This window comes from Rhodanobacter sp. PCA2, assembly GCF_013620825.1.
Classification (GTDB): Bacteria; Pseudomonadota; Gammaproteobacteria; order Xanthomonadales; family Rhodanobacteraceae; genus Rhodanobacter_A.
In genome coordinates, this window is sequence record NZ_NJIC01000012.1 from 56,111 (window position 1) to 110,604 (window position 54,494).

The 54,494-nt window shown below is 68.6% G+C and carries 49 protein-coding genes and 1 pseudogene (1 of these 50 cut by a window edge); 22 read left to right on the plus strand and 28 right to left on the minus strand.

Going from position 1 to position 54,494, the window contains the following annotated elements; translation table 11 throughout:
• Positions 1 to 409 carry the start of an adenosylmethionine--8-amino-7-oxononanoate transaminase gene (locus PCA_RS04640; protein WP_181301429.1) on the minus strand. It extends 956 nt beyond the left edge of the window, so 409 of the gene's 1,365 nt are visible here — the first part of the coding sequence; it begins with the start codon at positions 407 to 409; the stop codon falls past the left edge of the window.
• 67 nt (positions 410 to 476) lie between these two features.
• On the opposite strand from PCA_RS04640, the gene PCA_RS04645 reads away from it, so the two are divergent.
• The 6 genes from PCA_RS04645 (at position 477) to PCA_RS04670 (ending at position 5,169) form a co-directional block, all read left to right on the plus strand.
• Positions 477 to 1,268, plus strand: coding sequence for a type II secretion system protein N (locus tag PCA_RS04645; RefSeq protein WP_181301430.1), 792 nt, complete (start codon positions 477 to 479; stop codon positions 1,266 to 1,268).
• The gene (locus PCA_RS04650) at positions 1,265 to 2,044 is read left to right on the plus strand and encodes an inositol monophosphatase family protein (RefSeq protein WP_181301431.1); all 780 of its coding nucleotides are present in this window, start codon (positions 1,265 to 1,267) and stop codon (positions 2,042 to 2,044) included. Before PCA_RS04645 ends, PCA_RS04650 begins: the two co-directional genes overlap by 4 nt.
• 64 nt (positions 2,045 to 2,108) lie before the next feature.
• Positions 2,109 to 2,666 carry an ADP compounds hydrolase NudE gene (nudE, locus tag PCA_RS04655; protein WP_181301432.1) on the plus strand — a complete coding sequence of 186 codons (558 nt, stop codon included), beginning with the start codon at positions 2,109 to 2,111 and terminating at the stop codon, positions 2,664 to 2,666.
• On the plus strand, positions 2,663 to 3,484 hold the full coding sequence (gene cysQ, locus PCA_RS04660) for a 3'(2'),5'-bisphosphate nucleotidase CysQ (protein ID WP_343204409.1): 822 nt from the start codon (positions 2,663 to 2,665) through the stop codon (positions 3,482 to 3,484). The genes nudE and cysQ overlap by 4 nt, the downstream gene beginning before the upstream one ends.
• Positions 3,481 to 4,287, plus strand: coding sequence for a nucleoside triphosphate pyrophosphohydrolase (mazG, locus tag PCA_RS04665; RefSeq protein WP_181301433.1), 807 nt, complete (start codon positions 3,481 to 3,483; stop codon positions 4,285 to 4,287). The genes cysQ and mazG overlap by 4 nt, the downstream gene beginning before the upstream one ends.
• Positions 4,288 to 4,395: 108 nt before the next feature.
• On the plus strand, positions 4,396 to 5,169 hold the full coding sequence (locus PCA_RS04670; protein ID WP_181301434.1) for a DUF4097 family beta strand repeat-containing protein: 774 nt from the start codon (positions 4,396 to 4,398) through the stop codon (positions 5,167 to 5,169).
• Positions 5,170 to 5,205: 36 nt separating this feature from the next.
• On the opposite strand, the gene PCA_RS04675 is transcribed toward PCA_RS04670, so the two are convergent.
• The 4 genes from PCA_RS04675 to PCA_RS04690 form a co-directional block, all read right to left on the minus strand.
• Positions 5,206 to 6,339, minus strand: coding sequence for an SLC13 family permease (locus tag PCA_RS04675; RefSeq protein ID WP_343204410.1), 1,134 nt, complete (start codon positions 6,337 to 6,339; stop codon positions 5,206 to 5,208).
• 46 nt (positions 6,340 to 6,385) lie between these two features.
• Positions 6,386 to 7,015, minus strand: coding sequence for a glutathione S-transferase family protein (locus PCA_RS04680; RefSeq protein WP_181301435.1), 630 nt, complete (start codon positions 7,013 to 7,015; stop codon positions 6,386 to 6,388).
• Between the two features lie 45 nt (positions 7,016 to 7,060).
• Positions 7,061 to 9,544, minus strand: coding sequence for an FtsX-like permease family protein (locus PCA_RS04685; RefSeq protein WP_181301436.1), 2,484 nt, complete (start codon positions 9,542 to 9,544; stop codon positions 7,061 to 7,063).
• A gap of 811 nt (positions 9,545 to 10,355) precedes the next feature.
• Positions 10,356 to 11,048 (minus strand): ATP-binding cassette domain-containing protein, encoded by a 693-nt coding sequence (locus PCA_RS04690; RefSeq protein WP_181301437.1) that lies wholly within the window; start codon positions 11,046 to 11,048, stop codon positions 10,356 to 10,358.
• Here PCA_RS04690 and PCA_RS04695 point away from each other — a divergent pair.
• The 3 genes from PCA_RS04695 to PCA_RS04705 all read left to right on the plus strand — a co-directional run bounded on the left by PCA_RS04695 (position 11,047) and on the right by PCA_RS04705 (position 13,476).
• Complete coding sequence (locus tag PCA_RS04695) at positions 11,047 to 11,664, plus strand: arylesterase (protein ID WP_181301438.1); 618 nt, start codon at positions 11,047 to 11,049, stop codon at positions 11,662 to 11,664. The genes PCA_RS04690 and PCA_RS04695 overlap by 2 nt on opposite strands.
• A gap of 80 nt (positions 11,665 to 11,744) precedes the next feature.
• Entirely contained in the window at positions 11,745 to 12,476 is a 732-nt protein-coding gene (locus tag PCA_RS04700; RefSeq protein WP_181301439.1) for a response regulator transcription factor, read from the plus strand.
• A gap of 13 nt (positions 12,477 to 12,489) precedes the next feature.
• Positions 12,490 to 13,476, plus strand: coding sequence for a HAMP domain-containing sensor histidine kinase (locus PCA_RS04705; RefSeq protein ID WP_181301440.1), 987 nt, complete (start codon positions 12,490 to 12,492; stop codon positions 13,474 to 13,476).
• A 42-nt stretch (positions 13,477 to 13,518) separates the two neighbouring features.
• Here PCA_RS04705 and PCA_RS04710 read toward each other — a convergent pair whose 3' ends face one another.
• Positions 13,519 to 14,877: a 3-oxoacid CoA-transferase gene (locus PCA_RS04710; RefSeq protein WP_181301441.1), complete on the minus strand. Its 1,359-nt coding sequence runs from the start codon at positions 14,875 to 14,877 to the stop codon at positions 13,519 to 13,521.
• 165 nt (positions 14,878 to 15,042) lie between these two features.
• Between PCA_RS04710 and PCA_RS04715 the strand changes: the two genes are divergently transcribed.
• The 3 genes from PCA_RS04715 (at position 15,043) to PCA_RS04725 (ending at position 17,870) form a co-directional block, all read left to right on the plus strand.
• The gene (locus tag PCA_RS04715; RefSeq protein WP_181301442.1) at positions 15,043 to 15,408 is read left to right on the plus strand and encodes a BlaI/MecI/CopY family transcriptional regulator; all 366 of its coding nucleotides are present in this window, start codon (positions 15,043 to 15,045) and stop codon (positions 15,406 to 15,408) included.
• The gene (locus tag PCA_RS04720; protein ID WP_181301443.1) at positions 15,401 to 16,735 is read left to right on the plus strand and encodes a M56 family metallopeptidase; all 1,335 of its coding nucleotides are present in this window, start codon (positions 15,401 to 15,403) and stop codon (positions 16,733 to 16,735) included. The genes PCA_RS04715 and PCA_RS04720 overlap by 8 nt, the downstream gene beginning before the upstream one ends.
• A 118-nt stretch (positions 16,736 to 16,853) precedes the next feature.
• On the plus strand, positions 16,854 to 17,870 hold the full coding sequence (locus PCA_RS04725) for an isoaspartyl peptidase/L-asparaginase (protein WP_181301444.1): 1,017 nt from the start codon (positions 16,854 to 16,856) through the stop codon (positions 17,868 to 17,870).
• 62 nt (positions 17,871 to 17,932) lie between these two features.
• On the opposite strand, the gene PCA_RS04730 is transcribed toward PCA_RS04725, so the two are convergent.
• The 6 genes from PCA_RS04730 to PCA_RS04755 form a co-directional block, all read right to left on the minus strand.
• The gene (locus tag PCA_RS04730) at positions 17,933 to 18,397 is read right to left on the minus strand and encodes a hypothetical protein (RefSeq protein ID WP_181301445.1); all 465 of its coding nucleotides are present in this window, start codon (positions 18,395 to 18,397) and stop codon (positions 17,933 to 17,935) included.
• Positions 18,397 to 19,566 (minus strand): sialidase family protein, encoded by a 1,170-nt coding sequence (locus PCA_RS04735; RefSeq protein ID WP_181301446.1) that lies wholly within the window; start codon positions 19,564 to 19,566, stop codon positions 18,397 to 18,399. The genes PCA_RS04730 and PCA_RS04735 overlap by 1 nt, the downstream gene beginning before the upstream one ends.
• A 21-nt stretch (positions 19,567 to 19,587) precedes the next feature.
• Complete coding sequence (locus PCA_RS04740; RefSeq protein ID WP_255436663.1) at positions 19,588 to 21,834, minus strand: TonB-dependent receptor; 2,247 nt, start codon at positions 21,832 to 21,834, stop codon at positions 19,588 to 19,590.
• 201 nt (positions 21,835 to 22,035) lie between these two features.
• Entirely contained in the window at positions 22,036 to 22,623 is a 588-nt protein-coding gene (locus PCA_RS04745) for a response regulator transcription factor (RefSeq protein WP_181301448.1), read from the minus strand.
• 79 nt (positions 22,624 to 22,702) lie between these two features.
• On the minus strand, positions 22,703 to 23,974 hold the full coding sequence (locus tag PCA_RS04750) for an ATP-binding protein (protein ID WP_181301449.1): 1,272 nt from the start codon (positions 23,972 to 23,974) through the stop codon (positions 22,703 to 22,705).
• A 55-nt stretch (positions 23,975 to 24,029) separates the two neighbouring features.
• Complete coding sequence (locus tag PCA_RS04755) at positions 24,030 to 25,577, minus strand: oligopeptide:H+ symporter (protein ID WP_181301450.1); 1,548 nt, start codon at positions 25,575 to 25,577, stop codon at positions 24,030 to 24,032.
• 221 nt (positions 25,578 to 25,798) lie between these two features.
• Between PCA_RS04755 and PCA_RS04760 the strand changes: the two genes are divergently transcribed.
• From PCA_RS04760 to PCA_RS04775, 4 genes are all read left to right on the plus strand, one after another.
• Positions 25,799 to 26,167 carry a diacylglycerol kinase gene (locus PCA_RS04760; protein ID WP_181301451.1) on the plus strand — a complete coding sequence of 123 codons (369 nt, stop codon included), beginning with the start codon at positions 25,799 to 25,801 and terminating at the stop codon, positions 26,165 to 26,167.
• 61 nt (positions 26,168 to 26,228) lie between these two features.
• On the plus strand, positions 26,229 to 26,849 hold the full coding sequence (locus PCA_RS04765) for a LemA family protein (protein WP_181301452.1): 621 nt from the start codon (positions 26,229 to 26,231) through the stop codon (positions 26,847 to 26,849).
• 1 nt (position 26,850) lies between these two features.
• The gene (locus PCA_RS04770) at positions 26,851 to 27,735 is read left to right on the plus strand and encodes a TPM domain-containing protein (protein WP_181301453.1); all 885 of its coding nucleotides are present in this window, start codon (positions 26,851 to 26,853) and stop codon (positions 27,733 to 27,735) included.
• Position 27,736: 1 nt separating this feature from the next.
• Complete coding sequence (locus PCA_RS04775; protein ID WP_181301454.1) at positions 27,737 to 28,240, plus strand: TPM domain-containing protein; 504 nt, start codon at positions 27,737 to 27,739, stop codon at positions 28,238 to 28,240.
• A gap of 80 nt (positions 28,241 to 28,320) precedes the next feature.
• Here the strand turns inward: PCA_RS04775 and PCA_RS04780 are convergent, their stop codons facing one another.
• The 5 genes from PCA_RS04780 to PCA_RS04800 form a co-directional block, all read right to left on the minus strand.
• Positions 28,321 to 28,542, minus strand: a complete 222-nt coding sequence (locus PCA_RS04780; RefSeq protein ID WP_181301455.1) for a hypothetical protein — start codon at positions 28,540 to 28,542, stop codon at positions 28,321 to 28,323.
• Positions 28,543 to 28,637: 95 nt separating this feature from the next.
• Entirely contained in the window at positions 28,638 to 31,763 is a 3,126-nt protein-coding gene (locus tag PCA_RS04785) for a TonB-dependent receptor (protein ID WP_181301456.1), read from the minus strand.
• Between the two features lie 108 nt (positions 31,764 to 31,871).
• A complete protein-coding gene (locus PCA_RS04790) occupies positions 31,872 to 32,201 on the minus strand; it encodes a hypothetical protein (protein ID WP_181301457.1) in 330 nt (109 codons plus the stop codon).
• Between the two features lie 80 nt (positions 32,202 to 32,281).
• The gene (locus tag PCA_RS04795) at positions 32,282 to 35,377 is read right to left on the minus strand and encodes a TonB-dependent receptor (protein ID WP_255436665.1); all 3,096 of its coding nucleotides are present in this window, start codon (positions 35,375 to 35,377) and stop codon (positions 32,282 to 32,284) included.
• 1,043 nt (positions 35,378 to 36,420) lie between these two features.
• The gene (locus tag PCA_RS04800) at positions 36,421 to 38,379 is read right to left on the minus strand and encodes a S9 family peptidase (RefSeq protein ID WP_255436666.1); all 1,959 of its coding nucleotides are present in this window, start codon (positions 38,377 to 38,379) and stop codon (positions 36,421 to 36,423) included.
• A gap of 148 nt (positions 38,380 to 38,527) precedes the next feature.
• Between PCA_RS04800 and lgt the strand changes: the two genes are divergently transcribed.
• The 4 genes from lgt (at position 38,528) to PCA_RS04820 (ending at position 42,014) form a co-directional block, all read left to right on the plus strand.
• Complete coding sequence (gene lgt / locus PCA_RS04805; RefSeq protein WP_181301458.1) at positions 38,528 to 39,430, plus strand: prolipoprotein diacylglyceryl transferase; 903 nt, start codon at positions 38,528 to 38,530, stop codon at positions 39,428 to 39,430.
• The gene (locus PCA_RS04810) at positions 39,427 to 40,221 is read left to right on the plus strand and encodes a thymidylate synthase (protein WP_181301459.1); all 795 of its coding nucleotides are present in this window, start codon (positions 39,427 to 39,429) and stop codon (positions 40,219 to 40,221) included. Before lgt ends, PCA_RS04810 begins: the two co-directional genes overlap by 4 nt.
• A gap of 348 nt (positions 40,222 to 40,569) precedes the next feature.
• Complete coding sequence (locus PCA_RS04815; RefSeq protein WP_181301460.1) at positions 40,570 to 41,058, plus strand: dihydrofolate reductase; 489 nt, start codon at positions 40,570 to 40,572, stop codon at positions 41,056 to 41,058.
• Between the two features lie 2 nt (positions 41,059 to 41,060).
• Positions 41,061 to 42,014: a Nudix family hydrolase gene (locus tag PCA_RS04820; RefSeq protein ID WP_343204411.1), complete on the plus strand. Its 954-nt coding sequence runs from the start codon at positions 41,061 to 41,063 to the stop codon at positions 42,012 to 42,014.
• A 1-nt stretch (position 42,015) separates the two neighbouring features.
• On the opposite strand, the gene yjgA is transcribed toward PCA_RS04820, so the two are convergent.
• Complete coding sequence (gene yjgA / locus PCA_RS04825) at positions 42,016 to 42,552, minus strand: ribosome biogenesis factor YjgA (RefSeq protein WP_181301461.1); 537 nt, start codon at positions 42,550 to 42,552, stop codon at positions 42,016 to 42,018.
• Positions 42,549 to 42,785, minus strand: coding sequence for a DUF1653 domain-containing protein (locus PCA_RS04830; RefSeq protein ID WP_181301462.1), 237 nt, complete (start codon positions 42,783 to 42,785; stop codon positions 42,549 to 42,551). The genes yjgA and PCA_RS04830 overlap by 4 nt, the downstream gene beginning before the upstream one ends.
• 119 nt (positions 42,786 to 42,904) lie before the next feature.
• Between PCA_RS04830 and pmbA the strand changes: the two genes are divergently transcribed.
• Both pmbA and PCA_RS04840 read left to right on the plus strand, forming a co-directional pair.
• Positions 42,905 to 44,272: a metalloprotease PmbA gene (gene pmbA, locus PCA_RS04835; RefSeq protein WP_181301463.1), complete on the plus strand. Its 1,368-nt coding sequence runs from the start codon at positions 42,905 to 42,907 to the stop codon at positions 44,270 to 44,272.
• A 93-nt stretch (positions 44,273 to 44,365) separates the two neighbouring features.
• Positions 44,366 to 44,731 carry a DUF4870 domain-containing protein gene (locus PCA_RS04840; protein ID WP_181301517.1) on the plus strand — a complete coding sequence of 122 codons (366 nt, stop codon included), beginning with the start codon at positions 44,366 to 44,368 and terminating at the stop codon, positions 44,729 to 44,731.
• A 123-nt stretch (positions 44,732 to 44,854) separates the two neighbouring features.
• On the opposite strand, the gene PCA_RS04845 is transcribed toward PCA_RS04840, so the two are convergent.
• The 9 genes and pseudogenes from PCA_RS04845 to PCA_RS17530 form a co-directional block, all read right to left on the minus strand.
• A complete protein-coding gene (locus PCA_RS04845) occupies positions 44,855 to 45,751 on the minus strand; it encodes a farnesyl diphosphate synthase (protein ID WP_181301464.1) in 897 nt (298 codons plus the stop codon).
• A complete protein-coding gene (locus tag PCA_RS04850; protein WP_181301465.1) occupies positions 45,735 to 45,992 on the minus strand; it encodes an exodeoxyribonuclease VII small subunit in 258 nt (85 codons plus the stop codon). Before PCA_RS04850 ends, PCA_RS04845 begins: the two co-directional genes overlap by 17 nt.
• Before the next feature lie 95 nt (positions 45,993 to 46,087).
• A complete protein-coding gene (gene tilS / locus PCA_RS04855; RefSeq protein WP_343204412.1) occupies positions 46,088 to 47,395 on the minus strand; it encodes a tRNA lysidine(34) synthetase TilS in 1,308 nt (435 codons plus the stop codon).
• Positions 47,392 to 48,126: an NYN domain-containing protein gene (locus tag PCA_RS04860; RefSeq protein ID WP_181301466.1), complete on the minus strand. Its 735-nt coding sequence runs from the start codon at positions 48,124 to 48,126 to the stop codon at positions 47,392 to 47,394. The genes tilS and PCA_RS04860 overlap by 4 nt, the downstream gene beginning before the upstream one ends.
• 60 nt (positions 48,127 to 48,186) lie before the next feature.
• Positions 48,187 to 49,143, minus strand: coding sequence for an acetyl-CoA carboxylase carboxyltransferase subunit alpha (locus tag PCA_RS04865; protein ID WP_181301467.1), 957 nt, complete (start codon positions 49,141 to 49,143; stop codon positions 48,187 to 48,189).
• A 253-nt stretch (positions 49,144 to 49,396) separates the two neighbouring features.
• On the minus strand, positions 49,397 to 52,942 hold the full coding sequence (gene dnaE / locus PCA_RS04870) for a DNA polymerase III subunit alpha (protein ID WP_181301468.1): 3,546 nt from the start codon (positions 52,940 to 52,942) through the stop codon (positions 49,397 to 49,399).
• A 114-nt stretch (positions 52,943 to 53,056) separates the two neighbouring features.
• Entirely contained in the window at positions 53,057 to 53,257 is a 201-nt protein-coding gene (locus PCA_RS04875) for a hypothetical protein (RefSeq protein WP_181301469.1), read from the minus strand.
• Between the two features lie 197 nt (positions 53,258 to 53,454).
• Positions 53,455 to 54,054 (minus strand): ribonuclease HII, encoded by a 600-nt coding sequence (gene rnhB, locus PCA_RS04880; RefSeq protein WP_181301470.1) that lies wholly within the window; start codon positions 54,052 to 54,054, stop codon positions 53,455 to 53,457.
• A 180-nt stretch (positions 54,055 to 54,234) separates the two neighbouring features.
• A pseudogene (locus tag PCA_RS17530) lies at positions 54,235 to 54,494 on the minus strand (lipid-A-disaccharide synthase); the annotation flags it as partial.

Sequence of the window (54,494 nt, forward strand, 5' to 3'; positions counted from 1 at the left end):
TCAGCCAGTAGTGGAAGCTCATCTTCAGCGCGACCTCGATCGCCGCCGAACCGTTGTCGGCGAAGAACACCTTGTCCAGCCCCGGCGGCGTGATGCGCACCAGCTCCTCGGCCAGCTCGATCGCGGGCGGATGGGTGAAGCCGGCGAAGATCACGTGTTCCAGCGTCTGCGCCTGCGCCGCGAGCGCCGCGGCGATGCGCGGGTTGGCGTGGCCGAACAGGTTGGTCCACCACGAACTGATGCCGTCGAGGTAGCGGCGGCCTTCGGCGTCGATCAGCCAGGCTCCCTCGCCGCGCACGATCGGCAGCAGGGGAATGGTCTCGTGGTCGTGCATCTGGGTGCAGGGATGCCAGATGTGCTTCAGGTCGCGCGCGGCGAGCGCGGCGTTGCGGTCAGTGGGGTTCGTCATCCGGTTATGATCGACGTGCGCCGGCGTGCGCTCAAGAGCGCATGCGGAACTCCCCCGGAAAGCCCGCTTGAAAGTCCCGAGAAAAATCCTGCCTGCCGTGGCCGTGTTGCTGCTGCTCGCCGCGGCCCTGCTGTGGTGGTTGCCCGCGCGCTGGGCCTTGCCGCTGCTACAGCCTTCGCTGCACGGCTTGCGCCTGCAGCAGGTGGGCGGCACGCTGTGGGACGGTCGCGCGGAACAGGTGCAGACACCGGCCGGCCGCGCGCTGGGCCGGCTGCAATGGCAGTTGTCGCGCCGCGCCCTGTTCGGGCAGGTCGACCTGCAGGTCGATTTCGACGGACCGTCGTTCGGCTTGCGCGGGCACATGCGGAAGTTGCCCGCGAACCAGGTGGAATGGAACGACCTGCAGGCGCATGCGGACCTGACGGCGCTGGCCGATCCGCGCATCCGCCTGCCGTGGGGCCAGCCGCGCGGCGAGCTGGCGCTGGATGCGCGGCACGCCGTGCTGCAGGCCGGCTGGCCGCTGGCGCTGCAGGCCGACTGGCAATGGCGGCAGGCCGCGATGCATATGAAAAGCGGTGATGCAGCCCTCGGCAATCTGCATGGCACGCTTGCCGCACAAGGCGGGGTGATCCATGCACAATGGCAGGACGACGGCCAGGGCCCGCTGCGCACCACGGGCGACCTGCAGCTGAGTCCGCTGGGCTGGCGCCTCGGTGCCGAACTGCAGGCGCGACAGGACGATCCCGCGCTGTCGCGCTGGCTGGCCATGCTGGGCAAGCCCGATGCCGGCGGCACGGTGCACGTTGAACGCAAGGGCGGACTGGCCGCCAGCTCCATCATGGGAAAGAACGCACGATGAAAGCCGCAATCCTCGACTCGGCCCTGGCCGCCGCCCGCGAAGCCGCCGCCGCCGCCGCCGAGGTGATCCTGCATTACTGGAAGCGCGGCGTGGACGTGGAGATCAAGGGCGACGCCACGCCGGTGACGGTGGCCGACCGCGAGGCCGAGCAGGCGATCCGCAAAGTGTTGCGCGCCGCGCTGCCCGAGGCCTCGATCTACGGCGAGGAATACGGCCTCGACGGCGCGCGCGACGGCCTGCTGTGGCTGGTCGATCCGCTGGACGGCACCAAGAGCTTCGTGCGGCGCACGCCGTTCTTCTCCACCCAGATCGCGCTGATGGACCGCGGCGAGCTGGTGCTCGGCGTGTCCAGCGCGCCGGTCTACGGCGAGACGATGTGGGCCGGCGCCGGCCAGGGCGCCTGGTTCGAGGGCGAGCGCGTGCAGGTGGCCGATACCGCCGACATGGCGCAGGCATCGATCTCCACCGGCAACGTGAAGACGCTCACCGGCGATGCGCGCTGGGCCGCGCTGGGCGCGCTGATCCGCGACAGCAACCGCATCCGCGGCTACGGCGACTTCTGCCACTACCACCTGCTGGCGCGCGGCTCGCTGGACCTGGTGGTCGAGTCGGACGTGAACATCCTCGACATCGCCGCGCTGGCGGTGATCGTGCGCGAGGCCGGCGGCGTGTTCACCGACCTAGACGGCCGCGCGCCCACGCTGGAAACGCGCAGCGTGCTGGCCGGCACGCCGGCGATCCATGCGGAAGCGTTGCGGCGGTTCGCCGTCCGCTGACGGCCGCTGCGCCGCCCCTGGCCCGGGGCACCGGCCGCTTTCCTCGCCACGCTACAATCACCCGATGCCCAAGCCGCCCATCATCCACGCCACGCGCGACGTCGAGCACAGCCGCTTCCTGCGGCTGGAACAGGTCGATCTGGAATTCTCCAACGGCGAGCGCCGCACCTACGAGCGCATGAAACCCGGCGGCCTCGGCGCGGTGGTCATCGTGCCGATGCTGGACGACGAAACCGTGCTGCTGGTGCGCGAGTACGGCGTGGGCCTGGAACGCTACGAGCTGGGCCTGCCCAAGGGCCGGCTGGACCAGGACGAGACCGCCGAGCAGGGCGCCAACCGCGAGCTGAAGGAAGAGGTCGGCTACGGCGCGCGCAAGCTCAAGATCCTGCACAACCTGTCGTTGTCGCCGTCCTACATGACCCACATGGCGCACGTGGTGCTGGCGCAGGATCTCTACCCCGAACGCCTGCCCGGCGACGAGCCGGAACCGCTGGACGTGGTGCCGTGGAAGCTGGCCGACCTGCACACGCTGGTCGCGCGCGACGACGTCACCGAGGGCCGCTCGATCGCCGCGCTGTTCATGGCGCGCGAATACCTCGCCGGGCGGATGAAACTGTCGTGAGCACGCCGTTCGAACATCCACTGCTGTGGCGGATCGGCGCGCTGGCGCGACGCGCGGGCGACGCGATCCTGGAGGTCTACCGCCAGGACTTCGACGTCGAGCTGAAGGACGACCGCTCCCCGCTCACCGCCGCCGACCTTGCCGCGCAGAACGTGATTGCCGAAGGCCTGGCGGGGATCGAACCCGCGCTGCCGCTGGTGTCCGAGGAGGCCAGCCAGCAGCCGTGGGAACAGCGCCGCACGTGGGCGCGGCACTGGCTGGTCGATCCGCTGGACGGCACGCGCGAGTTCGTGAAGCGCAACGGCGAGTTCACCGTCAACATCGCGTTGGTGGAACGGCACGAACCGGTGCTGGGCGTGGTGCTGGCCCCGGTCACCGGCGACCTCTACGTCGCCGCGCGCGGCACCGGCGCGTGGTGGCAGGCGCAGGAAGGCGGCGACTGGGAGCGCATCGGCACGCGCACGCTGGCGCAGCCGGCGATCGTGGCCGGCAGCCGCTCGCACGGCGGCGCGCAGGCAGAAACCCTGCGCCGCCTGGTCGGCGCCGACTACAGCCTGCAGCCGCTGGGTTCCTCGCTGAAGTTCTGCCTGCTCGCGCGCGGCGCCGCCGACATCTACCTGCGTCGTGGCCCCACCAGCGAATGGGACACCGCCGCCGCGCAATGCGTGCTGGAGGAAGCGGGCGGCGCCGTGCTGGACCTGCACGGCCAGCCGCTGCGCTACGACCGCGGCGAATCGCTGCTCAACCCCGAGTTCGTCGCGGTGGGCGACGCCAGCCTGGACTGGCCGGCCAAGCTGCGCGACGCCGGCCTGCCATGAGCGACGCCGCGCACCACGGCCTCGACCAGCTGCTGGCGATCATGGCGCGTCTGCGCGACCCCGAACGCGGCTGTCCGTGGGACGTGCAGCAGGACTTCGCCAGCATCGCGCCGTACACCATCGAGGAAGCCTACGAGGTGGCCGACGCGATCGACCGCGGCGACTTCGACGACTTGCGCGACGAACTCGGCGACCTGCTGCTGCAGGTGGTGTTCCACGCGCAGATGGCGGCCGAGCAGGGCCGCTTCGACTTCGCCGACGTGGCGCAGGCGATCAGCGCCAAGATGGTCCGCCGCCACCCGCACGTGTTCGGCGACGTGCGCTACGCCGACCTGGACGCGCAGAAGCAGGCCTGGGAGGAATTGAAGGCCGCCGAGCGCGCCGCCAGGGGCGAGGCGCCGGATGCCAGCGCGCTGGCCGGCATCTCGCGCGGCCTGCCGGAGTGGAAGCGCGCCGCCAAGCTGCAGCAGCGCGCCGCCACCGTGGGCTTCGACTGGCCGGATCACCGCCCAGTGCTGGACAAGCTGGCCGAGGAGATCGACGAGGTGCGCGCCGAGTTCGACGCGGGCGCCGATCCGGCGCGGCTGGAGGACGAGATCGGCGACGTGCTGTTCGTGGTGGCGAATCTCGCCCGGCACGCCGGCGTGGATTTCTCGCGCGCGCTGCGCCATGCCAACGCGAAGTTCGAACGACGCTTCCGCCGCATGGAACAGTTCGCCGCCGAGGCGGGCGGCACGCTGGCGGAACACGACCTGCCCGCGCAGGAGCGCCTGTGGCGGCGCGTCAAGCAGGACGAGCGCTGAATCCGCGCGGCCGCCGCTGATTGCGGGGATCAAACAGGCGACGGGCTTGCAACCTTTTGCCCGCGGCCCGCATCAGAGCTGGTTGACACACCTCGAAGGAGTTCCGCCATGCGCCGTACCGCGTTTGCCCTGCTGCTGCTCGCCCCGCTGTCCGCCTTTGCCGCCAGCCAGTGCGCCCACGAGTCCCCGCGCAACCTGCGGCTGGACCTCAACGGCGTGCGCGGCGTGCAGATCGACGTCAACAGCTTCGACCTGCACCTCGACGGCACGCCCGGCGCGACGCAGCTGGTGGTGAACGGCCGCGCCTGCGCCTCGGACGCGGCGGCGCTGGACAAGCTGCAGATCACCCAGCGCCGCGACGGCGACCAGCTCATCATCGAGCTGGGCGGACAGAAAACCTACTCGTTCATCCAGTTCGGCAACTCCCACGCGAGCCTCGAAGCGAACGTGCAGTTGCCGCCGGACGTGCCGGTGACCGTGCGCGTGGGTTCCGGCGACGCCACCGTGTCCGGCCTGCAGCAATTGCGCAGCATGGTGGGCTCGGGCGACCTGCACGTGGGCAGGATCGCCGGCGCGTTCAGCACCAGCGTCGGCTCGGGCGACGTGGACGCCAGCGATGTCGGCAGCCTGCAGGCCGGCTCGGTGGGTTCGGGCGACCTCAAGGTGAGCGGCGTGAAGGGCGACGCGAAGGTCGGCAGCATCGGCTCCGGCGACGTGACCCTGCGCAACGTCGGCGGCAACGTGCACGTGGACACGCTGGGCTCGGGCGATCTGGGCGTGCACGGCGTGGGCGGCGATTTCAGCCTGGGCGCCAAGGGCAGCGGCGACGTCAGCCGCAGCGACGTGAAGGGCAAGGTCAGCGTGCCGCGCGACGACGACTGAGCCCCGATTTCGCGCGAACGCAAGCTTGGGCGGCAGCTACCCCAGCCACCGCCACGCCAGGTACGCCAGCGGCGCGCACACCAGCAGGAACGGCAGCGACACGCGATGGAACAGCCGCAGGCCTTGCGGCTGTTTCGCCAGCCGCAGCGCGATCAGGTTCGCCAGCGAACCGGTCGCCAGCCCGAAGCCGCCCACGTTCACCGCCACCGCCAGTGCGATGGCGTCGTGCGCGCGGTCCAGCAGCAGCACGGTGGCCGGCACGTTGCTGATCAATTGCGAGGCCACGATGCCGCTGGCGTACAGCGTCAGCGGACGGTCCAGCGCCAGCCGGTCGAGTCCGTGCCGGATCGGCGGCAGTTCGGCGAAGTGCCCCAGGCCCAGGAAGATCGCGGCGAAGGTGGCGAGCAGCAGCCAGTCGATGCGCGCCAGGCTGCGCCGCGCCAGCAGCGCGAACGCCAGCACCAGCAGCAGGGCGCCGGGCACGGCATGGCCGTATTCCATCGCCAGTACCATCGCCGCCAGCGCGATGATCGAGCCGGTGGCCAGCGGTGTGGCCACGCGGTGGCCGTCCACCTGCGCGGCGCGCAGGCTCACCGGGCCTTTCGGCAGCCACGCCAGCGTGAGCGCGGCCACCAGCGCGAACATCACCGCCGCCGCCGGTAGCATCGCCAGCACGAAGCGCGCGAACGGCAGTTGCGCGTGCTGCCACAGCAGCAGGTTCTGCGGATTGCCGATCGGGCTCAGCGTGCTGCCGGCATTCACCGCCAGCGCTTCCAGCACCGCCATGCGCGCCACCGGCAGGTTGGAGATGCCGCCGATCCCCAGCGTCAGCGGCACGATCAGGAACAGGCTCACGTCGTTGGTCAGCACCATCGCCAGCAAGGCGGTGCACGTCACCAGCAGCAGGCCCAGCCCACGCAGCGTGTGCGTGCGCGCCACCAGTACGCCGGCCGCGTGCTGCACCAGCCCGCTGTCGCGGATGCCCTGGATCGCCACCAGCAGGCCGAGCAGGCCGGCCAGCGTGGGCAGTTGCAGCCAGCGCCGGTAGCTCGTCGCCGGTTGCGGATCGAGCAGCGCCAGCGCGATGGCGAGCATCGCGAACAGCAGCAACAGCCATTCGCTCTTCAGCCGTTCCTGCCAGCCGCTGCGTGGAGGAGCGGCTTCGCTCACCGGCGGGCGTCCCGCCACGATGCACGCCTGGCGCAAGGCGGACGATTCACCACTCCGTGAGGCCTTCCACCTCGTACAGCTTCTTCCAGCTGGGCCGTGCGCGCACCCGGTCGGCCAGCCGTTTCAGCGCGGGCCATTCGGTGGCTGGGCGCGGCATGTTGCGCGACCAGCGCATCAGCATGGTCAGCAGCAGGTCCACGCCCGAGAACTCCTGGCCCAGCAGCCAGGGACCGTGCGCCGCGAGCTGCGCGTCCAGCAGGTCCCAGACGCCCTCGATCTTCCGCTGCACGGCGTGCTTGACCGCGGAATCGTGTTCCTCCGCGCCGAGGTCGGCCGGATAGAACCACAGCCGGTAGCTGGACATCAGCGTGTTGCTGAGGAACACCGCCCATTGCAGCCACGCCTCGCGTTCGGGCGTGCCGGGCGGCGGGATCAGCTTCGCCTCGGGGTGGCGTTCGGCCAGCATCTGCAGCAGCGCGACCGATTCCATCCGCGGGCGGCCGTCGATCACCAGCGTGGGCACCACGCCGCGAGGATTGAGCTTGAGGTATTCGGGGCCGTGCTGTTCGTCCCGGTCGAAATCGACCAGACGCAGCTCGTGCGGCGCGCCGATTTCCAGCAGCGCAAGATGCACCACCATGCTGGCGCTGCCGGGCGAGTAGTAGAGCGTGTACATGCGACCTCCGCGGGGGAATGGGTTTCGGCGATGGTGAGGGTTCGCTCACCCTTCCCGCAACAGCCGCATCGGCGAGGTGCGCGTCACCTTGCGCGTGCCTGCCAGCCCCAGCAGCATCACCACGAAGGCGCAACCCAGCGCGCCCAGCGCCAACGGCCACGAGGGCGGCAGGAAGCCCTCGATATGAAACACGGTACGCCCCAGCCACAGGCCGGCGACCGCCGCGCCGAAGGCGGCGGTGAGGCCGGCGATCAGGCCCAGCAGGGCGAACTCGCAGGCGGCGGCCACGCGCAACTGCGCGCGGCGCGCGCCCAGCGTGCGAAGCAGCGCCGCCTCATGGCGGCGTTCGGCGGCGCTGGCAGCCAGCGAGGCGGCCAGCACCAGCGCGCCGGCGAGCAGGCTGAAGCCCAGGATCCAGCGCACCGCGCCGCCCACGCGGTCGACGATCTGGCGGATGCGGTCGAGCAGGTCGTCCACGTCCACCAGGCTGAGGTTGGGGTAGTCGCGCGACAGTTGCGCCATGGCCCGGGCGTGGCCGCGCGGCAGGTGGAAACTGGCCAGCCAGGTGTGCGGCAGCGCGTCGGCATGCGCGGGATCGAGCAGCAGGAAGAAGTTGACCCGGAACGAGGTCCAGTCGACCTGGCGGAAACTGGTCACCGTCGCGGCCACGCGCCCTTCGCCCACGTCGAAGCTCATCGTGTCGCCCAGCTTCAGCGCGAACATGTCGCGCCACATGCGATCCACGGATACCTCGGCCTGCGCCGGATGCGCATCGAACCAGCGGCCGTCGATCACCCGGTTCGCGGGCGGCAGCGCGTCCGCCCAGGACAGGCGCAACTGGCGGTCGGCCCATTCCTTCGCCCGCGGATCGGCGAAGTGCCGGCTGTCGATGGGCTGGCCGTTGATCGCGGTGAGCTTGCCCACCGCCAGCGGCATCATGTTGAGCTGGTCGGCGCCGATGCGGGCGAGCGCCTGCGCGAACGCGGGTTGCTGGTCGTCCTGCAGGTTCAGCGCGAACCAGTTCGGCGTATCGACCGGCAGCTCGCGGCGCCAGCCGTCCAGCAACGCAGGCGCCACCACCGACAACAGCAGCAGGGCGGCGAGGCCCAGGCTCAATGCGGTGGCCTGCACCACGCTGAGTCCGCGCCGCCGCGCCAGCGCGGCCAGGCCCAGCCGCAGCGCGGGATGCGCGCCCGGCGCCACGCGCCGCGCCAGCCACAGCAGCAGCGTGGCGAGCAGCGCTGCCACCAGCGCCACGCCCGCGAGGCTGGCGGCGAGGATGCCGGCGAGCTTCAGCGAGCCGCTCTGGCTCCAGATCAGCGCCAGCGCCACCAGCGCGGGCAGCAGGTACAAGCCGTCGAAGCGGCGCGGCTTGCGCGCCAGGCTCTCGCGGAACACCGCCACCGGGGCGACCTCGGCCAGTCGCAACAGCGGCGGCAGCGCGAAGCCGGCCAGCACCGCCACGCCCATCGCCGCGGCAATCAGCGCGGGCAGCAGCGGCAATACAGTGGGCACGCCGCCGAACAGCGTGCTGGCGAACTGCCACGCGAGTTGCGCCGCACCCAGCGCGAGCAGGGCGCCGGCCAGCGCCACCGGCAGCGCCAGCGCGGCCAGCGTGAGCAGCAGCAGGCCCAGCACGCGTCGGCGCGGCGTGCCCAGCGCGCGCAGCAAGGCCACCTCGGGCGTCTTGCGTCGCGCATAGCGCTGCGCGGAAAGCGCGATCGCCACGCCGGCCAGCAGCGCGGCCAGCAGCGCAGTGAGATGCAGGAAGGCGCCCGCGCGGTCGAACGCCGTGCGCATGCGCTCCTGGGTCTGTTCCGGCGTGAGCAGTTCCACGCCCTGCGGCAGGGTCTGCTGCTGCGCCCAGCTGCGCCAGCGCTGCACGGCCTCCGGCGCGCCTGCCAGCAGCAGGCGATACCGCGCCCGGCTGCCCACGCCCAGCAGGCCGGCCTGTTCGGCGTCGGCAAGGCTCATCAACGCGCGCGGCGCCAGCGCCACCAGCGCGCCGCCGTCGGGCTGCTGCACCAGTTCCGCCGCGATGCGCAGTTCCTTGCCGCCCAGTTGCAGCGTGTCGCCCACCTTGAGCGAGAGCGACACCAGCGCGCGGTGGTCCAGGTACGCCGTGCCGGCGGCCGGACCGTGGCCGTTGCGCTGCCGCCCTTGCGCATCCGCCAGCACCAGCTTGCCGCGTAGCGGGTATGCGCCGTCGGTGGCCTGCACGTCCAGCAACTGGCTGCGGTCGTGGGCGAACGCCACGCTGGGAAAGCCGGCGTCATGGCTGAGCGCCAAACCGTCCCGCCGCGCCTGATCGGCAAACGCGGCCGGCACCGCCTGCGGTGCCGAGACGCCGATGTCGCCGCCGATCAGCTCTGCGGCGCTGGCGAGGATGCCGCGCTCCACCCGCGTCGCCAGCGTCGCCACCACGCCCAGCGCCAGCACCGCCAGCAGCAGCGAGCCGGCCAGCGTGCGCAGTTCGGGGAGGCGCCATTCGCGGCGCAGGTTGCGGAGCGCAATACGCAGGAGTTTCATCGCTGCGCTCCGGGGGACGTATGCGCGACGTTTGGCGCGGGTTGGGTGCACGCTCCGTTTTCTTCGTGCTCGATGGTTGGAGCGGGGTTGGTTTTTTCTGTCGCGCAGGCGTGGGTTTCAGAGCGGTTTCGTGCGCCTGCCGGCGCGCGAGCTACTTCTCTTTTGCTTGTCCAAAAGAGAAGTAGCCAAGAGAAAACGACACCCCGCGGCGGCGCTTGCCGGGCATTCATGCCCGGCAAGTGCGTGAGCCGCGGCCGGGCTTTTCGAGCGGACTCCTGTCCGCGCGAAAAGGCGAGGCCATCCGTGGCCTCGCCCGCTGCGCGGCCTGATCGTCCACGCCTCACCGCCGCCGAGGGGGCCCGGAAGAGCAGGCGCGCATCGTGCGCGCCAGAAGCAACGGCAACGGCAAAAGCGAAGCGCTGCGAGATCGCGGTGCTTCGCTTTGCTATGGCTTCTGTTCTGGCCTTTGTTGTTGCTTCTGCGCGCCGGGAGCGCGCTGCTTTACCCGGGGCCCCTATGGCGCGGCGGGCGGGTGGAGGAAAGTCCGCAGGATGGCCCGCATGGATGCGGGCCAGTTTTCCGCCGGCACACGGAGGTGCCGTCGGAAAACCCCGTAACCCGCCCGCGCACCCGGAAGGCAGGATGCCTGGAGGGCGCGCCATCGGGGTGCCCCTCTCTTTGGTTACTTTCTCTCGGGCACGCGAGAGAAAGTGACTCGGGCGCCGGCAGGCGCTCGAAACCGCTTTGTCGAATGCAACAAAGTACGAGAGGCAAGCCGCCGTTCCGGCAGGAAACAAAGAGACCCGCGCAGTCATGCGCCCAACCCCGTCGCCACGCGCCCTTCCTCCAACTCGATGCGCCGCTGGCACCGCGCCGCCAGCTGCGCATCGTGGGTCACCAGCACCAGGGTGGTGCGGTGGTCGCGGTTCAGCGCGAACAGCAGGTCGGCGATGTGGTGGCCGGTGCGCTGGTCGAGGTTGCCGGTGGGTTCGTCGGCGAACAGCAGGCGCGGGCCGTGCACGAAGGCGCGGGCGATCGCCACGCGCTGCTGCTCGCCGCCGGAGAGTTGCGCGGGATAGTGCCGGCGCCGTGCGGCGAGGCCCACGGCGTCCAGTGCTTCGCGTGCCTTTGCGCGCGCCTGCGCGTCGCCTTCCAGTTCCAGCGGCAGCATCACGTTTTCCTCGGCGCTCAGCGCCGGGAGCAGGTGGAAGGACTGGAACACGAAGCCCACCAGGCGCCGGCGCAGGTCGGCGCGGGCTTCCTCGCCCAGCGTGTCCAGCGCGTGGCCGGCGAGGCGGATCGTGCCGCTGCTGGGCGTGTCCAGTCCCGCGAGCAGGCCCAGCAAGGTGGTCTTGCCGGAGCCGGAGGCGCCCACGATGGCGAAGCTCTCGCCGGCGGCGACGCGCAGGCCGACGCGGTCGAGGATCTGCAGCCTTCCCTCTGGGCCGTCCACCGACTTGCTAACATCGTGCGCTTCCAGGACCTGGTGAGGCGTGTCGCTCATGCGTCGTTTCCTGTGCTTGCTGTTGTGGCTGGCCGGCGCCGTCGTCGCGGTGCAGGCCGCGCCTGCGCGCAGCGTGCTGGTGCTGGGCGATTCGCTGTCCGCCGCGCACAACATTGCGACGGAGCAGGGCTGGGTGCATCTTCTGGAAGTCCGTCTTGGCAAGATGGTGCCGCCCTGGACCGTGGTCAATGCCAGCATCAGCGGCGAGACCTCGCTGTCCGGGCGCAAGCGCCTGCCGGCGCTGCTGGCCGCCCACAGGCCCGGCGTGGTGGTGATCGAGCTGGGCGCGAACGACGGCCTGCGCGGCCTGCCGCTGGAGCAGTTGCGCGACAACCTCGCCGCGATGATCGATGCGGCCCAGGCCGCGCATGCGCGGGTGCTGCTGCTGGGCATCGAGCTGCCGGTGAACTACGGCCCGCAGTATCGCGACGGCCTGCGCGCGGTCTACGCCGACCTCGCGAAGCGCAAGCATGCGGCGCTGCTGCCGTTCCTGCTCGACGGCGTGGCGCTGGATCCGGCCTTGATGCAGGCGGATGGCCTGCACCCGCTCGCCGCCGGCGAACCGAAGGTGCTGGAGAACGTCTGGACCGTGCTTCAGCCCCTGTTGCACCAGTAAATAGATATTTCACGCTTCCATCACCCGGTGCCCGGTTAGCTCATCGTGTTTTCACACGGATCGAGCTGGAGAGCACTTTTATGAGTGGACACGATGAGCAGGCCGGCCTGATCCTGTTGGTGGAAGACAATCGCCAGATCGCCGAGACGGTGGGCGAATTCCTGGAACGCTGCGGCTATTCGGTGGACTATGCGGCCGACGGCCCCAGCGGCCTGCATCTGGCGGTGACCGGCAGCTACGACGTGATCGTGCTGGACCTGATGCTCCCCGGCCTGGACGGCCTGGAGGTGTGCCGCAAGCTGCGCCGCGAGGCGAAGAAAGCCACTCCCGTGCTGATGCTCACCGCGCGCGACACGCTCGAAGACAAGCTGACCGGCCTGGAGGCCGGCGCCGACGACTACCTGGTGAAACCGTTCGAGGTGCGCGAGCTGGAGGCGCGGCTGCGCGCGCTGATCCGCCGCGACCGCCGCCAGGTTTCCGCCGAGGTGTTCAACGTGGGCGACATGACGCTGGATACCGCGACGCTGCGGCTGACCCGCGCGGGCCAGGAACTCACGGTGTCGCCGATCGGGCTGAAGCTGCTGGCGATACTGATGCGCGAATCTCCGCGCGTGGTGAGCCGACGCGACATCGAGCGCGAGATCTGGGGCGACATGTTGCCGGATTCCGACACCCTGCGCTCGCATCTTTACAATTTGCGGCGCATCATCGACAAACCCTTCCCGCATCCGCTGCTGCACACCATCCATTCGGCTGGTTACCGGCTCGCGGATCTGGACGCGGAAGCGACCTCGAACGTCCATATGGCGTGATGTCCGAACCACAATGAACGCGAAACATGTGCAGGGGATGACGGTGTTTCCTGCAGGGGCGTTCCGCCGGCGCATTGCGTGGGTGTTCGTCCTGCAATGCGTGGCGGCGGCGGTCGTGTGCGTGATGGGCGCATACGACGAAGCCCCGCTCGGGGCGGTGATCGCGTTGCTGATCGCGATCACCGGCCTGGGCTGGCTGGCCATCTACCGGGAGTGGCAGCCCGTCAGCACGCTGGCGCGCGTGATCCGCGACTGGCGCGAGGGCCAGTCCGACCCGTCCGCGCTGCAGCTGGCGCAACTGCCGTACAGCACCGACGCCGATCTCGCCGTGCTGGCGCACGCGCTGCACGGCTTCGCCTCGCGCCTGGCCGATTACGGCCAGCGCGAGCGCAACTTCACCCGCGACGCCAGCCATGAGCTGCGCACGCCGCTCACGGTGATACGCATGTCGGTGGACATGCTGGCCGACGAGGACGGCCTCAGCGATGCCGGCCTGCGTTCCGTGCGGCGCATCCACCGCGCCACGCGCGAACTGGAGGCGCTGGTGGAGGTGCTGCTGATACTCGCCCGCGAGTCCGACCCGGGCGGCAGCGTGGAGCAGTTCGTGGTGAACGACGTGCTGCGCCGCGAGCTGGAAACCGCACGCGAGCTGATCGCCGGCACGCCGGTGGAACTGCAACTGGAGGAGCCGGCGCGCTTCGCGCTGCGCGGTTCCACGCGCGCGTTTTCCGTGCTGTGCTGGCAGCTGATCCGCGACGCCTGCCAGAACGTGGCCGCGGGCCGCATCGTGGTGACCGTGCTGCCCGGCGCGATCACCGTGAGCCATGCGGCGGAGGCCGCGCTGGCGGTTCGCCCCGGCGGCGAACAGCTCAGCTTCGAACTGGCGATCGCCAAGCGCATCAGCGACCGCTTTGCGTGGCCGCTGGAGCTGCACGCGGCGGGCAAGGCCGGCGTGGCCGCCCGGGTGCATTTCCCGGACCCCCTGCCGGTGGCGGCCTGAGGCGTCCCGCAGGGCGCGGGCCCGGCGGGACGCAGGCGGCCGTTACTGCTTCAGCGCGGGACTCACCGCGAACGCGCAGCCGGTCCTGGCCTTCACCTCGTCCAGCGTCACGCCGGGGTTCAGCTCGATCAGGGTGAGGCCCTTGCCTTTCTCGACCGCGAACACGCACAGGTCGGTGATGATCAGGTCCACGCATTCCTTGCCGGTGATCGGCAGCTCGCACGCGTCCTTGATCTTCGGCGAGCCGTCCTTCGCGCAGTGCTCCATCAGCACCACCACGCGGCGCACGCCGCTCACCAGGTCCATCGCGCCGCCGGGGCCCTTCACCATCTTGCCGGGCACCATCCAGTTGGCGAGGTCGCCGGTGGCGGAGACTTCCATGCCGCCCAGGATCGACAGGTTGATGTGGCCGCCGCGGATCATCGCGAACGAATCGGCGCTGGAGAAGAAGCTGGAGCCGGGCAGGGTGGTGATGGTCTGCTTGCCCGCGTTGATCAGGTCGGGATCGACCTGCTCCTCGCTGGGGAACGGGCCGATGCCGAGCAGGCCGTTCTCCGACTGCAGCACCACGTCCATGCCTTCCGGGATGTAGTTCGCCACCAGGGTGGGGATGCCGATGCCCAGGTTCACGTAGAAACCGTCGCGCAATTCCTTCGCGGCGCGCTGCGCCATCGCGGTGCGCGTGGGGTTTTCCTTGCCGGTGTTCGCGCCGGCGAGGGTGCGGATCTCGATGCGCTTCTCGTACTTCGCGCCCTGGATGATGCGGTCCACGTAGATGCCCGGCACGTGGATGTTGTTCGGGTCCAGCTCGCCCACCTCGACCAGGTGTTCCACCTCGGCCACGCAGATCCTGCCGCAGGTGGCGATCATCGGGTTGAAGTTGCGCGCGGTTTCGCGGAACACCAGGTTGCCGAGGCGGTCACCCTTCCACGCCTTCACGATGGAGAGGTCGGCGGTGATCGCCTCCTCCAGCACGTATTCCTTGCCGTCGAACACCTTGGTTTCCTTGCCCTCGGCCAGCTTGGTGCCAAACGCGGTGCGCGTGTAGAAACCGGGGATGCCGGCGCCGCCGGCGCGCAGCTTCTCGGCCAGCGTGCCCTGCGGGGTGAGGTGGAGCTCCAGTTCGCCCGCCAGCACCTGGCGCTCGAATTCCTTGTTCTCGCCCACGTAGGAGGCGTACACGCGCTTCACCTGGTGGGTCTTCAGCAGCGGGCCCATGCCGAAATCGTCCACGCCGGCGTTGTTGCCCACGATGGTCAGCCCCTTGGTGCCGGCTTCGAGCAGCGCGCCGATCAGGTTCTCGGGAATGCCGCACAGGCCGAAACCGCCGGCCGCGATCGTCATGTTGTCGACCAGCAGGCCGTCGAGCGCTTCCACGGCCGTCGCGTAGACCTTGTCCATTGCCTTGCCTTTGTGGGGAGAACCAGCTGCCAAGGATACGACGGATTGCCACCCGCCCGTGTTGTACGAAGGTATCAGGCCCTTGCGCGACGGTTGTGGATGTGCTTGACGACAAACATTTACGCGTGTAAACATAACTCCACTTACAGACGTAAACGGTACGCCATGGCAATCAGCGAAGCCGAAGCGGTGGTGATGGAAGTGCTGTGGCGCGCGGCGCCGCGCAGCGCCGAGGAGATCCTCGCGGAAGTGGGGCCGGCGCAGGACTGGCAGGAGGGCACGGTGAAGTCCCTGCTCAACCGCCTGCTGAAGAAGAAGGCGGTGAAGGCCGAGAAGGACGGGCGCCGCTACCTCTACACGCCGCTGCTGAGCCGCGAGAAGTACGTGTCGCAGGAGAGCAAGGGCCTGCTCGACCGCCTGTTCGACGGCCGCGTGGCGCCGCTGGTGGCGCACTTCTCCGAGCAGCGCAAGCTCAGCCGCAAGGACGTCGCCGAACTGCGCAAGCTGCTGAAGGAGCTTGACGATGAATGACGTGCAGATGCCGGATCTCGGGTCGCTGGCGGCGGCGTGGGCCACGCGCGGCTGGCTGGCCTTGCTGGCCTTCACCGCGGCGGTGCTGATCGTCGCCGCGCTGCGCAAGCCGATCCGTCGCTGGTTCGGCGCCGAGCGTGCGTTCCAGTCGTGGCTGTTGCCGCCGCTGGCCGTGCTGGCCAGCCAGTTGCCGCACGCCGCCACGTCGCCGGCGCCGCTGCCGCCGCTGGTGTATGCCATCACTTCGGCGGTCGGCGCGCCGGCACCGCATGCAGCCGTCGCCGGCCATGTCGGCTGGCACGGCGTCGCCTTGCTGCTGTGGCTGGCGGGCGTCGTCGCCGCGCTCGGGTTCGCCGTCCTGGCGCAGCGTCGTTACCGCAGGCGCCTGCACGGGGCGACGCCCATGGCCGATGCGTCGGCGCCGCGGCCGGTGCTGCGTGCCGCGAGCGCCGACGTGGGCCCGGCCCTGGTCGGCGCATGGCGCAGCCGCATCGTGTTGCCGGCCGACTTCCGGCAACGCTACGACGCGACGGAGCAGGCGCTGATCCTCGCCCACGAGGCCGCCCATGCGCGCCGCGGCGACGGCTGGTGGTCCCTGCTCGCCCAGATGCTTGCCGCTTTGCTGTGGTTCCACCCGCTGGCCTGGTGGGCGCTCGCCGCGCTGCGCCACGACCAGGAGCTGGCCTGCGATGCCGTGGTCCTGCGCGAACACGGCACGCACCGCCGCAGCTATGCGAACGCGATGTTGAAAACCCGGTCGGTCGCGCTCGCGCTGCCGGTGGGTTGCGCGTGGTCCCCCCGTCATCCACTTACGGAGCGTATCGCCATGTTGAAGCAGCAACCGGTTTCCCTCCTGCGTCGGCGTTCCGGCGCCGCCGCCCTCGCGCTGATGATCGCCATGGGCGCAGGTGCGGCGTATGCCGCCACGGCGCCAGCCGCGACAGCGCAGGCAAACCAGGCTGCGGCGCCGGATCGATACACGCTGAAGCTGGACGTGTCGTTCGACGGCAAGGCCCCCTCGCAGCATTTCAAGCTTTGCCTGAAACCCGGCGAATACGCCCACGTGAACGGAGTCAGCACGGGCGTGCCGCCGTGGGAAGGGCGCATTACCGTGCTGCCGGCGCCGCAGGGGCAGATCGAGGTGCGCGGCGACGTGAGCGGGGGCGGCATCGACAAGGCGGTGCATCCCATCGTGCGCACCTTGCCGGGGCAGCGGGCCACGATCCAGGTCGGCGAACACATCGCCACCGGCAAGCAGGGCGATGCGTCGGATACCGACAAGGAAAGAAGCATCAAGCTGGAGGTGACGCCGACCTCCGGCTGTTGAGCCAACGCACGAAGTATGGCTAGCGCGGCTCGCTATACTGCCCATGTTGTCCCCAGGGAAGAATCTCGTGAAGCCGCGCCGCCTGTTGCTTGCCCTTGCCGCGTCCGGAGTCGCCGCGATGAGCCATGCCGCCGTGCCGCCCGTGCTGGTGATCCATGGCGGTTCCGGGGTCATCACGCACGATCTCACTCCGGCGAAGGAGAAGGCGATACGTGCCGCGCTGGCGAAGGCGCTGGAGAACGGCTACGCGGCGCTGAAGGCCGGCAAGAGCGCGGTGGCCGTGGTGAGCGCGGCGATCGTGGTGCTGGAGGACGATCCGAACTTCAACGCCGGCAAGGGTGCGGTGTTCACCCACGACGGGAAGAACGAACTGGACGCGGCGATCATGGACGGCGACACGCGCCGCGCCGGCGCGGTGGCCGGCGTGCAGCGGATCGGGAACCCGATCCTGCTGGCGCGCGCGGTGATGGAGAAGACTCCCTACGTGATGCTCTCCGGCCGGGGCGCGGAGGCGTTCGCGCAGAGCATCGGCATGCCGCTGGTCGATCCCTCGTACTTCCGCACCGAGGAGCGCTGGCAGCAACTGCAGAAGGCGCTCAAGGAAGACAGCGCCGGCAAGCCGCACGCGGACGACGAGACCACGAAACACTTCGGCACCGTGGGCGCGGTGGCGCTGGACACGGATGGCCATCTCGCCGCCGGCACCTCCACCGGCGGCATCAACGACAAGCGCTGGGGGCGCATCGGCGATTCGCCGATCATCGGCGCCGGCACCTACGCGAACAGCGACTGCGCGGTGTCCGCCACCGGCTGGGGCGAGTACTACATCCGCACGGTGGCGGCGCACGCGATCTGCATGCAGGTGAGCCAGATGCGCGTGCCGCTGAAGCGCGCCGCGGCGGTGGTGATCAACCAGGAGATACCCGCGCTGGGCGGCAACGGCGGCGCGATCGCGCTGGATGCGCACGGCAATATCGCGATCCCGTTCAACACCGACGGCATGTACCGCGGCTGGATCGACGCCAGCGGCGTGCCGCACGTGGCGATCCACGGCGACGAGGACGACGGCAGCTCCGCGCCGCCCGCGCCCGCGCCGGCCGACAGCACGGGCGACGCCGGCGGGCAGGCGCAATAGCGCGCGCGGGCGCGAAGCGTGTTGCCGGACTCGTTCGAAAACGATGGGCGCACGGTGTGCCGCTACGGAAGCTTCTGCAACTGCGTCGCGGAAAGCTCGCCGCTGATGCCGTGGCGGCTGCCGTCGGCGCGGATCAGCAGGGTGCGCGGCGTCTCGCCGCCCCAGTTCGGGTCGAGCAGGTAATCCAGCCGCTCCGGCGCGGCTTCGGCATAAGCGCGCGCGGGATAGCCGTCCATGTGCATGGCGTCGAGGCGTGCGGCGATCTCCGCGCGCCGGGCGATGCTGTCGGTGGCCACGGTGACCAGCTCGATCTCGCGCGGGTGCGCGCGCTGCAGCTTCGCCAGCGCCTGCATGTTCGCCTCGCAATACGCGCAGTCCAGCGCCCACACGGCGAGGATGCGCACGCCGCGGGCGGGCGGCTTGAGCAGGGCCGGTACCTGGTCCGCTGCCAGCGGCGCGAGCGTGCCGGCATGGGCGGAAAGCGGCAGCGCCAGGGCGAGCAGGGTGGCCAGCAACAGGTGGCGCATCACGGGGCCCCGGCAGGAATCAGGCGGAAACCGGCGGCGGTGTTCCACGCCACGAACGCCCGGCCCTGCCGCAGCAGCAGTTGCGGCGAGCCTACCGCGGCGGTCGATGCGGCAATGCCGTGCGCCGCGCCGAAATGCAGGCCGCCATCGTCGGAGCGGCGCAGCATCAGCGTGTAGCCCTGCGCGTCCACCTGGTTCCACGCCAGCCACACGGTCTTGCCCTGCGCCGCCACGTCGGCGTGGCTGGCGCCGGGGCCGCCGATCTTCAGCGCGTGCCGTGGCGGATGGCCGGGATCGAGCTGGCCGTACCAGATCGCTGGGCCGTGCTTCGCCTCGTACCACACCGCGTGGCGCACGCCGTCGGCAGCGATCGCCAGCCCGGGGCCGTGATGCGGGCAGGCGGCGATCTGCCAGTCGTCGAAGGTGGCGCGCTCGGCGTGCGGCTGCTCGCCGTTCGTGGGCAGCAGGGCGTACGCGTGGTCGCGGATGTTGTCGCCGTAGACGCCGCGGAAGAATGCGGCCACCTCGCCTTGCGGCGTGCGTGCCAGCGCGATGCGGCAGCATTCGCAGGAGTTGTCCATCAGCTTGCGCTCGGGCGCGAAGCTCTTGCCGGCATCGTCCGACCAGCTGTAGTACACCGCGGCGCCCAGGTAGGGCCGGCCGTGCGACTGCGCCGCCAGCATGTCGCGCTTGTCGATCCAGGCGATCACCACGCGGCCCTGGCCGTCCACCGCCAGGGCGTCGAAACGGTGGGTGATCTCGGCGCGGTCGTGGTGCACGGTGACCGGCGTAGTGAAGTGCGCACCGCCGTCCGTCGAGCGGGCGAAGCGCACGAAGCCGGTCCAGGGTTTCGCCCGCGGCTGCGACCAGCTCACGTAGATCTCGTCGTGGGAGCCGAACGCGATCTTCGGCCGGTTCTCGCCCTCGGCGTAGATCGGTTCGGCCACGGCGTTGACGTCCGCCGGGGCGCTCAGCGTCTTGCCGAGGTCGTCGGAATGGCGCAGGCGCACGTGGCCGCCCGCCGTATCCACCACCCACAGCCGGCCCTGCGCGTCGAAGGCGGCGCTGGCGCCCAGCTCGGGCCCGTGGGACATCTTCATGCCGGCCATGTCGTGGGCCGCGGCGGTGGAGGCGAGCAGGCAGCAGAAGAGGAAGGTCAGCGTGCGCATGAAGGGTTCCGGGGCGCCGGGTCAGAGTTCCCAGTGCAATTCGCCGAACCAGGTGCGTCCGGCATAGGGATGGTAGACCCAGTAATGTTCGTTGGTGAGGTTGTCCACGCCCAGCGACGCGGTCCACTGCGGCGCGAAGCGCCAGCGCAGCTTGGCGTCGGCCACGGTGAAGCTGCTCACCGCGCCATAGGTATCCACGAGGTCGCTGTTGTCCAGCGTGCCGTATTGGCGGCCGGAGCGGCGCAGCCCCAGCGAGGCGTCCCAGCCGGGTGCGAAGCGCCAGTCGGCAAACAGCGTTGCGCGCAGGCGCGGGATGCGCGGGAAGGTCTTGCCATCCGCCTTCGGGAACTGCCGGTCGCGCAAGGTGGTGGCCTGGTTCCAGGCGACGCTGGCGGTGAGGTCCACGGGAGCGCCGCCCAGGTCGGTCAGCACCAGTTCGCCCTCGACGCCGCGCGTGCGCACCTTGTCGATGTTCTGCACGCTGGTGACCGGCACGGGCAGGGTGATGTCGGTCTGCGAATACAGCGTGTCGGCCACGCGGTCCTGGTACAGCGACACGCGCCAGTGGCCGTGCTGCAGCGTGCGGGTCAGGCTGAGGTCGGTGGACCAGTCGCGCTCGGGCTGCAGGTTCGGATCGTTGTTGACGATGGAGCCGCCCGAGATGGAGCCCTGGAACAGTTCCTCGACGGAGGGGTAGCGCACCGCCTTGCCCCAGGACAGGCGCAACTGCCAGTCGCTGGCGAAATCCCAGTTCAGCGCGGCCTTGGGCGAGAAATCGCTGCGCTGGCGCGAGGGATAGCCCAGCGCGGCGCCGGCCGAGGCCCGCAGGCCGCCGTAGGCGCGCCATTGCTCCCAGCGCCCGCCCGCGGTCAGCGCCCAGGCCTCGGCGAAGCTCCACACGTCCTGCAGGTACAGCGCGCGGGTCTGCGTGCGGCCGCCATAGGCGCTGACCTGCGGGCCGTCGGCGGGGCCGCGCCAGTTGCTGGCGGCGCGCACGCGCGAATCCAGCCGGTAGCGGTCCACGTGCGCGCCGGCGTACAGCATGTTCGCGTCGCCCAGCGGGCCGGAGCTGCGCAGGTCGAGCGTGCTCCAGCCGGAACCGCCCATGTCGGCCACCGTGCCGGGGCCGCTCCATGCGCTGCCGGCTGACGAGCCGGCGGCGTCGTGTTCGAGGTTGCGCGCGTAGTCGTAATGGCTGGCCACCGCATCCCAGCGCCAGTCGTTGTCGAAACGGCCGTGCAGTTCGGCGCCGTAGAGCACGTGGGTCTGGTCGGTGCTGCTGGGCGCCAGGCCGCTGGCCGGCAGCGTCCAGACCTTGCCGCCGGCGAGGATGGTTCCGCCGTACACCGGCTGCCCGGCGGCGTCGCGGATCAGGCTGCGGGTGCTGTCGAAGGCGTTGTTGTGCCACCAGCCCAGGGTGAACAGCGCGCCGACCTGGCTGCCGAGGTCCACGCCGACCTGCAACGCGGCCTGGGTCTGCCGGGTGTGCTCGATGCTGTTCGCGCCGTAGACCAGGCGCGGCGTGCCGTTGGGATTGCGGTCCAGCGTGGCGCCTTCGACCGGCACCGCGTTGGCCGCGTTGCCGCCCGCCTTGGCGGTGGCGTACTGCATGGGCTGGCCGTGGTTGTCGAGCTGGTTGAGCGAGAGCAGCCAGCGCCAGCGGCCCTGCCGGTCGCCGAGCTGGGCGGCGAGGCGGTGGCCGTCGTAGTGGCCGCCGGCGCCGTAGCGGTCGCCGTAGTCCTGGCTGAAGTACTGGACGTCGGCGCTGGCGGTCAGCCGGTCGGGCAGGCGGGTGTGGATCAGCACCGTGGTTCCGATGGAGTTGCCGGGATACAGCGCCGAGTAGGGGCCGTACAGCACGTCCACCGCGCCGATTTCCGTGGGCGCCACCATGCCCCAGCGCGGCGCGCCGTCCCAGCTGTTGCTCATCAGGTTGGAGAGCAGCAGGCCGTCGGCATAGAGCAGGCTGCGCGCGTTCTGCAGCGTGCCGCTGTTGCGGCCGCTGATCGTGGCGTTGGGGTCGCCGATGTAGCGCTGGCGCACCTGCAGGTTCGGCGCGTAGCGCAGCGCGTCGGCGCTGGTGGTCAGGTTCTGCTGCTGCAGGCGCTGCTGCGATATGCGCACGGTCACGCTGGGCGTGTTCAGCACCGCGGTGTCGCTGGCGTGCACGTGGATGGGGGCCAGCGTGGTGGATTGCGGCGGTTCGGCGGCGAAAGCCAGTCCGCCGGCGGCAGCCAGCAGCAGGGCGGCAGGGAAACGGGTGTCCAAGCGGAAAGCCTTGACCATGGTCCAAGGTTTCAAGCTTAGTCGCGTTTCGCGGCAGCGGGAAATGACGGGTTGTCGCAGTCGCCTGCTACGCCGGATGCCGGTGGACCCGCGGCCGGCGGAGTCATGCGCCCGGGGGCCGACGCCGCTTGCGACGCCGGACCGCGCGTGGCCGCGCCGCTTCCGGCAGCGGTTGCGTGGCGCTCAGTGCTCGTCCTGGGGGCGTTCGCGCACCGGGTGCTTGCCCAGCTTGCGCTGCAAGGTGCGCCGGTGCATGCCCAGCCGGCGGGCGGTCTCCGAGATGTTGCCGCTGCATTCCGTGAGCACGCGCTGGATGTGCTCCCACTCCAGGCGGCGCAGGGCCAGCGGCGCTTCCGGGGCGTCGGGCAGGTCTTCCTCGTCGCCTTCGCCGTTGTCGCCGTCGAGCAGGGCGCGCACCACGGCATCGGCGTCCACCGGCTTGGCGAGGTAGTCGTGGGCGCCGCGCTTGATCGCCTCCACCGCGGTGGCGATCGAGGCGTAGCCGGTGAGCAGCAGGATGCGCATGTCCGGCACCAGCGAGTGCAGCTCGGGAATCAGCCGCAGGCCGTTCTCGTCGCCCAGCTTGAGGTCGAGCACGCAGTAGCGCGGCTGCTGGCGGCGCGCCAGCATGCGCGCGTCGCCCAGGTTGGTGGCCGAGATCACCTCGAAGCCGCGCGAGGTCAGCGCGCGGGTCAGCACGCGCACGAAGGTGGCGTCGTCGTCCACCAGCAGCAGGGGACGGTTGGAGGCAGGGGTGGCTTGCTCGCTCATTGGAGTGTTCCGGACAGGCTGATTCGTACCATTCTTGCCGCTCGCGAAGGAACTTGCACGTGCATGGTGCTGGCGGCGCTCAATGCCGCGAGATGACCGCCAGCGGCAGGCGCAGGCAGACTACCGCGCCTTCGGCGGTGTTGGAGGCCACCAGTTCGCCGTTGAGGCGCTCGGCGGTGGCGGCCGCGAGGGTGAGTCCTATGCCCAGGCCGGTCTGCTTCTGCGAATGGCCCAGCCCGGCATTGCCTTCGGTGCTGGAGAAGCCGGGGCCGCGATCGATCACCCGGAACTGCAGCCAGCCTTCCTCGCGCCCCGCCTGCAGCCGCACCTCGCGGGAGTCGCGCAGCGCGGATGCGTCGGCGGCGTTGTTCAGCAGGTTCAGCAGCCCGTGCCGCAGGCCGGGCGGGACGCGCAGCGGCAGCTGCGCGACGTCCTCGTCCAACTGCAGCTCCAGCTCGGCCTCGGGGCGCAGCAACTGGAAGCGCTCGGTGCAACTGCGCAGGAACTGCGTCACGTCCATGCGTTCGGGTTCCTGCGAGAGCTGGGCGCGGCCGAACGCCACCATTTCGCGCAGGATGTCGCGGCAGCGGTCCACCTGCCCCTCAAGCAGGGAGAGATCCTCCGCCAGCTCCACGTCGCCGGCGTGTTCGCGGCGCAACTCGGGCAGCAGCGTGCGCATGGTGGACAGCGGCGTGTTGAGTTCGTGCGCGGCGCCCGCCGCCTGCGTCGCCATGGCGAGGATGCCCTCGTCGCGCAGCGCGCGTTCGTGCACGCGCTGCGTTGCGATCTGCTGCATGCGCAGGGCGCGCGCCAGCCGGTTGATGAAGAAGCCCAGCAGCACCGCGGTGATGACGAAGTTCACGCCCATGCCCGCCACGTGCAGCGGGAAACCGTTGTGCATGCCGTCCTGCATCGGCAACGGCACGTACCAGTACATCAGCAGCAGGTAGGCGGTGGCGGCGATGACCGCCACCGCGAAGATCGCGCGGATCGACAGCGCGGCCGCGGTGAGCGCGATCGGCACCAGCAGCAGGGTGACGAAGGGATTGCTGGCGCCGCCGGTGAAGTACAGCAGCACGCCCAGCACCAGGGTATCCATCACGATGTGGGCGATCGTTTCCCCCTCGCTCACCGGCCACGAGCGGGCGAGCCGCCACGCGGCCAGCACCGAGAACACCGCGAGCAGCCCGATGCAGGCCAGCAGCGGCAGCAGCGGGATGGCCAGGTGCAGCCAGAACGCGGACACCAGCACCGCCACGCTCTGGCCGCCGATCGCGCACAGGCGCAGCCACGCCAGCGTGCGCGCCAGCGCCAGCGGGCCTATGCGGTTCTTGATCGGGCGATGCGGCATGCGGTCCATTCCGTTGCCGTGGGGGCCCGCCATGGTACCGCGACGGGCCGTCCGATCAGGGCGTGTCGAATTCCTCGCTGCGCACGGCGGGCAGGGGTTCGCGTGCCGCCGCGCTGGCGTGGCTGGCCGACAGCTTCCGCATCAGCGGCAACACCGCCAGCGCGATCACGGTGCAGCCCACGCCGACCATGCCCAGCTTGTTGAACAGGTTGGTGTAGATGGCCAGCGACTGCACAGGATCGTTGAGGCCTGCGGGGATGTGCGCGAAGTTGGCCACCACGCTGCCCAGGTACTGCGAGATGCCGGAGGCGACGAAGTAGGCGCCCATCATGAAGCCGCCCATGCGCGCGGGCACGTAGCGGGCGATCATCGCCAGGCCCAGGCCGGACACCAGCAGTTCGCCCAGCGAGTACAGGCCGTAGCCCCACACCATGATCCACGACGATACCTGGCCGTTCACCGCCCAGTGCGCGCCCACGCCGTAGATGAAGAAGCCCCCGGCCACTGCCGCGAAGCCCCAGGCGAACTTGGCGGCGACGGAAATATCCTTGCCCATGCGGCCCAGCGCGTTGTAGATGAACACCAGCACCGGGCTCAGCAGCACGATCCAGATCGCATTGAGCGACTGGAACTGCTCGGGAATCCAGGTCAGCACATGCCAGCCGAACAGGCTGAAATCCAGGTTCACGTTCTTCTGCGCGAACAGGTTCAGCGAGGTGGACATCTGCTGGTAGAAGATGAAGAAGAAGATCGTCTGCACCGTCAGCACCAGCGCGGCGATCAGCCCGGCGCGCTCGTCGCGATGGCTGGAGCGGATCAGGTGCGCGAAGATGCCGAGCACCACCACGCCGGCCAGGTACACGCAGATGCGCGCAATCAGCTCGCTCTGCAGGATGAACGCCGAGACGAACACCATCGCCAGGGCGCCGGCCAGCACGCCGACCAGCTTCTTGAGGTCGACGGGGGCATTGTCGGCCGGCGAGCCGATGTGCCGCAGCGTGCGGCTCATCAGCGCATAGTTCGCCAGGCCCAGCAGCAGGCCCACCGCGCACGCGCCGAACGCGGTATGCCAGCCCCACTCGTCGCCGAAGTGGGTGCCCACGTAGTCGCGGATCCACGGCGTCAGCAGCATCGAGATCGTCGAGCCGATGTTCACCGCCATGTAGTAGATCGTGAATGCGCTGTCGATCTTGGTGTCGTCGCCCTCGTAGATCTTGCGCACCAGGTTGCCGGCGTTCGGCTTGAACATGCCGTTGCCGACGATGATCACGCCCAGCGCGATGTACAGGAACGACGCGTTCTCGGTGGGAAACCACAGCAGCGCGTAGCCCAGCATCAGCACCATCGCGCCGATGCGCATGGTGCGGCGTGTGCCGATCAGCTTGTCGCCCACCCAGCCGCCGATCGCCGGCGTCACGTAGATCAGCGCCGCGGCGGCGCCCCACACCAGGTTCGCCTTGGTGTCGACGAAACCCAGCTTCTTCATCATGTAGGTGACCATCAGCACCTGCATGCCGTAGAAGCCGAAGCGCTCCCACATCTCGATCAGGAAGACGGTACTGAACGACCGTGTTTGCGAAACGGGGGGATTCTGGATTGCCATGCATCGATTCCGTGCTGATGGGTACAACGGCCGCGCAGGCGCGACCGGCGAGTCGCGGCGCTGAACGCAACCACAACCGGCGAAGGGTAACCCATCCGTCATTCCCGCTTCGTTGCGCCGCAATATCCCGTGCCCCGTTCCGGAGGGCGCGGCGCCGGTCTGTGGCATCATGCCCGTTTGGCCCGCGTTGCCGGGCATCCCTCACCGGAGACCCGTTTCCCATGCCAGGCCAAGGATTCCGCGGCGACCCGCGTCAACTCTGGAGGGCGTTCCGCTGGTCGATGCTGGGCCTGCGCGCAGGCTGGCGGCACGAGGCCTCGTTCCGGCTGGAGGCGATGCTGGCGGTGGTGTTGATCCCGCTGGGGCTGTGGCTGGGCGAGGGCGCGCTGGAAAAACTCGCGCTGGTGGGACCCGCCTTCCTGGTGCTCTCGGCCGAGCTGCTCAATTCCGCGGTCGAGGCCGTGGTGGACAAGGTCAGTCCCGAATTCCACGAACTGGCCGGTCGCGCCAAGGACATGGGTTCGGCCGCCGTGTTCCTGCTGCTGGTGCTGATGGTGTTGAGCTGGGGGCTGGTGCTGGGGCTGCGCTGAGGTCGATTGCGCCGTCCGCCCGGGGATGTTGCAATGGCCTTCCCCGCAAAGGAGCCCCGCCATGAAACTTCTGCGCAATCTCGTGCTGTTGCTGCTGGCCTTCGGCCTCGCCGGCTGCGGCTACAACGCCATGCAGCGGCAGGACGAGGCGGTCAAGGCGGCATGGTCGGAAGTGCTCAACCAGTACCAGCGCCGCGCCGACCTGGTGCCGAACCTGGTGGCCACGGTGAAGGGCTACGCGCAGCACGAGGAGAAGGTGTTCACCGAGGTGGCCGACGCGCGCGCCAAGGTGGGCAGCATCCAGGTGACGCCGGAGCTGGCGAACGATCCGCAGGCGCTGGCGAAGTTCCAGGCGGCGCAGGGCGAGCTGGGCAATGCGTTGTCGCGCCTGATGGCGGTGAGCGAGAACTACCCCACGCTGAAGGCGGACGGCCTGTTCCAGAACCTGCAGGCGCAGCTGGAAGGCACCGAGAACCGCATCACCGTGGCGCGCCAGCGCTACGTGCAGACGGTGCAGGACTACAACTCGATGATCCGCACCTTCCCGAACAACCTCACCGCCAAGATGTTCGGCTACACCGTGAAGCCGAACTTCAGCGTGCAGAACGAGCAGGCGATCTCCACCGCGCCCAAGGTCGACTTCGGCGGCTCCGCTCCGGCACCCGCCGCCTCGGCGCATTGAAATGAGCCTGCGCCGCCCGCGGACCTGGTGGGCGTGGCTGCTGGTGGCGCTGCTGCTGCCGTCGCTGCTGCATGCCGATGCCGCGGTGCCCAAGCTCGCGCGCCACGTCACCGATCTCACCGGCACCCTGAGCGCGCAGCAGGTGGACCAGCTGGATGCGCAACTGGTGGCGCTGGAGAAGGCCAAGGGCGCGCAACTGGTGGTGCTGATGGTAGGCAGCACCGCGCCGCAGGACCTCGAGGGCTATTCGCTGGACGTGGCGATGGCGAACAAGGTCGGCCGCAAGGGCACCGACGACGGCGTGCTGCTGCTCGTCGCCAAGGACGACCGCGCCGTGCGCATCGAGGTGGGCGCGGGGTTGGAAGGGGCGATTCCCGACGCGGCCACGGCACGCATCATCCGCGAATACATCACGCCGAAGTTCCGCACCGGCGACTACTACGGCGGCATCCAGGACGCGGTCGGCGCACTCACCCAGCTGATCGACGGCGAACCCCTGCCGCCGCCGGTGCAGGGCGCGCCACGCGAACAGCGCGGCCTGGATCTCAACAGCCTGCTGGGCATCGGCTTCTTTGCCTGGATCTTCCTGCGCGGCATCCTGGGGCGCACGCACGCCCTCGTGCGCGCACCGGTGGGCGGGCTGGTCATCGGCGGCCTGTTCTGGCTGATCGCGTCCGCGGGCATGGGCATCTTCGGCGGCATCGTGGGCGGCCTGCTGATGCTGCTGCCCGCCGGCGCCGGCCGTTCGATCGGCGGCGGCGGCTGGGGCGGATTCGGCGGCTGGGGCGGTGGCGGCTTCGGTGGAGGCGGCAGTTTCGGCGGCGGTGGCGGTTTCAGTGGAGGCGGCGGCAGCTTCAACGGCGGCGGCGCCTCGGGGAGGTGGTGACGTGGCCCTCCTGCAACGCGTGTTTGCGAATCTGTGCGAAAGCTGGTTCCAACTGCATCGACGCTTCCCGCCCACCCTGCTGGACGAGATGGCCGCAGCGGTAGCCGAGGGCGAACGCACGCATCTCGGCGAAGTGCGCGTGGCCGTGGAATCGCGGCTGGCGCCGCTGGCCGTGCTGGAAGGCCTGGATGCGGCCACGCGCGCCCGCCAGGTGTTCGGCCAGCTCGGCATCTGGGATACCGAGCACAACAACGGCGTGCTGGTGTACGTGCTGCTGGCCGAACACCGCATCGAGATCGTCGCCGACCGCGGCATCGCCCGCCATGTCACGCCGGAAGAATGGGCGGCGACCTGCACCCACATGCGCGACGCCTACGCGCGCGGCCAGTGGCGCGAAGGCAGCCTGCAAGGCATCGCCGACGTGCACGCCCTGCTGCGACGGCATTTCCCCGGCGACGGCAACAGTCGACCAGACGAATTGCCGGATCGGCCGGTGTTGCTTTAACGAAGAGCTTCTGGAAGCCCGTGCTTTGTAAATGAAAAGGCGCCTGATTCCAGGCGCCTATGGGTTCGATAGTGCATAGCTCAGTCGTTCGATTTTGCGGCTATCAACTTGAGACCATCCGGCCATTTGTTGGTTATTTCGCAAATGGCCTGCCTGTTCCCGCAGTCGAAGAAGTCTCCACCACTTTCAATGCAAGCTTGATAGAGCGACGCACAATCGAGGTGTGCGAGGGCTTTTGGTGCATAGGTCACCGATACACCGGTCAGAACGACTAGAGCCACGAAAGGTAGCGCAGCTTTCATTGTTTCCTCCTGGCAGTTGAAGTGATCCTCGTCGAAACGTTGTCAGGTACCCGTCGCACATACCGGCGGCGCGTGAGCGCCGCCGGTTCTGTGGCTTAGAACGAGAAGTCGTACTTGACCCCCAGTCGGACGTAACGCGGCGGCGTATAGCCCAAGGTGCCACCGTAGATCGTGTTGGCGGTGTTCAGGCCATCCGTTGAGCTTTCGTTGATCGTGGTGGTCTTCTGGCTGTTAGTCACGTTGAACACGTTCAGTTCGAAGGCCAGCTTGTGGTCAGCGAATGCCGGGCGGTAGGAAACGCCCAGATCGAGCTGATAGGTCCACGGGAGTGTGCCGACGGCGCCGCGCGGCGAAACCTTGCCGTAGCAGACGTGGTAGGCGCCGATGCCATTGGAGGTCATGTAGCCGCTCGGATCGGTGTCCTTGCCATTGGCGTTGGGCCACCACGCACCGAGGCAGTTCTTCGGACGGCCGGAGTTGGCGGTCAGCGTGCCGCTGAGCATCCATTCCGGCGTGACCTGCCAGTAGCCGAATGCACGCAGCTGGTGGCGGCGGTCGTTCGGCAGGTTGCCGTTGGCGAATTGCATGAACTCCGGGAAGTCCCAGTCCTGCGAGCTGGCGACGTCGGCCTGTGCGAGATCGGACTTGATCTGGCCTTCGGTGTTGCCGTAGCTGTGCGACCAGGTGTAGTCGAAGCGGCCGTACCAGGTGCCGTCAAACGGGTGCTCAAGATAGGCATTGATCTGGGTGTACTTGCGCTTCGCCTTGGGCATGCCCAGGTCGGCGGCGCTGAGCTGCACGTGGATCAGACGAGTGGTGTTCACGCTGCCGTCGGCGTTGTGATACGGGGCCGTGTAAAAGTCCGCACTCTTGCCTGGATTGAAGATCACGCCGGGATAGGGGATGCCGTCTGCGCAATCGTCGACATCGCTGTATTCGCCGTCGAACAGGTTGTGGTCCGCCATGAACTTGCAGACGGGGCGAGGATCGGAGGTGTCGTCCACCTGCGATTCCAGGCGGCGCAGGATTCCCCTCACGCCCGCCGTCCAGTTGGCGGACAACTGTTGGTCTGCGCCGATGATCAACTCATCCTGGGTATGCGACTTCAGGTTGTTGATGCGCGCGGTACGCGGATCGCGGGGCTGGCCAAACTCGGCATTCGGCGAGAGAACGCCGGTCAGCGCGGTCAAGCCGGTGGGCAGGTCGGTACTCGGGTCGATGCCGGTGAACGAGTACCACTGGGTGGTATTCAGGGAGCCGCCGGCGCCACGCACGGCCACGCCATTCGGCAGCGCGAGGTAATAACGGCCGAGGTTGGCGTAGATCTTCAGCGACGAATCGCCATGCACGTCCCAGCTGGCGCCCAGGCGCGGTGCCCACTGGTTCTTCTGCTCCATGAACACCTTGCCGGCGCTGTTGTAGTTCTTGAACGACTCGTTGCGCAGGCCGATGTAGCCCAGCCAGCGATCCGTGATCTGCCAGTGGTCTTCGAGGTAGTACGCACTCAGCTCGGTCTTGTAGTTGCCGCCCAACTTGTGGGTGATCAGGCGGACCACGCCGTTCGGGTAGGTACCCTGGGTGGCACCCGGCGGCAGCGCGCCAGCCGGCTCGTAGCGCCAGTAACCGCCGTACTTGTCCTCGTTGGCGTACATCTCGCCCGTGACCGACTTCAGCGTCTGGTTGTCGATGCCCGCACGCAGGTCATGCGAACCCAGGCGGTATTCGACGTCGAGGCGGTAACCATCCGTCTTGTCCGACTTGCCGGTGGAGAGGTTTCCGTACGGCTGGTAGTTGTGCATCTGGTTTGCCACCGGGCTGGCGGCGTTGGCGCGCACCAACGGGAAGTCCGGCGCGATGGTCATGTTGGGGTTGTAGCCCTTGGTCTGACCATAGAGCGCCGTGACCGTCAGGTCGTCCGTGAGGTACCCGGTGTACTTGCCCACGTACAGGGAGTTGTTGTTTTTCGTCGCACTGACGGTGGCCGGCGTGCCAGCGCGATGTGTCAGCGTGGTGTAGTCGTAGCCGAAATTGTTGTTGGACTGCCGATCGTTGTCGGCCATGCCGGTCAATTCAACCAGGTTGCTGTCGTTGATGTTCCAGTCAATCTTGCCGTACCACTTCACCGGCTTGTCGGTGGACGTCTGCCAGCCGCTGGTCGGGTTGTTGGCCGACGACAGCATGTTGCCGGTGGTTTGGTTGTAGCCCACCGTGGACGTGGTGCCTTGGAGAGTGGTGCGGGTGAAGTCTGCAGCGCCGTAGATGAACAGCGTATCCTTGATCAGCGGGCCACCAACGCCGATGGAGACGGTGGTCTGCGTCGACAAGTTCTTTTCACGATACTGGCGGAGCTTGCCGTCCGACTTGTAGGCCTGTGGATAGCCGCCTTCCGGATGGCTCGGGTACAAGTAATTGCTGGGCGAAGAACGGAGGCTTGCCGGCGTCCAGTACACGGCTGCCGTGCCCTGCCAGGTGTTGGTGCCGCGCTTGCCCACAAGATTGACCACGCCGCCAGTGGAGTGACCGAATTCGGCGCCAAGGCCGCCGGTGAGCACCTGCGCCTGGTCGATTGCGGAGAACGGCAGCTCGAAGAAGGTTTCGTTGGTCTGCGGGTTGGTGACGTTGTAGCCGTTGATGTTGTATCCGTTTTCGGAGATACCCGATCCACCCATCGCCAGCACGCCTGTGCCGAAACGGCTGTCGCCACGGACCACGCCGGGCGCCAACAGTGCAGCCGAAACCACGTTGCGAGCCACCGGAATCTTGGAAAGTTGCTCAGCCGTCAGGACTGTGCGCGTATCCACCGAGGACACGTCGATGCTGGGCAGGGCGGATGCAATTACCGAGACGCTCTCGAGATTCTTGACGTTGTTTGCACCGGCGAAAGACACCTCGGAGCTGCCAGCGATACTGACGCTGACATTCTCGCGGGTGCTTACTGTCTGGCCATTTTGCTGAAGGGTGACCGTGTAGATGCCCACCGGCAACGAGCTGGCGCGATAGCGGCCATTGCTGTCGACAACCACGTCGCGGGCCAGGCCAGTGTTTGTGTTCACGATGTGAACAGTGGAGCCCTGCGTGGCGGGCGCCTGACCGAAGATGGCTCCCGAGGTGTTTGACTGCGCCATTGCGCCGGTGGCGACAAGGCCAAGACCAAGGCCGAGGCTCAGCGCCAAGGCCGTACGGCGCAGCGGCTGCGTCGAAAAAGCAGTGCGATTACTCATGAAATGCATACTCCCCAGTAGTTCCGGATAAGCCGGATGGTTCCCCTACGAACGATGGCGCAGCTTCATGCGCTTGAGGCGCCTGACGTTGCCCAACTGCTGGCCGGCTCAGAGAACGGCCAGCGAAACATCGGCGGCAAGCGTAATTTCATCATGCACATCCTTGCGCCTTCGCTGGAACATAACGCGAGCGTAACGAACATTCAACATGATCTTGCGATACGCCTGAGTATGTTTTCTCGACGCGAAGCAGGAAGGGAAGCCAGCAGGGCGACGAATCGTTTGCCTGTTGGCTTGGCGTCTGGAAGCGGCGCGCAGGAGTAGCGACAGCCACCGGGCTTCGCGTTCGGTATGCCCATCAAACGTAGGGCCTGCCGCTTCGTGGATGACGCCGACTTTTTTCTCAAGATTCGCCCCAGCTTCCCCGGACTTGCCCATCAAAAAAGCCGCCGGGATATCCCGGCGGCTTGAACTGACTGGTCAGGAGAGGGCGCAGCGCCCGCTCAAGACGGATCGCATCAGTAATCGTAGGTCACCCCGAACCGCACGTAACGCGGCGCCTGCGAACTGATCGGACGCAGATAGCTGCTGGAGGCCGAGATCGCGTAGACCTGCGTGGTCTTCTGCGTATTGAACACGTTGTAGACCATCACGTTGAAGGCCAGCTTCTTCCCGGCCCACTCCGGACGGTACTGGGCGCTGAGGTCCAGGCGATACGTCCACGGATTGTCCTTGGTGCCCGGCGGCCACGGCTTGCCGTTGCAGAAGTGGTAGTAGGGGCCATAACCCAGGCCAGGGTTGGGCTGGGCGCCGGGGTAGAAGCCCAGGCAGGTCTGCGGCGCGCCGGACAGGACCGCAACATTGCCCGAGACCAGCCATTCCGGCGTGATCTGGTACGAACCATAGGCCTTGAACTGGTGCTTGTGGTTGTTCGCCAGGTAGCCGTTGGCAAAGTCCATGACCTGGGCGTAATCCCAGTCCACCGTGGCCGACACGTCTTCCTGGCCGATGTCGGTACGCACCTGGCCTTCGCTGTTGCCGTAGTTGCGCGAGAACAGGTAGTCGAAGCGGGCGAACCACTTGCCGTCGAACGGGTGTTCCAGGTACGTGTTCAGGCCGTAGTAGTGGCGCTTCATGGTGGTGTTGAAGCCGAAGTCCTTTCTCCAATCCATCGGGACTTCGTAGTAGCCGCCCCCGAGCTTGGCGACGTAGTACGTCGCGTTCTTGCCCGGATTCATCAGGTAGCTGCCCGGCATGACGCTGGCGTCGTAGGTCGCCGGGTCGATGCCCATGTTGTTCATCTTGTTGATGATCGAGTTCTTGTCGCCGATGTCGTCGATCGCATTGCGCAGGTTGCGATAGGTGGCCTTGGCGCCGTACATCCACGAGTCGCCCAGCTTCTTGTCGAAGCCCAGGATGTATTCGTCCTGGTATTCCGACTTCAGACCCTTGGCCGCGGCCACCCTGGGATCGCGCGGCTGGCCGTATTCGCCGTTGGCGGACAGCGGCATATCCGGGCCGCGGCTGGTGTCGATCGGGCTCAGGCCGGTCGGGATGCCGTTCGCGTCGATGCCGGTATAGGTGTAGTAGGTGCGGGTGTACAGCGAGCTGCCTGCGGAGCGCAGCGCCACGCTGGTCGGCAGCGCCAGATAGTAACGCCCCACGTTGCCGTAGACCTTGAAGCTGCTGTCGCCGCTGACGTCCCAGCTGAAGCCCAGGCGCGGCGCCCATTGCGGCTTGGTAAGGCGCAGGTAAGGCTGGCCGACGGCGTTGAAGTTGGTGAACTGGTCGTTGCGCAGGCCGAGCTTCAGCAGCAGGCGGTCGTTCACCTGCCAATCGTCCTGGATGTACTGCGCGCGTTGCGCCACGCGTACCGAGGCGTTGTCGTGGTACTCGTACTTCGCCACGTAGTAGCCGGTTTCGCCGCCCGCATAACCGGCGGTGGGAGCCACCCAGGGCGAGTTGTGCCAGTCGGCGCCCGGCAGCGCCGAGCCGGGGCCGCCGAGGATGTACAGGCTGGGGTCCGGATCGCCATTGGCGTCGGTGACCGGCTCGTTGTATTCCCAGCCGTAGCCCAGGCCTTGGGAGGGGAACATCGTGCCGCCTTCGATGTTCTTCAGGTCCATGTTGTCGATACCCGCCGTGAGCGTGTGATCGCCAAGGTGGTAACTGAGGTCCACGCGCAGGTTGGTGCTGACGGAACGGTGCCCCGGCAGGTTGATCGTGCTGACGGTCTGGTTGTTGGTTATGACCTGGCCACCGGTGATATCCGGGTTTTCGCCGGTCGGGGTGTAGATGTACGGGTAGGTGGGGTCGTACCCGGGGGTGTCGCTGTAGTACGTGCTCTTCATCTTGCCGTACATGACCGACACGGTGAGGTCATCGGTGATGTAGCTGGTGAACTTGCTCGAGAACAGCTGCGCGGCATTCTTGGTGTGGGTGTCGTAGCTGTTGAAGCCGCCTTCCTGCAGCGTGCCGTAATCGAACGCGTTCATCGTGCCCCGGTAGGACGACTTGGTCGAGGCACCGGTCACTTCCAGGATGTTGCTGTCGTTGATGTTCCAGTCCAGCTTCGCGTACCACTTCGGATTGTCGTAGCGGTAATGGGTGTCGTACGGGGCGGCATTCGAACCGACGAGCTGGCCCTGCCTGCGTTCCGCCTCGATCGAAGTGAACAGGAACAGCTTGTCCTTGATCAGCGGGCCGCCGAGGTAGGCGTCGATCGTGGTGGTCCAGCCCTTGTTGTCTTTGCGATACTGGCGCATCGCGCCACGCGAGCCGTCCTTCTTGACGTAGTAATAGTTCTTCGGGTCGCTCTGGAGATCGGTCGGCGTCCACTCGACCATGCCGCCGAAATGCCAGTCGTTGGTGCCGCGCTTGCCGACCTGGCTGATCACGCCGCCGTCGGAGCGACCGTAAGCCGCGCCATAGCCGCCGCTGAGGATTTCCTGCTGGTCGATCGAGCCGTAGGGCAGGGAAATGCCACCGAAGCCGCTGAGCGGATCGGTGGTGTTGAAGCCGTTGAGATAGTAGGCGTTCTCGGTGACGGAGGAGCCGCCGAAGGAAACCAGGGAGCCGCCCATGGGGCCGACGAAGTAGGAGCTGCCCTGCACGACGCCGGGAGCCAGCAAGGCGATCGCTTCGGCGCTGCGCGCCAGCGGCAGCGTGGCCAACTGCTGGGAGGTGATCACGGTGCGCGAATCGACGCTGGTGACGTCGATGGACGGGAGGGCGTTCGCGGTGACGGTCACGGAAGACAGCTCGCGGGCATTCGCTTCCGAGGCTCCGAAGGAAACGTCCGTGCCCGAACCCACGCGCAGCACCACGTTCGAGCGTGAATCGACGGTCTCGCCGCCACGCTTCAGCGTGACGGTATACGTACCCAGCGGCAGCGAGCCCACGTTGTAGCGGCCGGATGCGTCAACGGTGGCCTCGCGGGTGAGGCCGGTTGCGTTCTGGACGACGACCGTGTCCGCGCTACCCGAACGCGTCTGGCCAAAGATGCTGCCCGTCGTGGCTTGGCCGGAGGCCAAGCTGGTGAAACCCATGCCCAGCGCCAAGGCGAGGGCGGTTCGACGACAGGTGATACCGCGTCGACTGAGATTGGTGGTCATCGTTGATCTCCCGAATCCAAAGTTGTGCAAAAAAACGACGAGACGTAGATTTCCTTGAAAAACAGGAATTTATGTAACTAACTGTGATCCCCCCGCTGTTCTTGCAACCATGGGCTCCTGATCTGTTTCCGACAGATGCTGTCCGGCAACGCTGACATGGCAAGAAGCTACGAACCTATAGCAAGAATATACGACGGTCAACGATTCCATAACATCCTCGCCGCGTGAAAACGGCACGCTTCGAGATGCGGTGTAGGTTCCTGCGAATGGAGTCGAGGGGCGAGGATGGGGCGTCCTTGCCGACGTTGCTGGCAAGCGAGCGGTCACGAGGTGCGCCCAACGGTTTCCGTTGCCGGGCCAACGGTGCCGGCACGAACAGATGGCGCACCCCTCGGCGTCCCGTGCCGATCGGGCAGCGGATGCCCCGGGTGGTCGCTGCTGGCGGCGAAACAGCCGCTCCGATCGCCTTCGCCGAAGTGGACGAAAGCGATGAAATCGATGGGAAAAACCCCAAGCGGGTTGCCATGCATGGCCTGGTCGCCGGCACGACCGGGTCGATGGGGGTCGGTTGCGGCGTGCCGGTCGCGGGGATCGCTGCGAACAGCCAGCGCGGCGGTGCGTCCATGGGACATCGCCGACACTGCGGGAGTCGCTACTGGCCAGCGCCGCGTGGGCGGCGCCATTCAACTGCTGTTTCATCGGTTGGGCGGGACTGCCTTCCGCGGTGAACCAGGTGGGGACGTGCCCCCGGTCCGGGATCGCCTCGTCCTGCCCTCACGGGGAAGGGGGCTGCGGCTCGCGGCGGCCAAGTGGATATCCGCTTGTTGCACGTCATCGCCAAGCCATGGATGCCGGCGCAGCTGATCGCGCACCTGAGGGACCGGAAGCGCGGATCGCCGATACTGGGCATTGCCGACGGGCATGCCTTGCTTCCGCGGCGATGGGGCGCAGGAGGCGGTGATTGAGACTTCATTCCGCGCCTGTTGCCGAGGCGTAGAGCCGCTTGCCGCGACCGCCCGGGCGCGGCAAGCGCTGCTGCCGGGTCAGGGCGAAGGCTTGCCCTTGCCTATGTATCTGGCCAGGAACTCCTGCATGCGGTTCAGGCGTTCCACGTTGTTGGCTTCCGTATAGAAGCCATGGCCTTCGTTGGGCTTGCTCATCCATTCGTACGGTTTGTGCGCGGCGTCCAGGGCGGCCCGCATGGCCTTGGCCTGGGCGAACGGCGCGCGCTGGTCGTCCTCGCCGTGGATCAGAAGCACCGGCACGTCGATCCGGTCGGCGAGCTTGTCGGGCGAGTTGTCGGCCAGCGCCGCATCGTCCTTGCCGATCACGTTGGTGAGGTAGTTCCGGCCGGAGGCGGCCAGGCGGATGTCGCCTTTCTTGTACATCATCGCCAGGTCGTAGATGCCGGCGTAGCCGATCGCGCACTTGAACAGGCCGGGGGCGCGGATCACCGACATCAGCGCCGAGTAGCCGCCGAAGCTGCCGCCGTACACGCACACCCGGTCCGGGTCGGCGTAGTGCTGCTGCTCGGCCCACTTCACGCCGTCGATCAGGTCCTGCTGAATGCGGGTGCCCCACTTCAGATAGCCGGCCTCCCGGAAGTCCGCGCCGCGGCCGCCGGACCCGCGGTAGTTCACCTGCAGCACGAGGTAGCCGCGGCTGGCGAGGAATTGCGCGTCGGCGTCGAAGAACCAGTTGTCGTCGACGCCGTGCGGGCCGCCGTGGGGCAGCAGCACCATCGGCAGCTGGTTCATCGGCGCACCAGCGGGCACGGTGAGGATGGCCTCCAGTTCCATGCCGTCGCTGGCCTTGAAGCGCATCGGGATGCGTTCGGCCATTTTCGCCGGCTCTATCCACGGCGCCAGCTCGAACAGCTTGCGCACCTTGTAGTGCTCGGTGTCGATCAGGTAGTAGGTGCCCGGGTCGCGGTCGCTGCTGACGGTGAACAGCAGCTCCCGGCCGTCCTCGCTGAAGTCGATGAAATCGACGAACTCGCCGGGAAACTTCTGGCTGATCGCCATGTACAGCCTGGCTGCCGGCAGGGACGGGTCGACGTAGACCGGTTGCGGCGTGCCGGTCGACGGGATCACCGCGAACGGCTGTCGCGGCGGCGCGGTCCACTGGACGTTGCCGACGCTGCCGAAGTCGTCCTTGGCCAGCACCTTGCGGTCGGCGCCGTACAACCGCTGCTCGATCAGCTGCGAGGGACCGCCTTCCGCGCTGTACCAGGCGTAGATGTGCTCCTTGTCCGGGGCGGTGGCGAACGGCGCGAAATACCTGCCGGCCTGCGCCTTGCCCAACTGGGCCCAGCGATCGCCGATGCGCTGGTAGGCCACGTACTCGAAATCGGGATTGGTGCCGAACGCGAATTCCACCTTGCCGTCCGGGTTCACCATGAAGCTGAGCTGGCCCACGCCGATGTCGCCGATCAGGTGGCGTACGTTCTTCACGGCATCGACGTCGTACAGCCTGCTCTGGTTGTCCTCGTTCCAGGGTTGCGCGCCGAGATAGAAGTGGCCATTGGCCTTCTCGGGCAGCCCGTCCACCGAACCCCAGCCGTTGTCGGCCTGGCGGGTGTCGCCGCGGCTGCCGTAACCGGACCGATAGCCGAACAGATAGTCCTGATGGGTGCCGTCGACATTGGTGGCAAGGATTTCGCCCGTTCCACGCGGCTGGTCGATGGAGCCGAACTGCTTGCCTTTCTCCACCACCAGTCGGGTCGAGCTGACCCAGGCCACGTTCACCGGTACCTCGAACCTGGGCATGCGCAGCATGCTGACCGGGTGGCTCATGTCGGCGACATCGAAGATCACCAGCGCATGGTTGCCGTCATCGTCCATGCGCAGCGCGACGTGTTTGCCGTCCGGCGACAGCCGGGGCATGGACACGCTGGCGTGGCGGGCGAAGCTTTCCACCGGAATCAGGTCCGCCGCGACGGCGACGGACGGCAGCAACCACGCCGCGACCAGCGCGACGCGCAGTTTGCGCAAAGGCATCATCCCCTGTTCTCCCCTGTAGAGACGTTGTGGCCCGGCCGTGGCGAGTGCTCCCCTGCACCAGGACTGACCGGGTGTCCGGCAGTGTAGCCACCGGGTGAGGGCCTGTCCCGCTACACTGGCGGCCTTGTCCGGCCTGATCCCGCACCGCATGACGCAGCCCCTGGTCGTCAATATCGAATCCGTCGCCTTCCACCTCGGACCGGTGCAGGTGCACTGGTACGGATTGATGTACCTGGTGGGCTTCTTCAGCGCCGCGCTGCTGGGGGAATACCGCCGCCGACAGGGGCGCCTGCCGGTGACGCGCGACGCGCTGAGCGACCTGTTCTTCTACGGGATGATGGGCGTGATCGTGGGCGGCCGGGTCGGCTACATGCTGTTCTATTACGCCGGCGGCCTGCGCTGGATCTGGACCGAACCGCTGGCGCTGTTCCGCGTGTGGGACGGCGGCATGAGCTTCCACGGCGGCCTGCTCGGCGTGCTGGCGGCGGGCTGGTGGTGGTCGCGCCGGCGCCAGCTGCACTTTTTCGACACCGTGGATTTCGTGGCGCCGCTGGTGCCGATCGGGCTGGGGCTGGGACGGCTGGGCAACTTCATCAACGGCGAACTGTGGGGCAAGCCCACGCAACTGCCGTGGGGCATGATCTTTCCGCACGCGCATGTCGAGGACGTGGCCTATGCGGCGACACATCCGCAATGGCTGGCGCAGCTGCAGCAACTCGGCGGCCTGGTCCGCCATCCTTCGCAACTGTACGAGATGGCGCTGGAGGGCGTGGTGATGTTCGCCGTGCTGTGGCTGGTGTCGATGAAGCCACGCCCGCGCTATCTGATCTCCGGCCTGTTCGCGCTGATGTACGGCTGCTTCCGTTTCGCGGTGGAGTTCGTGCGCCTGCCCGACGCCCAACTGGGTTACCTCGCGTTCGGCTGGCTGACGATGGGGCAGATCCTGTCGCTGCCGCTGATCGCCGTGGGCCTGTGGCTGCTGTGGCTGTCGCGGCGCGCGCCCACGTTGCGCCTGTACGAGGTGGCGATGCCGCCCAGGGACAAGGCATGAAGGCCTACCTCGACCTGCTGCGCCACGTGCTGGAGCACGGCACGATCAAGGCCGACCGTACCGGCACCGGCACGCGCAGCGTGTTCGGCTGGCAGATGCGCTTCGATCTTGCCGACGGCTTCCCGCTGGTCACCACCAAGAAGCTGCACCTGAAATCCATCGTCCACGAGCTGATCTGGTTCCTGCAGGGCGACACCAACATCGCCTACCTCAAGGAAAACGGCGTCAGCATCTGGGACGAGTGGGCCGACGAGCATGGCGAACTGGGTCCCGTCTACGGCAGGCAGTGGCGCGCCTGGCCCACGGCCGACGGCGGCGCGGTGGACCAGATCCGCTGGGTGGTGGACGAGATCCGCCGCAATCCCGACTCGCGTCGCCTGATCGTCAGCGCGTGGAACGTGGGCGAGCTGCCGAAGATGGCGCTGATGCCTTGCCACTCGCTGTTCCAGTTCTATGTGGCGGACGGCAAGCTTAGCTGCCAGCTCTACCAGCGCTCCGGCGACATCTTCCTCGGCGTGCCGTTCAACATCGCCAGCTATGCGCTGCTCACCCACATGGTGGCGCAGGTGTGCGGCTTGGGCGTGGGCGATTTCGTGCACACGCTGGGCGACGCGCACCTGTACAGCAACCACGTCGAGCAGGCGCGGCTGCAACTGACGCGCGAGCCGCGCCCCTTGCCGACGCTGGTGCTGAACCCCGAGGTGCGCGCGCTGGAGGATTTCCGCTACGGGGACATCGCCATCGAGGGCTACAACCCGTATCCGGCGATCAAGGCGCCGGTGGCGGTGTAGCCACCACCGTGCAGTTGCCGGTTCGCAGCCGCAGCCGATTTGTGGCCGACCAGTTGCCCCAGTAGAGGCCGGCTCCGCCACCGCCCGTATCCACCAGCAGTTTCAGCTTCTGCCCGGTCACCGTCTCCGGCACTGCATGGAAACGGCCCGCCTCTTGCACGGTGGGCTGCGCCCGGCCTTGGTGGGCGTGGCACCCGTGGCAGCCGACGCCAGCGCGGTCCCCGGAAAACCCGTGAATATGACCATGCTCGGCGCTCCGTCGAATGGCTACAATGGGCGGGATCATGGGCAGGCGGTCGTGCTGCCGCATATGCCGCTTGTACTTATGACTTCCTGCCAGGAGCCAAGATGGCCATTTCGCTGATCGCCGCCCTCGACGAGAACTTCGCCATCGGCCGCAAGGGGCATCTGCCCTGGCACCTGCCCGACGACCTGCGCTGGTTCAAGCAGCTCACCGTGGGCAAGCACGTGTTGATGGGCTACAACACCGCCGTGTCGATCGGCCGGGCGTTGCCCGACCGCACCAACCTGGTGTTGTCCAAGCGCCACGACGCGCCGTTCCCCGGCCAGGTCACCGTGCGTTCCATCGAGGAAGCGCAGGCCCGCTGCGACCACACCGGCCTGATGGTGATCGGCGGCGGCCAGGTGTTCCGCGAGGCGTTGCCGGCGGCGCGCCGCCTGTACCTCACCTGGGTGAGCGCGGCGGTGGACGGCGCGGATACTTTCTTCCCCGGCGTGCACTTCAGCGAATGGACCGAGGTCTCGCGGGTGCATCACAAGCACGACGCCGAACACGCCTACGATTTCGACATGGTCGAGTACGTCCGCGGCAGCTGAGCGTGGGAACTGCGCCGCTGCACGTGCTGGCCGGCGCGCTGTGCGACTGCGAAGGGCGCGTGCTGCTGGCCGAGCGACCCGCCGGCAAGCATCTGGCGGGCCTGTGGGAGTTTCCCGGCGGCAAGCGCGAACCCGGCGAGACGCCGCTGGCGGCGTTGGCGCGCGAGCTGGACGAGGAACTGGGCATCGCGCTGGTCGAGGCCGCGCCGCTGATCCGCGTGCCCTGGCATTACCACGAGCGCGAGCTGCTGCTGGATGCCTGGTGCGTGACGCGCTGGCGCGGCGAGCCGCGTTCGCTGGAAGGGCAGGGCCTGCAATGGTGCCCGCCGATGCAAGCCGATCCGGGAATGCTGGCGCCGGCGGACCGCGCGATCCTGCAAGCCTTGCGCCTGCCGCCGCATTACCTCGTCACGCCAGCCGAGGTGCTGCCGGGCGAGCGTGGGCAGTGGTTCGAGCGGGTCGGTCGCGCCATCGAAGCGGGCGAGCGGCTGCTGCAGTTGCGCCTGCCGCAGTGGTCGCGTGAGGAAGTGCGCGCGTTCGCCGCATCGTTGTTGCCCGTGGCGCGCAAATACGGCGCGCAGCTTTTGCTCAACGCGGATATCGAGGGCGCGCAGATGCTGGGCATCGGTGTGCACCTGACCGGCGCGCAATTGGCCGCGCTCGATGAGCGGCCGCTACCGCTGCTACAAGTCGTCGGTGCCAGTTGCCACGATGCCGCGCAACTGGCGCAGGCGCTGCGGCTGGAGGCGGATTTCGCCACGCTGTCGCCGGTGATGGCTACCGCCAGCCATCCGCAGGCGCAGCCGCTGGGATGGCCGAGTTTCCAGGCGCTGGCCGAGGCGGCGGCGATGCCGGTGTACGCGCTGGGCGGCATGGCGCCGGCGCTCCTGGCGCAGGCGCGGGCAGCCGGTGCGCAGGGCGTGGCGGGGATACGCGGCTTCTGGCCGGCCGCCTGATTCAGTCCGCAGCGTCGTCCTGCAGCGACTTCAGCAACTGGAACAGCTCGCGGTAGGCGCGCGGCGGCTTGTTCGGCGCCGCCTTCTCCACGCGCGCCTGGCGGATCAGTGCGCGCAGGTGCTGGCGGTCGATGCCGGGATGGCTTTCGATCAACTCGGAGGTCGCGTCGTCGCCGTCTTCGCCCAGCAGGCGCTCGCGCAGCGCTTCCAGCCGGTGCATCGCGGCGGTTTCCTGGCGCTGGCGGTCGCGGTTCTCGCCCAGCGCGGCGCGTACCGCGTCGAATGCGGAGCTGTCGTGGCGGCGCATCAGCTTGGCGAGGAAAGCCAGCTGGCGCTTGCGCGCGATGTGCGAAGGGATGCGGCGCACGTTGGCGATCTCGTCGCGCACGTCGTCCGGCAGCTCCAGCTTCGCCAGTTTCGCCGGCGGCAGTTCGACCAGCTGGCCGGCCAGCTCCAGCACGGCCAGCGCATCGCGGCGCTGCTGGGTGCGGGTGGGGCCGTAGTCGTGCTCGGGGTCGTCGGTGTAGTTGCGGTTCATGGGTTTTCCAGCGGACCCGGTTCGGCCCGTTCCAGCGCGAAGCGGGGCATGCGCGTGCCGTCCACGGTCACGCTTTCGGCGAACATCGCCGCGGGGCGCACCCACAGGCCGTGCTCGCCGTACAGCGCCTGGTACACCACCAGCGGTTCCAGCGTCTCGCTGTGGCGGGCGGTGCCGAGGACGCGGTAGTGCTGGCCCTTGTAGTGGCGATATAGGCCGGGGACGACCGACATGGGTGGCTCCGCGTAGCGTTGCAGTAGTGCCGCGGCATCCCCATGTGGAGACGGCACGGCGCGGATCGTGCATTCTACCTGTTTGAATTCAGCCCGTTGACCCGTCCGGAAATCCCTACGTGAGCGAAATCGCACCCTCCGCCGACCGCAGCCCCGCGGACCTGGACCACCTCGCCGAACTGGCCGAAGACGTGATCCGCCGCGCCCGCGCCGCCGGCGCCAGCGCCGCCGAGGTGGCCGCCAGCATCGACACCGGCCTCAGCGTCAACGTGCGGCTGGGCGAGGTGGAGACGGTCGAACACACCCGCGACCGCGGCTTCGGCCTCACCGTGTACTTCGGCCAGCGCAAGGGTTCGGCCAGCACCGCCGACCTGCACCCCGACTCGATCCAGGCCACGCTGGACCAGGCCTGCGCCATCGCGAGGTTCACCGAGGAAGACCCGGCCGCCGGCCTGGCCGACGCCGCGCGCATGGCGACGGCCTTCCCGGACCTCGACCTGTGGCACCCCTGGGCCATCGACACCGCGGGTGCGATCGAACTGGGCCGGCAGATCGAGGACGCCGGCCGCGCGCATGCCGGCATCAGCAACTCCGACGGCGCCGGCGTGCAGAAGGGCGAGAGCCTGTCGGTGTACGCGAATTCGCACGGTTTCGTGGGGCGCGAGCGCGGCACCCGGCATTCGCTGTCGCTGTCGCTGATCGCGGGCGAGGGCGAGCGCATGCAGCGCGACTACTGGTACGACAGCGTGCGCAGCGCCGGCGATTTCATCGGCGCGGCGGCGCTGGGCGACAAGGCGGCGGAACGCACGCTGGCGCGGCTGGATGCGCGCAGCCTGTCCACCCGCGACTGCCCGGTGCTGTTCGCGCCGGAGATCGCCCGCGGCCTGATCGGCCACCTGCTGGGCGCGGTGAGCGGCGGCGCGCTGTACCGCCGCGCCAGCTTCCTGCTCGACCATGCGGGCAAGGCGATCATGCCGGCGTGGTTGCGCATCGAGGAGCAGCCGCACCTCAGGCGCGGCCACGGCTCGGGCAACTTCGACGCGGAAGGCGTGGCCACCGTGGACAGCGCGCTGGTGGAAGGCGGCGTGCTGGCGCGCTACGTGCTGGGCAGCTATTCCGCGCGCAAGCTGGGCCTGGCTTCCACCGGCAACGCCGGCGGCATCCACAACCTGCGCGTGGCGCCCGGTGCCGCCGACGGCGAGGCCAGCGACTTCGCCGGCATGCTGCGCCGGCTGGGCACCGGCCTGCTGGTCACCGAGGTGATGGGGCAGGGCGTGAACACCATCACCGGGGATTACTCGCGCGGCGCGGCCGGTTTCTGGGTGGAGGACGGGGTGGTGGTCCACCCGGTCCAGGAAGTCACCATCGCCGCGAACCTGCGCGACATGTACGCCGGCATCCTCGCCACCGGCAGGGACGTCGATCCGCGCTCGCATATCCTGTGCGGCTCGGTTCTGGTAGGCCGGATGACAGTGGCGGGTGAATGATTCCTGCGGCATGCTGGGTACGCGTTTGATCCATGCGCGATGCGCGCATTCCACTCACCGGGAGGATTGCTCATGAGTACACCGTCGGACCAGATGCCACCCTCGCCACCCTCGCCGCCCGCCACCACCGAAGCCAGCAGCGACGACCGCAACGTCGCCATGCTCACCCACCTGTCGGGCTTCATCCTCAACGTGATCGTGCCGTTGATCGTGTGGCTGATCCACAAGGATCGCGCCGACAAGGCCTATCTCGTGAAGGAAGCCAAGGAGGCGCTGAACTTCCAGATCACCGTGCTGATCGGCTACGTGGTCTGCTGGGTGCTCACCTTCATCCTGATCGGCGCGCTGCTCACGCCGCTGCTGTGGCTGCTGAACCTGGTGTTCTGCATCATCGCCGCGGTCAAGGTCAGCTCGGACGGCACGTATCGCTATCCGTTCGCCCTGCGCCTGGTGAACTGAGCCGAAGTTCGGCCGAACGGAAAAAGCCCGCCATGCGGGCTTTTTCCGTATGGCGGTCGCCAGCGGCGGCAGTCCGCATGCGGGACGACGTCAACGCGATGTGAAGAAAGCCGCGGAGGCTTTTCAGTGGTGCCGCTGTGCGGAGTAGCGGGCCAGCTCGGCCAGCAGTTCGCCGCGGGGGCCCAGCGGCGCGATGGCGTCGAGCGCATTCGTGGTGAGTTCGGCCAACCGGGCGCGCGAGGCGTCGAGGCCGATGATCGAGGGGAAGGTGGGTTTGTCGGCGGCGGCGTCCTTGCCGGCGGTCTTGCCGATCACGGCGGATTCGCCTTCCACGTCGAGGATGTCGTCGCGCACCTGGAAGGCCAGGCCCACGGCGGCGGCGTAGCGATCCAGCGCCGCCAGCGTACCCTCGTCGGCACCGGCGGCCAGCGCGCCCAGTTGCACCGCGGCGCGGATCAGCGCGCCGGTCTTGCAGGCGTGCATGTGTTCCAGTTCCGCCAGCGTGAGCTTGCGGCCCACCGCGGCAAGGTCCAGCGCCTGGCCGCCGGCCATGCCTTCGGCGCCGCAGGCGCGGCCCAGCGCGTGCAGCATGCGCATGCCGGTGGCGGCGCCAGGTGCGGCGCCGGGAGCGGCCAGCAGTTCGAAGGCCAATGCCTGCAGCGCGTCGCCGGCGAGTATCGCCATCGCCTCGCCGAACACGATGTGGCAGGTGGGGCGGCCGCGGCGGAGCGCGTCGTCGTCCATGGCGGGCAGGTCGTCGTGCACCAGCGAATAGGCGTGGATCAGCTCCACGGCGCAGGCGGAGGCGTCGAGCGCGGTGTCGTCGCGGCCCAGCGCGTGGGCCGCGGCGTAGACCAGCAGCGGGCGCAGGCGCTTGCCGCCGCCGAGCACGGCGTAGCGCATGGCGCGATGCAGTTCGGCGGGGGACTGCGCGGCGTCGGGCAGGCAGGTGTCCAGCGCCTGTTCGGCGCGGTGGATCAGTGCTTGGAGTTGCGGCCCCAGTTCAGAGTTCGGGTTCAAACGGTTCGGCAGTGTCAGGGGCTTCGGGGTCGAGCAGCAGGCGCACGCGCAGTTCGGCCTGCTCCAGTGCCTGCTGGCAGTGACGGTACAGGCCGATGCCGCGCTCGAACGAGGCCAGCGATTCGTCCAGGCTCTGTTCGCCGCCTTCCATCTTCGCCACCAGCTGTTCGAGCTCGTCCAGCGAGTGTTCGAAGTCGACGGCAGGGGGCGTCTTGGCGGCGGTGGAAGCGGTCTTGGCCATGGCCCGCAACGCTAGCGCAGCGGGGCGCGGGAATCAATGCGAAAGGCCGTGGCCGACCCTGCAAAAACGCGGTTTTGGAGTCTGGTTGGCAGGTGTCACGAACCGGGTTGCCAGCACGGCAGGCGGCCTGCGTCATCGAACAGTTGCCGGCCGCGCGCGCTGGCCCAGCGGTCGGCCACGGCCACCAGTTCCTCGCCTTCGTAGAGCAGGGGGCAGGCAATGCGTTGCCACGGCGGCAGCGCCGCCTGCTGGAACAGGTCGCGCAGCTCGCGGGTATGCGCGTCGCCGGCCGGGCGGATGCGTTCGCCGCCCCGCCGCAGCCGCACCGTCAGCGGCACGGGCAGGCGGGCGGCCGCATCGTGCAGGGCGAGGTGGCCGCCATCGGGCAAGGCCAGCGGCTCGCCTCGCCAGCCTGTTGTCTCCCAGTCCGGATCGATGGGCGGGGGCAAGGCGCGTGCCCACAGGCGGCCCTTCCAGATGTGCAGTTCCGTGCCGCCCCAGCGGATGCACGGCGACTGGCCCGCTGCCGCGGCGCATTGGCGCTCGATCTGCGCGCGCTGGGCCGTGGTGGGCGCCGACAGGCCGCGCGTGTGCAGCCAGTGGTCGAGCAGGGGTTCGCGCAGCGCGGGGGCGAGCGCCAGCCAGCCGCCGGCGTCGAGGCTGCCGGTGTCTTCGTCGTGCAGCGACGCGAAGGCGTCCAGCCATTGCACGCGCAAGGCATCGGCGGCGGCGCGGCTGAGCGCGGCGCTGTGCAGGATCGAATCCACCGCTTGCGGCCAGTACGCGGCAAGGCGCGGCAGGATGTCGTGGCGCAGGCGGTTGCGTGCGAGGCGCGTGTCGGCGTTCGACGGATCGTCGATGCAGGGCAGGCGGTGCGTGGCGACGTAATCGCGCAGTTGTTCGCGCGTGATGTCGTGCAGCAGCGGCCGCCACAGTTCGCCGCGGCCCAGCGGCCGGCGTTCGCGCATGCCGCCCAGCCCTTCCGGCCCGGCGCCGCGCAGCAGCTTCAGCAGCACGGTCTCGGCCTGGTCGTCGCGGTGGTGGGCCAGCAGCAGGATTTCACCTGCGCGCAGGTGCGTCGCGAACGCGGCGTAGCGGGCATGGCGCGCGGCGGCCTCCACGCCTTCGCCGCGCTGCGTTTCGACCTGCACGCGCAGCACTTCGCACTTCAGGCCGAGACCGGCGCAGAATTGCCGGCAATGTTCGGCCCATGCGGCGCTGTCCGCATGCAGGCCGTGATCGATGTGCAGCGCCCGCAGGCCGCGCGCACGCGCTGCCGGCCGTTGCGCCAGCGCGTGCAGCAGGGCCGTGGAGTCGGGGCCGCCGCTGAACGCCACGCAGAGCGCGGCTTCGGGCATCCCAACCAGCGCGGCATCGAGGTGGTCGGGCAGCGATGACTTCACTTCTTGCCGCTTTTGGGTCGCACGTAGATGTGCTTGCCGTTGCCGATGTGCCGCTCCTCGGTCTCGAACAGGCCGATGTCCTTGATCAGGCCGCTGAGCTTGGCGTAACCGTAGTTGCGCGAGTCGAAGTCGGGCGACTGCTTGCTGACGATGCTGCCGACGGCGCCGAGGCCGGCCCAGCCGGAATCGTCGGAGGCGGCCTCTATCGCGCCGCGCAGCAGGTTCATCAGGCGCGTGTCGCCGCGCAGTTCCTTGACCGAGCGGGGCTTGGGCGCGGTTTCCGCCTCGCTTTCGTCGGCGCGGACCAGCACCTCGGTGTAGATGAACTTGTCGCAGGCGGTGCGGAACGGCTCGGGCGTCTTCTTCTCGCCGAAGCCGTACACGGTGAGCCCGGACTCGCGGATGCGCGAGGCGAGCCGCGTGAAGTCGCTGTCGCTGGAGACGATGCAGAAGCCGTCGAAGCGCTCGGAGTAGAGCAGGTCCATCGCGTCGATGATCATCGCCGAGTCGGTGGCGTTCTTGCCCACGGTGTAGCGGAACTGCTGGATCGGCTGGATCGAATGGCGCAGCAGCGCGTCCTTCCAGCTGTTGAGGTCGGGCTTGGTCCAGTCGCCGTAGATGCGCTTGACATGCGCGGTGCCGAATTTGGCGATCTCGGCGAGCAGGCCTTCGACGATGGCCGGGCGTGCGTTGTCCGCGTCGATCAGTACGGCGAGCTTGTCGTGGGCCATGGCGCTTCCCGGCAGCGTGAGGATGCTGCCGATGGTAGCGCCAGGTGCGCCGGCGCGCCGTTATTCCTGGAACGCGCCGTAGCTGCGCAGGCGCTCGTAGCGCTGTTCCCGCAGGTCGGGCAGGGGCATGGCCTGCAGTTCGTCGAGCTGGTTCATCAGCACGGCCTTGAGGCGCACGGCCATGGAGTGCGGGTTGCGGTGGGCGCCGCCCAGCGGTTCGCGGATCACCTTGTCGATCAGGCCCAGTTCCAGCAGGCGCGGCGCGGTGAGGCCGAGCGCCTCGGCGGCGTCCTTGGCGCGTTCGGCGCTGCGCCACAGGATGGTGGCGCAACCTTCCGGGGTGATCACGGAATAGGTCGAGTACTGCAGCATGTTGGTGCGGTCGCCCACGCCGATCGCCAGCGCGCCGCCGGAGCCGCCCTCGCCGATCACGGTGCAGATGATCGGCGTCCTGAGGTCGGCCATTTCCAGCAGGTTGCGGGCGATGGCTTCGCTCTGGCCGCGTTCCTCGGCGCCGATGCCGGGGTAGGCGCCCATGGTGTCGATGAGCGTGAGCACAGGCAGGCCGAAGCGCTCGGCCATCTTCATCAGGCGCAGCGCCTTGCGGTAACCCTCGGGGCGCGGCATGCCGAAGTTGCGCCTGAGCTTGCCCTTGGTGTCGCGCGCCTTCTGGTGGCCCACGATCATCACCTGCCGGCCGTTGATGCGGCCCAGGCCGCCCACGATGGCGCCGTCGTCCGCGTACATGCGGTCGCCGGCCAGCTCGTGGAATTCCTCGCAGATCACGCCGATGTAGTCCAGCGTGTACGGGCGCGCCGGATGGCGCGACAGCTGGGCGATCTGCCACGAGGTGAGGTTCTTGAAGATGTCGTTGGTCTTGAGCTTGAGCTTCTCGCGCAGCCGGCCGACTTCCTCGTCGATGTCGAGCGCCTGCCCGTTGCTGGTGTGGCGCAGTTCCTCGATCTTCGCCTCCAGCTCGGCAATGGGTTGTTCGAAATCGAGGAAGTTGGGATTCATTCGCCAGGATTCGTGGACGGTAGCGGGCCAGTATACCGGGCGCGCAAAAAGCGGGGGAACGGGGGCGTATGGCTGGCGCCGCGAGCGGCGCCAGCGCGGCACATGGATGTGCCGCCCGTGTGCAGGCGCGATGCGCCTGCACAGCGGAGGCCGGGTCGGCTGCGCCGGCCCGGCCAACTCGAAAGCCGCCAGGAAGGCGGCTTTCGAGTTCAGGCAAGGCTCCTGCTCTGGTGCTGCGCGCCGTGGAAAAACCTCACTCCCCCCTGACCATCCGCAACCGCGCCGCCTGCACCCCCGGCAAGGCCCTGACCGCGCGCAGCAGGTCGGGTATGGCCTCCACCCGCCAGTCCTCGCCCAGTTCCAGGTCGGCCTGGGCATCGGCGTTGTGGTAGCCGTGCAGGGTGACGCTGGCGCGACCGCCGCGGAAGCCGGCCAGGGCCTGGCGCAGTTGGGCGGAGAAGTCGGGGCCGATGCCGTTCAACTTCACCTGCAGCAGGCGCGCCTGCCTGCGGCAGGCGTCGGCCAGGGTGGTGGCGCTGCGGGCGCGGATCTGGAAGCCGCCGCCGGAGAATTCGTCGATGCGCAGGCCGCCCTCGACGATAAGCATCTCGTCGCGCAGCAGCAGCGGGGCCACCTGCTGGTACAACTCGCCGAAGAAGCTCACCTCGATCGCGCCGGTGCCGTCTTCCAGCCGCACGAAGGCGTCGCTGTCGCCGCGCTTGCGCACTGCCACCACCATGCCGGCGGCCGTCCACGGCGTGTCGGGGCCGCGACGGAAGCGGTTGCCGTCGTCGCCGTCGCTCTTGCGCGGCCGCGGCGGCTGGTAGCGGTCGACGATCTCGCCCAGCGGGCAGGTGGCGAGCTGGGCGAGTTCCTCGCGCCAGGGATCGACGGGGTGGCCGGAGAGATAGTGGCCCAGCGTGTCCCGTTCGCCTTGCAGGCGCTGCTCCAGCGGCCACTCGGGGGCGGTGGGCAGGTCGATCTGCAGCACCGGCGTGGCCGCGCCCATGGCGGCGCCGAACATGTCGTTCTGGCCGGACTGGCGGTCGCGCAGGTGCTGCTCGGCGGCCTTGATCGCGTCGGGCAACTGCAGCATCAGGCTGGCGCGGTTCGGCGCCAGCGCGTCCAGCGCGCCGGAGAGGATCAGCGCCTCCAGCACGCGCCGGTTGAGCTTGGCGGGATCGACGCGGCGGCAGAAGCCGGCGAGATCCTGGTAGACGCCGCCGCGCAGCCGTTCCGCCACGATGGACTCGCAGGCGCCCTGGCCCACGCCCTTGATCGCGCCCAGACCGTAACGGATGACCTTCGGTTCGACGGCCACGAACATGTAGTCCGAGGCGTTCACGTCGGGCGGCAATACCTCGAGGCCGATCGCTTTGGATTCCTCGATGAAGGTCACCGCCTTGTCGGTGTTGTCCATGTCCGACGAGATCGTCGCGGCCATGAATTCGGCGGGGTAGTGCGCCTTCAGCCACGCGGTCTGGTAGGAGACCAGCGCGTAGGCCGCGGCGTGCGACTTGTTGAAGCCGTAGCCGGCGAACTTCTCCATCACGTCGAAGATCTCGTCGGCCTTGTCGCTGCCCACGCCGTCCTTCGCCGCGCCCTCGCGGAACTTGGCGCGCTCCTTCGCCATCTCCTCGACTTTCTTCTTGCCCATCGCACGGCGCAGCAGGTCGGCGCCGCCGAGCGTGTAGCCGCCCACGATCTGCGCCATCTGCATCACCTGCTCCTGGTAGACCATGATGCCGTAGGTCTCTTTCAGGACAGGCTCGACGCGCGGGTCGGGATAGACCACGTCCTCGCGGCCGTGCTTGCGCGCCACGAAGTTGGGGATCAGGTCCATCGGGCCGGGGCGGTACAGCGCGCCCAGCGCGATGAGGTCGTCGAAGCGGTCGGGGCGCGCGTCCTTCAGCATGCGCTGCATGCCGGATGATTCGAACTGGAAGATCGCGACCGTCTTCGCCTTGGCGAAGATCTCGGCGTAGGTGGCGGCGTCGTCCAGCGGCAGCTTGGCGATGTCCAGCGCTTCCTCGCCGGCCTGCGCGCGGCGCGCGTTGATCGCCTTCACCGCCCAGTCGATGATGGTGAGCGTGCGCAGGCCCAGGAAGTCGAACTTCACCAGGCCGACGGCTTCCACGTCGTCCTTGTCGTACTGGGTCACCACGCCGCCGCCGCCCGCTTCGCAGTACAGCGGCGCGAACTCGGTGAGCGGCTGCGGGCCGATCACCACGCCGCCGGCGTGCTTGCCCACGTTGCGGGTGAGGCTTTCCAGCTTCAGCGCGAGCTCGATCAGCGGGCGTGCCTCGTCCTCGTCCTGCGCGTACAGCTCGCAGAATTCCTTGACGACGCGCTCGGGCTCCTTCCTCGATTTTTCCGTGCGGCCCAGCGCGTCGGACAGCGTGAGGTCCAGCGGGCGCGGCGGGATCAGCTTGGCGATCTTGTCCACCGCGCCGTAGCCCATGCCGAGCACGCGGCCGGAATCGCGCAGCACCGCCTTCGCCGCCATCGAGCCGTAGGTGATGATCTGGCTGACGTGGTCGCGGCCGTACTTGCGCGCCACGTAGTCGATCACCTCGTCGCGGCGGTCCATGCAGAAGTCGATGTCGAAGTCCGGCATCGACACGCGTTCGGGGTTGAGGAAGCGCTCGAACAGCAGGTTGAACTGCAGCGGGTCGAGGTCGGTGATCTTCAGCACCCACGCCACCAGCGAGCCGGCGCCGGAACCGCGGCCCGGGCCCACCGGGATGCCATTCTGTTTGCCCCAGTTGATGAAGTCCGCCACGATCAGGAAGTAGCCGGGGAAGCCCATCTTGATGATGACGTCCAGCTCGCGCTCCAGCCGCGCCTCGTAGTCGGCGAGGGTGTGGCCAGCGGCCAGCGGTGCGGCGGCCAGGCGTTCCCTGAGGCCCTGGCGCGACAGTTCGCGGATGTGGCTGTCGAGGTCGTGGCCCTCGGGCACCGGGAAGTCGGGCAGGTAGTAGGTGCCGAACTTCAGTTCCAGGTTGCAGCGCTTCGCCAGTTCGACGGTGTTTTCCAGCGCCTCGGGGAGGTCCGCGAACAGCTCGGCCATTTCCCCGGGGGATTTCAGGTACTGCTCTGCGCTGTAGTCGCGCGGCCGCTTGGGGTCGGCCAGCACGCGGCCCTGGTGGATGCAGACACGCGCCTCGTGCGCCTCGAAGTCCTCGCGCTTGAGGAAACGCACGTCGTTGCCGGCGACGACGGGAAGGCCCAGTTCGGCGGCCAGCGCCAGCGCCGCCGAGTTCCAGGTTTCCTCGCCCTCGCGGCCGCAGCGGGTGAGTTGAAGGTACAGGCGGTCCGGGAACAGTTGCGCCAGCGGGCGCAGCTTCGCCAGCGCGGAGTCGTGGCCTTGCGACAGCGCGATGCGCGCGGTTTCGCTCTCGCGGCCGAGCAGGGCGATCAGGCCGTCCGTCGCGTCGGCGGTGAGCCAGCCCGCCTCGACCAGCGCGCGGCCGCCATGCTGGCCTTCCTGCCACGCGCGCGAGACCAGGCGCGACAGGTTGAGGTAACCCTCGCGGTGCTGGCACAGCAGGGTCAGCCGCCACGGGCGCGGATCGTCCGGCGCGGCGATCCACAGGTCGCTGCCGCAGATCGGCTTGATGCCCGCCGCGCTGCAGGCCTTGTAGAACTTCACCAGCGCGAACATGTTGCATTCGTCGGTGAGCGCCACCGCCGGCATGCCCGCCTGCACGCAGGCGGCGACCAGCGCCTTGATGCGGATGGTCGAGTCGACCAGCGAGTACTCGCTGTGCAGGTGGGTGTGGACGAAGCGTGCGGACATGCAGACTCACCGGGTGAGTCTTGGAAGGCTAACCGTGGCCGGGTCCGCTCACAAGCTTGACAGCGCGGCCGTCAGGCGCGCGGGCCGCCCTGCGGCGCCCGCGCGCCGTCGGACTCAGCTCACGTGGAAGCGCTCGCCCTCCTCGGGCTTCACGTAGTGGTCGAGGCCGCTCACCAGCAGGGGCTGGTGGTTGTAGTCGAAATGCGGCGGATTCCGCGGGGCGCCGGCGGCGGGCGCGGCGGTGGCCTGGCCGTCGGGCAACGGGGCGGCGGGCGGCGGCAGGTTGATGGGCGAACGATGGATCGTGGGCATCATGGCACGACTCCTGCGTTTCGTTGACGCGGATGGCCATGCGGTGGCGATGCCTGCCGCCGGCATGGCCGGTGCGTCCATGCGGGCGGTGGTCCCGGTGAACATGATGCGCCCGATCGCGCCAGGGTTGCATGTGATGATCGGCACATCCCGACGTGCCGGAGCGGCCGTTCCGCGCTGCGGCGACATCCGCGGAACCGTCAGAACAAGCTGTCCCGGGCCAGCCGCTCGCGTACCGGCGCGTAGCTGCGCCTGTGCTGCACGCAAGGCCCCAGCCGTTGCAGCGCGGCCAGGTGGGCGGGCGTGGGGTAGCCCTTGTGCAGCGCGAAGCCGTAGCCGGGGTGGGCGGCGTCCAGCGCCACCATCAGCCGGTCGCGGGTCACCTTGGCCAGGATGGAGGCGGCGCTGATCGCCGGCTCCAGCGCGTCGCCGCCCACGATGGCGCGGCCGGGGCAGGGCAGGTCCCTGGGCAGCTTGTTGCCGTCCACCAGCGCCTCCTGCGCGGCGGGCGCCAGCCCGGCCACCGCGCGGCTCATCCCGGCCATGGTGGCCTGGAAGATGTTGAGCCGGTCGATCTCCTCCGCCTCCACCACCACCACGCAATGCGCCAGCGCGCGCTCGACGATCAACGGGTACAGCGCCTCGCGCCGCCGCTCGCTGAGCTTCTTCGAGTCGTCCAGGCCGTCAATGGGGCACGCGGGGTCGAGGATCACCGCGGCCACCACCACGGGGCCGGCCAGCGGCCCCCGTCCGGCCTCGTCCACCCCTGCTCTTAAAAAACTCTCGTCAATCGAAGTCATGGTCGCCACGTTTGCCAGTTGGCTGAAGAGTGCGAACCCACCCGGCACGTTCGCCTCCTCTCCCCTCCGGGGAGAGGATTGAGGTGAGGGGCCGGGGCTCGCACGGCAGCAGGACTAAGGCTTGTTCCGACGCTGCCTCATCACGTGCGCGTCCCCTCGTACAAGAAGAGAACAAACCACTCACCCACGCTCAACCAATTCCGCAATCGCCGCCGCCGCCGCATCCGCCGCACTCCCATCCAGCTCCGCCCGCAACGCGTGGTGCAAATGCTCGAACGCGGCGACGATGGCGCCGCGGCGTTCGCGGTCGTTGAACAGCGCGAGCACGGCGTCGGCAAGCTTCGCCGCGGTGCAGTCGTCCTGCATCAGCTCGGGCGCCAGCACCACGCGGTCGCCCATGCCGGAGGCGCGGGCGAGGATGTTGGGCAGCGCGTAGACAT

Coding starts and splice junctions, on each gene's coding strand:
- PCA_RS04650 (WP_181301431.1), top strand. CDS start 1,265: ATGAAAGCCGCAATCCTCGACTCGGCCCTGGCCGCCGCCCGCGAAGCC.
- nudE (WP_181301432.1), top strand. CDS start 2,109: ATGCCCAAGCCGCCCATCATCCACGCCACGCGCGACGTCGAGCACAGC.
- mazG (WP_181301433.1), top strand. CDS start 3,481: ATGAGCGACGCCGCGCACCACGGCCTCGACCAGCTGCTGGCGATCATG.
- PCA_RS04670 (WP_181301434.1), top strand. CDS start 4,396: ATGCGCCGTACCGCGTTTGCCCTGCTGCTGCTCGCCCCGCTGTCCGCC.
- PCA_RS04680 (WP_181301435.1), bottom strand. CDS start 7,015: ATGTACACGCTCTACTACTCGCCCGGCAGCGCCAGCATGGTGGTGCAT.
- PCA_RS04685 (WP_181301436.1), bottom strand. CDS start 9,544: ATGAAACTCCTGCGTATTGCGCTCCGCAACCTGCGCCGCGAATGGCGC.
- PCA_RS04695 (WP_181301438.1), top strand. CDS start 11,047: ATGCGTCGTTTCCTGTGCTTGCTGTTGTGGCTGGCCGGCGCCGTCGTC.
- PCA_RS04690 (WP_181301437.1), bottom strand. CDS start 11,048: ATGAGCGACACGCCTCACCAGGTCCTGGAAGCGCACGATGTTAGCAAG.
- PCA_RS04700 (WP_181301439.1), top strand. CDS start 11,745: ATGAGTGGACACGATGAGCAGGCCGGCCTGATCCTGTTGGTGGAAGAC.
- PCA_RS04705 (WP_181301440.1), top strand. CDS start 12,490: ATGAACGCGAAACATGTGCAGGGGATGACGGTGTTTCCTGCAGGGGCG.
- PCA_RS04710 (WP_181301441.1), bottom strand. CDS start 14,877: ATGGACAAGGTCTACGCGACGGCCGTGGAAGCGCTCGACGGCCTGCTG.
- PCA_RS04715 (WP_181301442.1), top strand. CDS start 15,043: ATGGCAATCAGCGAAGCCGAAGCGGTGGTGATGGAAGTGCTGTGGCGC.
- PCA_RS04720 (WP_181301443.1), top strand. CDS start 15,401: ATGAATGACGTGCAGATGCCGGATCTCGGGTCGCTGGCGGCGGCGTGG.
- PCA_RS04725 (WP_181301444.1), top strand. CDS start 16,854: ATGAGCCATGCCGCCGTGCCGCCCGTGCTGGTGATCCATGGCGGTTCC.
- PCA_RS04730 (WP_181301445.1), bottom strand. CDS start 18,397: ATGCGCCACCTGTTGCTGGCCACCCTGCTCGCCCTGGCGCTGCCGCTT.
- PCA_RS04735 (WP_181301446.1), bottom strand. CDS start 19,566: ATGCGCACGCTGACCTTCCTCTTCTGCTGCCTGCTCGCCTCCACCGCC.
- PCA_RS04745 (WP_181301448.1), bottom strand. CDS start 22,623: ATGAGCGAGCAAGCCACCCCTGCCTCCAACCGTCCCCTGCTGCTGGTG.
- PCA_RS04750 (WP_181301449.1), bottom strand. CDS start 23,974: ATGCCGCATCGCCCGATCAAGAACCGCATAGGCCCGCTGGCGCTGGCG.
- PCA_RS04755 (WP_181301450.1), bottom strand. CDS start 25,577: ATGGCAATCCAGAATCCCCCCGTTTCGCAAACACGGTCGTTCAGTACC.
- PCA_RS04760 (WP_181301451.1), top strand. CDS start 25,799: ATGCCAGGCCAAGGATTCCGCGGCGACCCGCGTCAACTCTGGAGGGCG.
- PCA_RS04765 (WP_181301452.1), top strand. CDS start 26,229: ATGAAACTTCTGCGCAATCTCGTGCTGTTGCTGCTGGCCTTCGGCCTC.
- PCA_RS04770 (WP_181301453.1), top strand. CDS start 26,851: ATGAGCCTGCGCCGCCCGCGGACCTGGTGGGCGTGGCTGCTGGTGGCG.
- PCA_RS04780 (WP_181301455.1), bottom strand. CDS start 28,542: ATGAAAGCTGCGCTACCTTTCGTGGCTCTAGTCGTTCTGACCGGTGTA.
- PCA_RS04785 (WP_181301456.1), bottom strand. CDS start 31,763: ATGAGTAATCGCACTGCTTTTTCGACGCAGCCGCTGCGCCGTACGGCC.
- PCA_RS04790 (WP_181301457.1), bottom strand. CDS start 32,201: ATGGGCAAGTCCGGGGAAGCTGGGGCGAATCTTGAGAAAAAAGTCGGC.
- PCA_RS04795 (WP_255436665.1), bottom strand. CDS start 35,377: ATGACCACCAATCTCAGTCGACGCGGTATCACCTGTCGTCGAACCGCC.
- PCA_RS04800 (WP_255436666.1), bottom strand. CDS start 38,379: ATGATGCCTTTGCGCAAACTGCGCGTCGCGCTGGTCGCGGCGTGGTTG.
- lgt (WP_181301458.1), top strand. CDS start 38,528: ATGACGCAGCCCCTGGTCGTCAATATCGAATCCGTCGCCTTCCACCTC.
- PCA_RS04810 (WP_181301459.1), top strand. CDS start 39,427: ATGAAGGCCTACCTCGACCTGCTGCGCCACGTGCTGGAGCACGGCACG.
- PCA_RS04815 (WP_181301460.1), top strand. CDS start 40,570: ATGGCCATTTCGCTGATCGCCGCCCTCGACGAGAACTTCGCCATCGGC.
- yjgA (WP_181301461.1), bottom strand. CDS start 42,552: ATGAACCGCAACTACACCGACGACCCCGAGCACGACTACGGCCCCACC.
- PCA_RS04830 (WP_181301462.1), bottom strand. CDS start 42,785: ATGTCGGTCGTCCCCGGCCTATATCGCCACTACAAGGGCCAGCACTAC.
- PCA_RS04840 (WP_181301517.1), top strand. CDS start 44,366: ATGCCACCCTCGCCACCCTCGCCGCCCGCCACCACCGAAGCCAGCAGC.
- PCA_RS04850 (WP_181301465.1), bottom strand. CDS start 45,992: ATGGCCAAGACCGCTTCCACCGCCGCCAAGACGCCCCCTGCCGTCGAC.
- PCA_RS04860 (WP_181301466.1), bottom strand. CDS start 48,126: ATGGCCCACGACAAGCTCGCCGTACTGATCGACGCGGACAACGCACGC.
- PCA_RS04865 (WP_181301467.1), bottom strand. CDS start 49,143: ATGAATCCCAACTTCCTCGATTTCGAACAACCCATTGCCGAGCTGGAG.
- dnaE (WP_181301468.1), bottom strand. CDS start 52,942: ATGTCCGCACGCTTCGTCCACACCCACCTGCACAGCGAGTACTCGCTG.
- PCA_RS04875 (WP_181301469.1), bottom strand. CDS start 53,257: ATGATGCCCACGATCCATCGTTCGCCCATCAACCTGCCGCCGCCCGCC.
- rnhB (WP_181301470.1), bottom strand. CDS start 54,054: ATGACTTCGATTGACGAGAGTTTTTTAAGAGCAGGGGTGGACGAGGCC.